At 61.7% G+C, this 57347-nt stretch carries 53 protein-coding genes (1 of these 53 running past the window's edge); 29 read left to right on the top strand and 24 right to left on the bottom strand.

The genetic code is table 11. The features are described 5' to 3' along the window. The 4 genes in view from kdpB to M2396_RS19020 are tightly spaced (at most 10 nt apart) and all read left to right on the top strand, a layout consistent with a single transcriptional unit that may run on beyond the window. Window positions 1–1376, top strand: the 3' portion of a protein-coding gene (gene kdpB, locus M2396_RS19035; RefSeq protein WP_220633350.1) for a potassium-transporting ATPase subunit KdpB. It extends 679 nt beyond the left edge of the window; the window shows 1376 of its 2055 coding nt (coding positions 680–2055); its start codon lies beyond the left edge, outside the window; the stop codon is at window positions 1374–1376. Between the two features lie 10 nt (window positions 1377–1386). Further along, the gene (gene kdpC, locus M2396_RS19030; RefSeq protein ID WP_220633351.1) at window positions 1387–1965 is read left to right on the top strand and encodes a potassium-transporting ATPase subunit KdpC; all 579 of its coding nucleotides are present in this window, start codon (window positions 1387–1389) and stop codon (window positions 1963–1965) included. Between the two features lie 3 nt (window positions 1966–1968). Beyond that, window positions 1969–4623 (top strand): sensor histidine kinase KdpD, encoded by a 2655-nt coding sequence (locus tag M2396_RS19025; protein WP_259077277.1) that lies wholly within the window; start codon window positions 1969–1971, stop codon window positions 4621–4623. Beyond that, the gene (locus tag M2396_RS19020) at window positions 4620–5309 is read left to right on the top strand and encodes a response regulator (protein ID WP_150573067.1); all 690 of its coding nucleotides are present in this window, start codon (window positions 4620–4622) and stop codon (window positions 5307–5309) included. Before M2396_RS19025 ends, M2396_RS19020 begins: the two co-directional genes overlap by 4 nt. A 126-nt stretch (window positions 5310–5435) precedes the next feature. Here M2396_RS19020 and M2396_RS19015 read toward each other — a convergent pair whose 3' ends face one another. The 3 genes from M2396_RS19015 to M2396_RS19005 all read right to left on the bottom strand — a co-directional run bounded on the left by M2396_RS19015 (window position 5436) and on the right by M2396_RS19005 (window position 10168). Next, the gene (locus tag M2396_RS19015) at window positions 5436–7496 is read right to left on the bottom strand and encodes a TonB-dependent receptor (RefSeq protein WP_150569678.1); all 2061 of its coding nucleotides are present in this window, start codon (window positions 7494–7496) and stop codon (window positions 5436–5438) included. Between the two features lie 79 nt (window positions 7497–7575). Next, the gene (locus tag M2396_RS19010; protein WP_150573066.1) at window positions 7576–7980 is read right to left on the bottom strand and encodes a DUF2946 family protein; all 405 of its coding nucleotides are present in this window, start codon (window positions 7978–7980) and stop codon (window positions 7576–7578) included. A gap of 265 nt (window positions 7981–8245) precedes the next feature. Beyond that, window positions 8246–10168, bottom strand: coding sequence for an ATP-binding protein (locus M2396_RS19005; RefSeq protein ID WP_259077275.1), 1923 nt, complete (start codon window positions 10166–10168; stop codon window positions 8246–8248). Between the two features lie 228 nt (window positions 10169–10396). On the opposite strand from M2396_RS19005, the gene M2396_RS19000 reads away from it, so the two are divergent. After that, on the top strand, window positions 10397–12181 hold the full coding sequence (locus tag M2396_RS19000) for a GGDEF and EAL domain-containing protein (protein ID WP_259077274.1): 1785 nt from the start codon (window positions 10397–10399) through the stop codon (window positions 12179–12181). A 90-nt stretch (window positions 12182–12271) separates the two neighbouring features. Further along, window positions 12272–13600, top strand: coding sequence for a PAS domain-containing methyl-accepting chemotaxis protein (locus M2396_RS24200; protein ID WP_310504241.1), 1329 nt, complete (start codon window positions 12272–12274; stop codon window positions 13598–13600). Between the two features lie 28 nt (window positions 13601–13628). On the opposite strand, the gene M2396_RS18985 is transcribed toward M2396_RS24200, so the two are convergent. The 7 genes from M2396_RS18985 to gloB all read right to left on the bottom strand — a co-directional run bounded on the left by M2396_RS18985 (window position 13629) and on the right by gloB (window position 23445). Next, window positions 13629–15239 carry an ABC transporter ATP-binding protein gene (locus tag M2396_RS18985; RefSeq protein WP_101318214.1) on the bottom strand — a complete coding sequence of 537 codons (1611 nt, stop codon included), beginning with the start codon at window positions 15237–15239 and terminating at the stop codon, window positions 13629–13631. 1 nt (window position 15240) lies between these two features. Next, window positions 15241–16260 (bottom strand): ABC transporter permease, encoded by a 1020-nt coding sequence (locus M2396_RS18980; protein ID WP_101318217.1) that lies wholly within the window; start codon window positions 16258–16260, stop codon window positions 15241–15243. A gap of 3 nt (window positions 16261–16263) precedes the next feature. After that, on the bottom strand, window positions 16264–17337 hold the full coding sequence (locus M2396_RS18975) for a microcin C ABC transporter permease YejB (RefSeq protein WP_101318219.1): 1074 nt from the start codon (window positions 17335–17337) through the stop codon (window positions 16264–16266). 1 nt (window position 17338) lies between these two features. Then, on the bottom strand, window positions 17339–19186 hold the full coding sequence (locus M2396_RS18970; RefSeq protein ID WP_259077273.1) for an extracellular solute-binding protein: 1848 nt from the start codon (window positions 19184–19186) through the stop codon (window positions 17339–17341). Continuing rightward, complete coding sequence (locus M2396_RS18965) at window positions 19183–21012, bottom strand: extracellular solute-binding protein (RefSeq protein ID WP_150569672.1); 1830 nt, start codon at window positions 21010–21012, stop codon at window positions 19183–19185. Before M2396_RS18965 ends, M2396_RS18970 begins: the two co-directional genes overlap by 4 nt. Before the next feature lie 122 nt (window positions 21013–21134). Next, a complete protein-coding gene (locus M2396_RS18960; protein ID WP_101318225.1) occupies window positions 21135–22565 on the bottom strand; it encodes a lytic transglycosylase domain-containing protein in 1431 nt (476 codons plus the stop codon). 100 nt (window positions 22566–22665) lie between these two features. Next, a complete protein-coding gene (gloB, locus tag M2396_RS18955) occupies window positions 22666–23445 on the bottom strand; it encodes a hydroxyacylglutathione hydrolase (protein ID WP_259077272.1) in 780 nt (259 codons plus the stop codon). 84 nt (window positions 23446–23529) lie between these two features. Between gloB and M2396_RS18950 the strand changes: the two genes are divergently transcribed. From M2396_RS18950 to dnaQ, 3 genes are read left to right on the top strand one after another with little or no spacing between them, the layout of a single operon-like run. Further along, on the top strand, window positions 23530–24306 hold the full coding sequence (locus M2396_RS18950) for a class I SAM-dependent methyltransferase (protein ID WP_101318228.1): 777 nt from the start codon (window positions 23530–23532) through the stop codon (window positions 24304–24306). A 23-nt stretch (window positions 24307–24329) separates the two neighbouring features. After that, window positions 24330–24782: a ribonuclease HI gene (gene rnhA / locus M2396_RS18945; protein WP_101318230.1), complete on the top strand. Its 453-nt coding sequence runs from the start codon at window positions 24330–24332 to the stop codon at window positions 24780–24782. 58 nt (window positions 24783–24840) lie between these two features. Continuing rightward, window positions 24841–25584 (top strand): DNA polymerase III subunit epsilon, encoded by a 744-nt coding sequence (gene dnaQ, locus M2396_RS18940; protein WP_224785558.1) that lies wholly within the window; start codon window positions 24841–24843, stop codon window positions 25582–25584. Between the two features lie 51 nt (window positions 25585–25635). Here the strand turns inward: dnaQ and M2396_RS18935 are convergent, their stop codons facing one another. Next, the gene (locus M2396_RS18935; protein WP_101318276.1) at window positions 25636–25854 is read right to left on the bottom strand and encodes a hypothetical protein; all 219 of its coding nucleotides are present in this window, start codon (window positions 25852–25854) and stop codon (window positions 25636–25638) included. A 157-nt stretch (window positions 25855–26011) separates the two neighbouring features. Between M2396_RS18935 and M2396_RS18930 the strand changes: the two genes are divergently transcribed. Then, complete coding sequence (locus M2396_RS18930; protein ID WP_101318278.1) at window positions 26012–26572, top strand: NADPH-dependent FMN reductase; 561 nt, start codon at window positions 26012–26014, stop codon at window positions 26570–26572. An 8-nt stretch (window positions 26573–26580) separates the two neighbouring features. On the opposite strand, the gene phnX is transcribed toward M2396_RS18930, so the two are convergent. Together phnX and M2396_RS18920 are read right to left on the bottom strand one after the other, a co-directional pair. Continuing rightward, the gene (phnX, locus tag M2396_RS18925) at window positions 26581–27408 is read right to left on the bottom strand and encodes a phosphonoacetaldehyde hydrolase (RefSeq protein WP_101318280.1); all 828 of its coding nucleotides are present in this window, start codon (window positions 27406–27408) and stop codon (window positions 26581–26583) included. Window position 27409: 1 nt separating this feature from the next. Then, window positions 27410–28540 (bottom strand): 2-aminoethylphosphonate--pyruvate transaminase, encoded by a 1131-nt coding sequence (locus M2396_RS18920; RefSeq protein ID WP_150569668.1) that lies wholly within the window; start codon window positions 28538–28540, stop codon window positions 27410–27412. 112 nt (window positions 28541–28652) lie between these two features. On the opposite strand from M2396_RS18920, the gene M2396_RS18915 reads away from it, so the two are divergent. The 16 genes from M2396_RS18915 (at window position 28653) to M2396_RS18840 (ending at window position 44408) form a co-directional block, all read left to right on the top strand. Next, window positions 28653–29522, top strand: coding sequence for a LysR substrate-binding domain-containing protein (locus M2396_RS18915; protein ID WP_188035682.1), 870 nt, complete (start codon window positions 28653–28655; stop codon window positions 29520–29522). 96 nt (window positions 29523–29618) lie between these two features. Continuing rightward, complete coding sequence (locus tag M2396_RS18910; RefSeq protein WP_150569666.1) at window positions 29619–30641, top strand: AraC family transcriptional regulator; 1023 nt, start codon at window positions 29619–29621, stop codon at window positions 30639–30641. Between the two features lie 510 nt (window positions 30642–31151). Next, on the top strand, window positions 31152–31607 hold the full coding sequence (locus tag M2396_RS18905) for a hypothetical protein (RefSeq protein WP_150569665.1): 456 nt from the start codon (window positions 31152–31154) through the stop codon (window positions 31605–31607). 169 nt (window positions 31608–31776) lie between these two features. Further along, window positions 31777–32544: an SDR family NAD(P)-dependent oxidoreductase gene (locus M2396_RS18900; protein ID WP_150569664.1), complete on the top strand. Its 768-nt coding sequence runs from the start codon at window positions 31777–31779 to the stop codon at window positions 32542–32544. Between the two features lie 12 nt (window positions 32545–32556). Further along, entirely contained in the window at window positions 32557–33750 is a 1194-nt protein-coding gene (locus tag M2396_RS18895; RefSeq protein ID WP_181108347.1) for an acetyl-CoA C-acyltransferase, read from the top strand. Between the two features lie 8 nt (window positions 33751–33758). Further along, complete coding sequence (locus M2396_RS18890) at window positions 33759–34886, top strand: acyl-CoA dehydrogenase (protein WP_101318294.1); 1128 nt, start codon at window positions 33759–33761, stop codon at window positions 34884–34886. A 13-nt stretch (window positions 34887–34899) separates the two neighbouring features. Further along, window positions 34900–35673, top strand: a complete 774-nt coding sequence (locus M2396_RS18885) for an enoyl-CoA hydratase (protein WP_101318296.1) — start codon at window positions 34900–34902, stop codon at window positions 35671–35673. 189 nt (window positions 35674–35862) lie between these two features. Continuing rightward, the gene (locus M2396_RS18880) at window positions 35863–37383 is read left to right on the top strand and encodes an aldehyde dehydrogenase family protein (protein ID WP_150569662.1); all 1521 of its coding nucleotides are present in this window, start codon (window positions 35863–35865) and stop codon (window positions 37381–37383) included. 102 nt (window positions 37384–37485) lie between these two features. Beyond that, complete coding sequence (gene pqqA, locus M2396_RS18875) at window positions 37486–37557, top strand: pyrroloquinoline quinone precursor peptide PqqA (RefSeq protein ID WP_009394664.1); 72 nt, start codon at window positions 37486–37488, stop codon at window positions 37555–37557. Window positions 37558–37684: 127 nt separating this feature from the next. After that, complete coding sequence (gene ercA / locus M2396_RS18870; protein ID WP_259077268.1) at window positions 37685–38848, top strand: alcohol dehydrogenase-like regulatory protein ErcA; 1164 nt, start codon at window positions 37685–37687, stop codon at window positions 38846–38848. Continuing rightward, window positions 38832–40499 (top strand): NahK/ErcS family hybrid sensor histidine kinase/response regulator, encoded by a 1668-nt coding sequence (locus M2396_RS18865; protein WP_103436797.1) that lies wholly within the window; start codon window positions 38832–38834, stop codon window positions 40497–40499. Before ercA ends, M2396_RS18865 begins: the two co-directional genes overlap by 17 nt. 207 nt (window positions 40500–40706) lie before the next feature. Continuing rightward, complete coding sequence (locus M2396_RS18860; RefSeq protein ID WP_101318304.1) at window positions 40707–41111, top strand: TraR/DksA family transcriptional regulator; 405 nt, start codon at window positions 40707–40709, stop codon at window positions 41109–41111. A 194-nt stretch (window positions 41112–41305) separates the two neighbouring features. Continuing rightward, the gene (locus M2396_RS18855) at window positions 41306–42913 is read left to right on the top strand and encodes a methyl-accepting chemotaxis protein (RefSeq protein WP_259077267.1); all 1608 of its coding nucleotides are present in this window, start codon (window positions 41306–41308) and stop codon (window positions 42911–42913) included. A gap of 117 nt (window positions 42914–43030) precedes the next feature. Further along, window positions 43031–43225, top strand: coding sequence for a hypothetical protein (locus tag M2396_RS18850; protein WP_103436799.1), 195 nt, complete (start codon window positions 43031–43033; stop codon window positions 43223–43225). 509 nt (window positions 43226–43734) lie between these two features. After that, the gene (locus M2396_RS18845; protein ID WP_150569657.1) at window positions 43735–44202 is read left to right on the top strand and encodes a hypothetical protein; all 468 of its coding nucleotides are present in this window, start codon (window positions 43735–43737) and stop codon (window positions 44200–44202) included. Next, window positions 44199–44408, top strand: a complete 210-nt coding sequence (locus M2396_RS18840; RefSeq protein WP_101318310.1) for a hypothetical protein — start codon at window positions 44199–44201, stop codon at window positions 44406–44408. The genes M2396_RS18845 and M2396_RS18840 overlap by 4 nt, the downstream gene beginning before the upstream one ends. A 24-nt stretch (window positions 44409–44432) precedes the next feature. On the opposite strand, the gene M2396_RS18835 is transcribed toward M2396_RS18840, so the two are convergent. The 7 genes from M2396_RS18835 to M2396_RS18805 form a co-directional block, all read right to left on the bottom strand. Beyond that, on the bottom strand, window positions 44433–44798 hold the full coding sequence (locus tag M2396_RS18835) for a Na+/H+ antiporter subunit G (protein WP_220633363.1): 366 nt from the start codon (window positions 44796–44798) through the stop codon (window positions 44433–44435). Then, complete coding sequence (locus tag M2396_RS18830; protein ID WP_101318314.1) at window positions 44795–45073, bottom strand: K+/H+ antiporter subunit F; 279 nt, start codon at window positions 45071–45073, stop codon at window positions 44795–44797. The genes M2396_RS18835 and M2396_RS18830 overlap by 4 nt, the downstream gene beginning before the upstream one ends. Continuing rightward, complete coding sequence (locus tag M2396_RS18825; RefSeq protein ID WP_150569654.1) at window positions 45070–45558, bottom strand: Na+/H+ antiporter subunit E; 489 nt, start codon at window positions 45556–45558, stop codon at window positions 45070–45072. The genes M2396_RS18830 and M2396_RS18825 overlap by 4 nt, the downstream gene beginning before the upstream one ends. After that, window positions 45555–47234, bottom strand: coding sequence for a monovalent cation/H+ antiporter subunit D (locus tag M2396_RS18820; protein WP_103436804.1), 1680 nt, complete (start codon window positions 47232–47234; stop codon window positions 45555–45557). The genes M2396_RS18825 and M2396_RS18820 overlap by 4 nt, the downstream gene beginning before the upstream one ends. Continuing rightward, window positions 47231–47575: a Na+/H+ antiporter subunit C gene (locus M2396_RS18815; protein WP_043213881.1), complete on the bottom strand. Its 345-nt coding sequence runs from the start codon at window positions 47573–47575 to the stop codon at window positions 47231–47233. The genes M2396_RS18820 and M2396_RS18815 overlap by 4 nt, the downstream gene beginning before the upstream one ends. Beyond that, on the bottom strand, window positions 47575–50490 hold the full coding sequence (locus M2396_RS18810) for a monovalent cation/H+ antiporter subunit A (protein ID WP_150569652.1): 2916 nt from the start codon (window positions 50488–50490) through the stop codon (window positions 47575–47577). Before M2396_RS18810 ends, M2396_RS18815 begins: the two co-directional genes overlap by 1 nt. A gap of 150 nt (window positions 50491–50640) precedes the next feature. Further along, entirely contained in the window at window positions 50641–51585 is a 945-nt protein-coding gene (locus tag M2396_RS18805; protein WP_259077264.1) for a DMT family transporter, read from the bottom strand. A gap of 81 nt (window positions 51586–51666) precedes the next feature. Here M2396_RS18805 and M2396_RS18800 point away from each other — a divergent pair, with 81 nt between their 5' ends. Beyond that, window positions 51667–52230, top strand: a complete 564-nt coding sequence (locus M2396_RS18800) for a helix-turn-helix domain-containing protein (RefSeq protein ID WP_150569826.1) — start codon at window positions 51667–51669, stop codon at window positions 52228–52230. Between the two features lie 3 nt (window positions 52231–52233). Here the strand turns inward: M2396_RS18800 and M2396_RS18795 are convergent, their stop codons facing one another. After that, window positions 52234–52791, bottom strand: coding sequence for a cysteine hydrolase family protein (locus M2396_RS18795; RefSeq protein WP_259077263.1), 558 nt, complete (start codon window positions 52789–52791; stop codon window positions 52234–52236). A gap of 75 nt (window positions 52792–52866) precedes the next feature. Further along, the gene (gene soxR, locus M2396_RS18790) at window positions 52867–53340 is read right to left on the bottom strand and encodes a redox-sensitive transcriptional activator SoxR (RefSeq protein WP_150569649.1); all 474 of its coding nucleotides are present in this window, start codon (window positions 53338–53340) and stop codon (window positions 52867–52869) included. A gap of 122 nt (window positions 53341–53462) precedes the next feature. Between soxR and M2396_RS18785 the strand changes: the two genes are divergently transcribed. Beyond that, window positions 53463–53804, top strand: coding sequence for an antibiotic biosynthesis monooxygenase (locus M2396_RS18785; protein ID WP_262500026.1), 342 nt, complete (start codon window positions 53463–53465; stop codon window positions 53802–53804). 97 nt (window positions 53805–53901) lie between these two features. After that, a complete protein-coding gene (locus tag M2396_RS18780; RefSeq protein WP_188035687.1) occupies window positions 53902–55710 on the top strand; it encodes an aminopeptidase P family protein in 1809 nt (602 codons plus the stop codon). A 51-nt stretch (window positions 55711–55761) separates the two neighbouring features. On the opposite strand, the gene M2396_RS18775 is transcribed toward M2396_RS18780, so the two are convergent. Then, entirely contained in the window at window positions 55762–56043 is a 282-nt protein-coding gene (locus M2396_RS18775; RefSeq protein ID WP_101318332.1) for a hypothetical protein, read from the bottom strand. Between the two features lie 187 nt (window positions 56044–56230). Next, on the bottom strand, window positions 56231–57118 hold the full coding sequence (gene rhtA / locus M2396_RS18770; RefSeq protein ID WP_188035688.1) for a threonine/homoserine exporter RhtA: 888 nt from the start codon (window positions 57116–57118) through the stop codon (window positions 56231–56233). Between the last annotated feature and the right edge of the window lie 229 nt (window positions 57119–57347).

Below are 57347 nucleotides of genomic sequence, written 5' to 3'. Positions count from 1 at the left end.
TCCTGCTGATCGGCTTGACCCTGATCTTCTTGATCGTAGTGGTGACCTTGCAGCCCTTCGCCCGCTTTGCCGGCGGCAGCCTGCCGTTGATCTTCCTCGCCGCGCTGCTGGTGACGCTGATCCCGACCACCATTGGTGGCCTGCTTTCGGCTATCGGCATCGCCGGCATGGACCGGCTGGTACGGCTCAACGTGATTGCCCGCTCCGGGCGAGCAGTGGAGGCGGCCGGTGACGTGCATACGCTGATGCTCGACAAGACCGGCACCATCACCTTCGGCAACCGCCGCTGCAGCGCTCTGCACACAGCGCCGGCGGTGACGGCCAAGGAGCTGGGCGAGGGCGCCTTGCTGGCGTCGCTTGCCGACGACACCGCCGAGGGCAAGTCGATTGTCGAATACCTGCGCCAGTTGCACGACTTCAACGAGCCGGGCGCCGATCAATTCAGCCCGGTGGCGTTCAGCGCCGAGACACGGTTGTCGGGTGTCGACTTCGAGCAGCGCCGCTACCGCAAGGGCGCCGTCGATGCGGTGCTGGGCTTTGTCGGTATCGAGCGCTTGCAGATGCCATCGGCGCTGGCCAAGGAAGTCGAGCGCATTGCCCAGAGTGGCGGCACGCCGCTGCTGGTGTGCGTCGACCAGCGCCTGCTCGGCGTGATCCACCTCAAGGACGTGGTCAAGCCAGGCATCCGCGAGCGCTTCGCCGAACTGCGCAAGCTTGGCATCCGCACGGTGATGGTGACCGGCGACAACCCGCTGACCGCTGCTGCCATCGCCGCCGAAGCCGGCGTCGATGATGTACTGGCCGAAGCCACCCCGGAGAAAAAGCTGGCGCGCATTCGCCAAGAGCAAAACGACGGCCGCTTGGTCGCCATGTGCGGCGACGGTGCCAACGATGCGCCGGCGCTGGCTCAGGCCGATGTCGGCATGGCCATGAACGACGGCACCCAGGCCGCGCGTGAGGCGGCCAACATGGTCGACCTCGACAGCGACCCGACCAAGCTGCTCGACGTGGTCCAGGTCGGCAAGGAGTTGCTGGTCACCCGCGGTGCGTTGACCACCTTCTCGATCGCCAACGACGTGGCCAAGTACTTCGCCATCCTGCCGGCGCTGTTTGCCGCGATCTACCCGCAACTGGGCGTACTCAACCTGATGCAGCTGGCCAGCCCGCAGAGCGCGATCCTCTCGGCGATCGTGTTCAACGCGCTGATCATTGTCGCGCTGATCCCCTTGGCACTGCGTGGGGTGAGGGTGCAGGCAGCGAGTGCCGCCCATCTGCTACGGCGCAATTTGCTGATCTACGGTGTCGGCGGCCTGATCGTGCCGTTTGCCGGGATCAAGCTGATCGACATGCTGCTCAATGCCCTGCACCTGGTCTGAGGAGGCCGTTATGACTACTTACCTTCGCCCGGCCCTGAGCCTGGTTGTATTGATGACAGTGATCACCGGCGCGCTTTATCCGCTGGCGGTGACGGCGGTTGCGCAAGTGGCCTTCCCCACGCAGGCCAACGGCAGCCTGGTGCACGACGAGCAGGGCCAGGTGCGCGGCTCGGCGCTGATCGCCCAACCGTTCACTGGCGATGGCTGGTTCCACCCACGTCCGTCTGCGGCGGCGTATGCCACCGTGGCCAGTGGCGCGAGCAATCTGGCGCCGAGCAATCCGGCTCTGGCCGAGCGGGTCAAGGCAGACGCGGGCACGCTGTATCGCGCCGAGTTGGGGCCGGTACCGCAAGCCCTGCTGACCACCTCGGCCAGCGGTCTCGACCCGCATCTGTCGCCGCAAGCGCTGGCGTATCAGATCCCCAGAGTGGCGGCGGCGCGCAAAGTGCCGGTAGAGCGCTTGCAAGGGCTGATCGAAGAGGCCACCCTGCAGCCATTGATCGGCCCACCGGTGGTCAACGTGCTGGCGCTGAATCAGGCGCTGGAGCAATTGACCCGCTGTGCTGATCACCGCAACTGTGAAGGATGAAACATGAGTGACTCTGCCCGCGCCGACGCGCTGTTGGCCAACCTGCCGCGCGCCGGGCGTGGCCGGCTCAAGGTATTTCTCGGTGCAGCGCCCGGCGTGGGCAAGACCTACGCCATGCTCCAGGCCGCCCACGCCCAGCAGCGCCAAGGCGTGCAGGTGGTGGCCGGGGTGGTCGAAACCCACGGCCGGGCCGAGACCGAGGCGCTGCTCGGCGGCTTGCTCCAGCAGCCGCTGCTGCGCAGCCAATACCGGGGAGTCACTCTTGAGGAAATGGACCTCGACGGCTTGCTGCGCGCCAGTCCCGAGCTGGCTCTGGTCGACGAACTGGCCCACAGCAACGCCCCCAACAGCCGCCATGCCAAGCGCTGGCAGGATGTGCAGGAGCTGCTCGCGGCCGGCATCGATGTCTACACCACGGTCAACGTGCAGCATCTTGAAAGCCTTAACGACAAGGTTCGCGACATCACCGGTGTGCAGGTCCGCGAAACCCTGCCCGACTGGGTGCTGCAGGAAGCCTTCGAACTGGTGCTGATCGACCTGCCACCGCGCGAACTGCTGCAGCGCCTGCGCGAAGGTAAGGTCTACGTGCCCGAGCAGGCCCGCGCCGCCATCGATGCGTTCTTCTCGCAGACCAACCTCAGTGCCCTGCGGGAGCTGGCCATGCACACCGCCGCGGCGCAGGTGGATGCCGACCTGGCCCACGGCTATCGCCAGCTTGGCCAGGAAGCGCCGGCCCTGCGTGGTCGCTTGCTGGTCGGCGTCGACGGCGATCAGCAAGCCGAGCGGCTGGTCCGCCACGCCTGCCGCGTGGCCCAGCGCCGGCATTTGCCGTGGAGCCTGGTGCATGTCGACAACGGCAAGCTGCGCGACGAAAGCGCCCGCCAGCGTCTGCAAAGCGCGCAGCAACTGGCTGAGCGGCTGGGCGGCGAGGTAGTGCTGTTGCGCGCCGGCGAAGTCGCGAGGACCTTGCTCCAGCATGCCGCCGAGCGCCGTGCCAGCCTGGTGCTGGTGGGGCAGTCGCGTGATCGTCTGCGCCGGCGCCTGTTCGGTGCCGGTGTCGCTGCGCGGCTGCTGCGCGAAAACCACGGCCTGGAAATCAACGTGCTCGACCGCGAGGCGCAGCCACCCGCACCGCGCACGGCGGCGAAGCGGGTGTGGATCTGGCGGCACTATCTGCTGGCGCTGCTCGCCACTGCGCTTGCCGCAGGGCTGGCCTGGGCGGTGTCCAGCGTGCTGGCGTTGCCGAATATCTCGCTGGTATTTCTCGCCGCCGTGCTGCTGGTGGCGGTGCGCAGCAGCCTCGGCCCGGCGCTGGCGTGCGCGGTGCTGTCGTTTGTCAGCTATGACTTTCTGTTCATCCCGCCCAACTTCTCTCTGAGCATCCAGCGCGAAGAGGATGTGCTGACGCTGGTGTTCTTCCTGCTGATGGCCGCGCTCACCGGCAACCTCGCCGCGCGCCAGCGGCGCCAGTTGCAGGCCTTGCGCGAGACCCAGGCGCAGACCAGTCAACTGCTCGACCTGTCACGCAAGCTCACCGTCGCCACCGACCGCCAGGCAGTATTCAGCGCCGCCAGCCAGCACCTCGACGGCTGGCAGGATCTGCACGTATGTCTGCTCGAGCGAGGTAGCGAAGGCCTGCTGCAAGCTGCCAACGGCCAGTTGCCCGACTTGAGCGACACCGAGCGCGCTGCCGCTGACTGGGCCTGGCAGCACGGCCAGGCCGCTGGCCACGGCAGCGACACCTTGCCCAATGGTCGCTGGTGGTGGTGGCCGCTGTTGGTCGATGAGCAACCGCTGGCCCTGCTCGGCGTACGCCCACGTGACAACGCGGCCCTCACAGCCCAGCGCCGACGCCTGCTGATGGCGCTGGCCCAGCCGCTGGCGCAGGCTCTGGCCCGCGCGCGCCTCGGCGAACAACTCGAAGCTGCGCGGCTGCACGGCGAAACCGAACAGCTGCGCAGCGCCTTGCTGGCCTCGGTGTCACACGACCTGCGCACACCGCTGACCGCTATGCGCGGCGGCATCGATAGCCTGCTTGCGCTCGGCGATGCGATCCCGCCCGACGACCGCCGCGAATTGCTCGAAGGCACCCGCGATGAAGCCGAGCGCCTCGACCGCTACATCCAGAATCTGCTCGACATGACCCGCCTCGGTCACGGCAGTCTCAAGCTTGCGCGTGACTGGGTGGCCCCGGCCGATATCGTCGCCAGCGCCCTGCAGCGTCTGCGCGCGGTGCTGGCGCCGCTGCGGGTCAGCACCGATGTGCCAAGCGAGCTGCCGCTGCTGTTCGTGCACGCTGCCTTGATCGAACAGGCGCTGGTCAACGTGCTGGAAAACGCCGCGCGCTTTTCACCCCCAGATGGCCGCCTGCAACTGCAGGTCGACGTGCGTGATGAGCAACTGTGCCTGGCCGTCAGCGATCAAGGCCCCGGCATCCCCGAAGCTGAACGCGAAAAGATCTTCGACATGTTCTACACCGCCGCCCGCGGCGACCGCGGCGGGCAGGGCACTGGCCTCGGCCTGGCCATCTGCCAGGGCATGATCGGCGCCCACGGCGGCAGCATCCAGGTGGCTGACGGCATCGATGGCCACGGCACCTGCATCACTCTATGCTTGCCATTGCCCCCACAGCCCACCGCCGAAAGCCAGGACTCATGAGCCAAACCGCCACTTTGTTGGTCATTGACGACGAACCGCAGATTCGCAAGTTCCTGCGCATCAGCCTGAGCTCGCAAGGCTACAAGGTCATCGAAGCCGCCACCGGCGGCGAAGGCCTGGCCCAGGCGGCCTTGGCCAAACCCGACCTGATTGTGCTCGACCTCGGCCTGCCAGACATGGACGGCCAGCAGGTGCTGCGCGAATTGCGCGAGTGGAGCTCGGTGCCGGTGATGGTGCTGTCGGTGCGGGCCAGCGAGCTGCAAAAGGTCGATGCCCTGGATGGCGGCGCCAACGACTACGTCACCAAACCGTTCGGCATTCAGGAGTTTCTCGCCCGCATTCGCGCCCTGTTGCGCCAGGTGCCACAGGGTAGCGCCGCGCTGGCCAGTGCCAGCTTCGGGCCGCTGCTGGTGGACTTCGCCTACCGCCGCGTGACCCTCGATGGCAGCGAAATAGCGCTGACCCGCAAGGAGTACGCACTGTTGGCGCAACTGGCCGGGCACCCCGGGCGAGTGATCACCCAGCAGCAACTGCTCAAGGATATCTGGGGGCCGAGCCACGTCGACGATACGCACTACCTGCGGATCGTGGTTGCGCATGTGCGGCAGAAGCTGGGCGATGACCCTACCGCGCCACGGTTTATCGTGACTGAGCCTGGGGTGGGGTATCGGTTGTTGGTGTCGTAAGCCCGTACTTTGCAACACCGCTTCGGCGCTTGATCGCGATTGAGTAATACGAGTTGTGGATGCTCGTGAACCGCATTTGCATGCGGTCCCGAGCATTCCGATTCAATTGTGGCGAAGATGTGCAGCCTAGAAGTCGACCGTCAACCCCGCATACAACGCTCGCCCATCACCAGGCGAGTGCAGTGAGTCTTTAGCCCCATCCGGGTCATACCAGGCATATTCGTAATAACGGTCGGTGAGGTTCTTGAGCTGCAGGTCAACGCTCAACGTCTCGGTGAACGTGTAAGTCGCTCCGATATTCATCAACACATAACCGCCATACGTACCTTGAGTGTTTTCCCGCTCAAGATAGTAGTTGGTCTGCCCATTCATCCACGCAGTCAACTGCAATGCTTGCGTCGCCTGGTAACTGATACCGGTATTCCACAAATGATGCGGAACATGGTCGATTTCCTTGCCTTTACTCTGTGGCAAGGCGCTACTCGGCTCGAGGATTTTCGAGTATTGCCATGAATACGAAGCCCACACTTCGGTGCGTTCGTCCGGGTGCAGGTTGACCTGCAGGTCGTAACCCCAGCGTCGGGTTTCACCAACGTTGTCAGACTCCCCGCTGGGGTCGTTGAGGCGGCGGCTGACTTCGCCGGTGGCGTCCTGGCGCCAGTAGGCGACGCGGCCATCAACCCAGCTGGCGGGGGTGAACTTTATGCCGGTTTCCCAGCCTTCGTTGATCGACGGTTGCAGGTCTTCATTGCGCGGCGGCACCTTGTAGGCTGCAGCGCCGCTGCCGACCTGGAACGTGCGGCCCCAGTTGGCGTAGACGCTGGCATACTGCCAGGGCGAATAGACCACACTGAGCTTGGGTTGCTTGATCAGCCCGTAGTCGTTGATGTCGGAGGTTTGCCCGGTGAGTTGGTTGGTGAAGTCGCCGCTGATCTTGTCGACGCGATAGGCCGGCACGATCTTCAGCGACTCGATCGGTTCGATCTCGGCCTGTACGTAAGCGCCGACCGTGTTGAAATCGAAGGCCTGGTCGCGGGTCTGTGCCTGGCGTACGCGCTGGACGGTGCGATAGCGCTCGCTGCGGTTGTCCTGCTTCTGCACGTCGCTGCCGCCTTCCAGGGCAAAGCCGTGCAGCCAATCTACTTCTGGCCGCCAGGTCAGCGAGGTGAGGGCGCCGTACTGGGTTTCATAGGCATCGCGCTCTTGCTGCGCGCTGGTGCGCCAGTACTGGGTCCAGCGCCGATCATCGAAGGTATTCAGGTAGGTCTTGGCCGACCAGGCGAGGGTCTCGGCCAGGTCGGTGTCAAAGTGCACGCTGAGCTGGTTCATGCGCCGGGTGCCTTTGTCGCTGGCGTTGAAGTCGTTGCTCATGCGCGGGTGCTGGCGGGCATCGGCTTCGCTCAAGTAACCCGCTTCCTGTGCGTCGGCTTCGTAATGGCGGGCGCTAAGGCCGAGACGGTAGCTGCCGTCGTCGGGGGTATAGAACCACTTGCCGCTGAAGCTGTAGCGCTCGGTATCTGCATGCTCGCGATAGCCGTCGACCTGCTGGCGGGCGAAGAAGTAGTTCTGCGTCCAGTTGCTGGTTTCGATGCCCTTGGCCAGTTGCACTTCACGGGTGTTGAAGCTGCCGTAGCGCAGGCGTGCCTTGTTGTAGTTGCCGCCACTGCGGGTATTGATATTGACGTTGCCGGCGATGTTGTTGAGGCCATAGCGCGGATCGCTGGTACCGCGCACGACCTCGACGCTGTCGATGTCCAGCGGGAACACCGAGTCGATGAAGGGCATGTTGCCGTCATTGGTATTGCTCGGGATGCCGTCGATCAGCAGCTTTACGGCGTTGACTTCGCCTTCCCCATTGAAGCCGCGAAACGACAACTTGCCCGAGGTGGTGCCTTGGTTGAAGCCGGTGAGCATCACGCCCGGTGCACGGTTGAACAGCTCCCAGCTGTAGGCAACGGGCATCTTCTCGAGAATGTCGCCGCCAAGAATATCTACTGAACTGAGCACACTGCTGGTCGCCAGCGGCCCGCTACCGGTGCCGGAGACGGTAACGGCGCCGAGGGTCAGGGTGGAATTGTCGGCAGGCACAGCCTGAGCAATGGCTTGGGACAGTGGGCAGAGCGTGGCGGCACAGGTAATGGCAAGCACGGGCACGACGCTACGTGCAGTACGAAGGTACGCAGGCATGAATAAAGGTTCCTGACAGAAAAGCCGGAGACGACCGTGCTGCGCAGTTCGCGCGCACGATCATTTGCTTGGCGACGATTCAGGTCAGCGGCGGGGCGCGTGGGGTGAGGTTCGGCCACTGCTGGCGCGGCAGCGGCAACTCCGGGCGCTGGCCGAGCAACAGGGCGTCTGGCCAGAAGCGCGGCAACAGGTGTTTGAAGTAGGCGCCTGGCAGCGCCGCTTGGCCGGTATGGCCACAGCAGCAATCACCGGCCTGGGGCTTGATCTCGCCGTGCCCGGAGAAGTCTGGCAACTCCAGCTTGAGTTGCGCCAGCACCGATTTGGGCAAACTCTGCCCGCCATGCAGGCTGCAGAAGCTGCCGAAGATCAGCGATTCATCCAGGGCGGGCTCACGCAGGGCACGGTCGAGCGGCATCGCCAGCAGGTTGAACAACACTGCGCAACAGGCGAGTAGCAAGAGGTAAGGGTGCAGGCGTGACCGCATCGGCGTTACCAGAAAAGTAGGCGCGCATTAAGCCGCATTTGGCTGGGCCTGTAAAAGTGTCTTGATGCGCTATGTTGTCACGGGTGAGCGCGATTGGTGCCGGCTGCTCAAGGCAAAGCCAGGCGTCGAGCGCTCGACACAGGCGACCACTGCGCAGACAATCACGCCTGCCGGCATCGGCTGTGCCCTGCAAACGCCAGGTGCCCAAAGCGGCCGTCAACCACGCCTCTCGCAAGGTTTCGCTAGCTCGACAGCTGCGAACAGGCTAAGCGCCAGCCGGTGAGTTGAGCAAATGCTCAACGCTGGCCCTAAGCTGCTCGATGGTGAACGGTTTGGCCAGCAACTGCGACTGATCCTGCCGCTCAGGGCTGCCGTTCGCGGTATCGACGCAGCCTGAGATGAACAGCACCTTGAGTGTTGGCCGTACTGCCCAGGCGGCTTCGGCGATTTTGTGACCACTGCTGCCGCCGGGCAAGATCAGGTCAGTAACGATCAGCTTCAGATCAGGCAACTCGGCGATACGCTGCACGACCTGATCAGCGCTGGGCATTTCAGCCACTTCAAAACCTGCCTCGTGAAGCGTTTCGGCAACCAGCTCACGAATAGCGGCTTCGTCGTCGATAACTATTGCCGATCCGCGGCTGCTGCCAGGCGTTGCTTGCAGCAGGTCTGCCTGCTGCGTTTGCGCTACAGGGGCGCTGCCTTGGTAGACCGGCAGGAACAGGCACACCGCGGTGCCTTTGCCCAGCTCTGACTCAATACGAACAGCCCCGCCGGCCTGGCGTGCGAAGTCCTCGACCATCGAAAGCCCCAGCCCGGTCCCGGAGCCCAGCGGTTTGGTGGTGAAAAACGGCTCCAGCGCGCGCTCGACAATGCTCGCCGGCATGCCCATACCGGTGTCCGCCACGCAGATCCGTACATAGTCACCCGCTTGCACATGCAGAGTGCCCGGGTCGGTCACCGCCAGCGTACTGACCTCGATTCGCAGCCTGCCGCCTTGAGGCATTGCGTCACGCGCGTTGATGCACAGGTTGAGCAGGGCGTTCTCGAGTTGGTGGGCATCGCAGTGGCACAGCGTGGGTGCGCCAGGGGCGAGCAGTTCGATGTTGATCAGCGGCGTCAGCGTGCGTGCAATCAACTCTTCCATGTTCTTGATCAACACCGCCGGATCGACGCTAGCTGCAACCAAAGGCTGTTTTCTGGCATACGCCAGCAGCCGATGCGTCAGTGAACTGGCTCGTTGCGTGGCGTTTCGGGCGAGGGTGACATAGCGCTCGATCCCTGCCAGGCGGCCTTGGGCGATGCGTTGTTCGATCATGTCCTGGCTGCCGCTGATGATCGTCAACAGGTTGTTGAAGTCATGGGCTAAGCCTCCGGTCAGTTGCCCCAGCGACTCCATTTTCTGACTCTGCTGCAGCTGCGAACGGACTTGATCGAAGGCCAGCTGGCGCTCGCGGTACAATGTGACATCGCGGGCCACGGCAAAAAACCGACCCTGGCGGCCGGTGATACGCCAGTTCAGCAGCAGAGGCTGGCCGTTGTTGCGTACGCTTTGCGTGTCGAGCTCGGCAATCTGCCGATCATGCAGGTTGCGCACGGAGTCGGATAATTGCGCAGGCGAAATATAGCTGTAGAACGCGCCATCTTTGAGCTGCTGCTCGGTCCAGCCGGTCTCGGCCTGCCAGGCCGGGTTCATCGCCAGCACTTCACCCTGTGCCGACAAGGTGCAGATCAGGTCGGGTGACAGTTTCCAGATGTCATCGCGCTCATCGGTACGCCGCTCGACTTCGTCCTCAAGGTTTTGATTGAGCCGGTCCAGTGCCCTGATGCTGCGCCGAAACAGCGCGCACACCACTGCCATTGCCAAGGTAACCAGGCCAAAACTCAGGCTGTTGATCCAGTCGGTCCAGTCGGCGCCAAAGCCGACCGGCCCGATGAAGAAATATTGTGCCGTCAGCACCGCCATGATGCATCCCAGTACCGCTGGCCCCGCGCCGAACCAGAAGCCGATGAACATCAGCCCCGGAATGAAGAACAGGTAGGGCAAGGCTGTAGCGGGCAGTTGCGCTCGCGCGAAAGCGCATGCCACGACCACCACTACGGTGCCCAGATAGCGCAATGCAGGCGAGAGCTGCTTGCGCTCCAGGCGCAGCAGGGCAGCGGCGGTCAATCTAGGCAAACGGGTCAAAAAACACTCCGAACAGTGGTAGCCAGGCATGCAGGTACAGGGCATATATAGCGCTAAAGCACTGCTTTAGGCGCCTTCCCGGACTGATAGGCTAGTTACGCCTGGTCGTCCAATAGTTTTTTTTACGGTCGGCCGTTGCGAGGTTTGATTGTCCTCGCGCGCTCGGGCTGACTAAGCTGGCAATGTGCCTCATAGGTAAGTCTTTTGGATAGTGCTACAGGAGTTACGGTGGGTAATTCGTCAATTATGCACGATGAGCGGTTGCGTCTGGCCGAGGTCGATCGGCTGACGTCCAACCTGGTCAGTGGCTCGGACCCGGTGCTGAACAGTGTCGTGGCGATGCTCTGTGCCCATTTTCAAGTGCCTACCGCGCTGGTCAGCATCATCGACCGCAACTATCAAGTGTTCAAGGCGCGGGTAGGCATGGTCGCCGAGCGCACGCCCAGAGAGATGTCGTTCTGCGCCCTTGAACTTGAGCAGGATACTGTGCTGGAAATCTGCGACGCCTTGACCGATGCGCGCACTGTCGATAACCCGCTGGTGCAGGGTGACCCCTACATTCGCTACTACGCTGGCGCACCGCTGGTGATCAAGCCAGGACTCAACCTAGGGCGGCTGTGCATCATCGACCAGGCGGCACGTCCGTCGTTGTCCGAGCGCGACCAGGCGCTGTTGCGCAGCGCGGCGCAGATTGTTGTATCGCGGTTGCAGTCGATCCATGATCAATATTTCTACGACAGTATGACCGGCTTGCCCAACCGGCGCCGTTTCGAAGCCGACTTCGCCGACTGCGCCAGCGTCGCTGGCCAGGTCGCAGTGTTCATCGAGCCTATTTCAGCAGCCGGCATGGACCGCCTGGTGAAGGCACTGGGCATCGAGTTTTTCGCAAGCTTCATGCTGGCCGTGAAAGAGGCCTTGCTGGCAGCCCTGCCGCCGGGGTCGCGCCTGTACCGCCCGAGCACGCTGGGTTTTCTGACCCTGATCGAATGCAATGACGTGGCCTCATCGCCGGCCAGGCTTGACGCTATCGTTGCGGCGCTGAGTGGGCCGTTGCACAGCGGCAATGTGCCGGTGTTCGCCGATGTCGGCATGAGCGTGCTCGAGCCGGATGCAGACACCGATGCATCGCTGGACACCCTGCGTTTGATGGCGAGCATGACCGATGCGGCGCGCCGCAGCGAGCGACGCTGGCTGGTCTATGACCCGCTGGTCGATACCAGCCAGCGCCGCAGTACGGCCTTGCTCATCGCTCTGGAACCGGCGCTGGTAGCTGCCGACCAACTTCGTCTGGTCTATCAGCCAAGGGTTGATCTCAACAGCAAACGCTGCGTGGCAGTAGAAGCGCTGTTGCGCTGGAAGCATCCGACCATGGGCGAAATCAGCCCGGCTGAATTCATCCCATTGGCTGAAACCACTGCTTCGATTCGCGGCATCACCCGGTGGGTGATCTGGCATGTCTGTCAGCAAATGCGCAGGTGGCGGGCGGAGGGGCTGCAGATGACCGTGTCGCTGAATATCTCCGCGCTGGATCTCGCCGATGGGCACCTGTTCGAGTACCTGAGCCGTACGCTCGGCGAGTTCGGCGTGGACCCGCGGCGCATCGAGCTTGAGTTTACCGAAAGCGCTCTGGTCACTGACTTCGACCAGGTGCAGCAACAGCTTCAGCGTTTTCGCACACTCGGGGTGGCGATTGGCATCGATGACTTCGGCAGCGGCTACAGCAACTGGGTCTACCTGCGCATCATCCCGGCCACCAGCGTCAAGCTTGATCGCTCGCTGCTGGCCAACCTGCAGCCGGGCAACAACGATTGGCACATCATTCGCGGGCTGGTCAGCCTGCTGCGCGACCTGCGCCTGACGGTGGTGGCCGAAGGTATCGAGACCGACCTGCACCACCATTTGTTGAGTGGCTGGGGCTGTGAGCAGGGCCAGGGCTATTTTTACGCGAAGCCGATGCCGCCCGCAGAACTTGAAACCTGGCTGCAGAAGGACTGCTGCGTGCCGATGACCTGACAAGGACGATGTTCAATCTCATAGCTGCACCTGCAAGATCTTCGACAACCTCCTGCCATTTCGGCCGCGTCGCTAACCACCGAGAACACCATGTTCAATTCAAAGCTAAAAAACCAGCTACAGCGACTGCAGGACGAAATAGACGCGCTGCAGCGCGCGCAGGCCGCAAGAACTCACGAGATGCTGGAAATAACGGTTGATCGGAACCTGCTGATCACCGCGGTCAATCGCAACTTTGCTCGATGGGTTGGGCGTGAACAGTCGCAATTGCTTGGGCAATCGCTGGCTAGCATCGCGCCCAGCTATGTCAAAGAGTTGCCATGCTTCAAGGATTTTCAGCAGGCCATGAGCACTGGCACCGGGGTCAGCGACGAGTATCGCTATATCACCGCCGACGGCAGGATGGTCTGGATGAGAGCGGCCTGGTGCCCGGTCAAGTCAGCAGCGGGTGCAGTCACCCATATGTCGGCCTACGGCACCGATGTCACCGCGAGCATCGATAAAGCGCGTGAAAACGACGAGTTCATCAAGGCGCTGTACCGCTCGACCGCGGTCATCGAGTTTGAGCTGGACGGTACTATCGTTGCTGCCAACGACAACTTCTTGAGGACGGTGAACTATTCGCTGGCAGAGATCGTGGGCAAACATCACCGTATTTTCTGTGACCCCAACTATGTCAATTCGCCTGCCTACGAGCAGCTATGGCGTAGCCTCAACGAGGGGCAGTTCGTCGCCGAGCGCTTCCTGCGCTTTGACAAGTCAGGGCGCGAGCTCTGGCTGGAAGCATCCTACAACCCGGTGCGCGACACCCGTGGCCAGCTCTACAAGATCGTCAAATTCGCGGTCGATATCAGCGAGCAGGTCAAGCATGAGCAGGAAGTCAGCGCGGCCGCTGGGGTTGCCTATGACGTTTCTCGCAAAACCGATGACTCGGCGAGAAGGGGGGCGGTGGCCGTAAAGGATACCGTCGAGACGATGAACCGTATCGTCTCGCAGGTCTCCACGGCCTCCGCCGGGGTCGAGGCGCTGGGGCAGCAGTCGCAGTTGATCACATCGATTGTTTCCACCATCGGCGGCATTGCCCAGCAGACCAACCTGCTCGCCCTCAACGCGGCTATCGAAGCCGCGCGCGCAGGCGAGCAAGGCCGGGGCTTTGCCGTGGTGGCCGATGAGGTGAGGAAGCTGGCCGGCCGCACCAGTGCCGCCACTCAGGAAATCGTAGAAGTGGTGCAGAAGAACAACACCCTTGTAGAGGCCGCAGTGGTCAGCATGGGTGAAAGCACGCATCAGGCTGAAATCGGCTTGGCGCTGGCCAGCCAGGCCGGCCATGTCATCACTGAAATTCAGTCGGGTGCGCAGGAAGTGGTAACAGCGGTCGGCCGATTCTCATCGCAGATTGCCGGTCAGTCACACCCGTGAAAGTGTGATCGGTAGCGCCGGCACGCCATCAGGCAGCCGGCTCGACCTCCAGAAACGCCGCTTCCAGCAGCTGCCGGGTGTAGGGATGCTGCGGCGCATGGAAGATTTCCCGCGCGTCACCTTGTTCCACCACCTGCCCCTGTTTGATCACCATCAGCTGATGACTCAGCGCTTTGACCACCGCTAGGTCATGACTGATGAACAGGTAGGTCAGGTTGTATTTGAGCTGCAACGAACGCAACAGCTCCACTACCTGCCGCTGCACGGTGCGGTCAAGCGCCGAGGTTGGCTCGTCGAGCAGAATCAACGCCGGTTTGAGCACCAGCGCGCGAGCGATGGCGATGCGCTGACGCTGGCCCCCGGAGAACTCATGGGGATAGCGGTGGCGGGTGGCCGGATCGAGGCCTACTTCCTGCAGCGCGGCAATGATCGCCGCCTCTTGCTCCTGGGCGGTGCCGATGCGATGAATGCGCAGGCCTTCGCCGACGATATCGGCGACACTCATGCGCGGGCTGAGGCTGCCGAACGGGTCCTGGAACACCACCTGCATTTCTCGCCGCAGCGGCCGTACCTCCTGCTGGTTCATGCCCTGCAGGTTTTGCCCGTGAAAACGGATGTCGCCCTGGCTCGAGATCAGCCGCAGGATCGCCAGGCCCAAGGTCGATTTGCCCGAGCCGCTTTCGCCAACGATGCCCAGGGTCTGCCCTTGGGGCAGGCTGAAATTGATCCCGTCGACTGCCTTGACGTGGTCTACCGTACGCCGCAGCAGGCCTTTCTTGATCGGGAACCAGACGCGCAGATCATCCACCTCCAGCAGCGGCGCCCCAAGCGGGTTGGCCGCAGGCTGGCCGCTGGGTTCGGCGTTGATCAGCATCTGCGTATAGGGATGCTGCGGGGCGGTGAACAGCGTCGTGCACTCGGCCTGCTCGACGATCTTGCCTTGCTGCATCACGCAAACACGGTGGGCGATGCGCCTTACCAGGTTGAGGTCATGGCTGATCAGCAGCAGGGCCATGCCCAGTCGTGCCTGCAGCTCTTTGAGCAGATCAAGAATCTTCAGCTGTACGGTGACGTCGAGCGCAGTGGTCGGTTCATCGGCGATCAGCAGTTCCGGCTCGTTGGCCAGGGCCATGGCAATCATCACCCGCTGGCGCTGGCCGCCGGACAACTCATGCGGCAGCGCCTTGAGGCGCTTGTGCGGTTCAGGGATGCCGACCAGGTCGAGCAGTTCCAAGGTGCGCGCCGTCGCCTGCTTGCCGGTTAAACCCTTGTGCAGGAGCAGGATCTCGTTGATCTGCTTCTCGATACAGTGCAGCGGGTTGAGCGAGGTCATCGGCTCCTGGAAGATCATTGCGATGCGGTTGCCACGGATGCGCTGCATTGGCTTTTCGCCAAGCTTGAGCATGTCCTTGCCGCCATACTCGATGCTGCCACTGGGGTGGCGCGCAAGTGGGTAGGGCAACAGGCGCAGGATCGAGTGGGCAGTGACCGACTTGCCCGAGCCGCTCTCGCCGACCAGGGCCAGGGTCTCGCCCTTGCGGATGTCGAAACTGATGCCATCGACAACGCGGTTGACTTGGTCACCGCTGAGGAACTCGACCGCAAGATCACGGACTTCGATCAGGTTAGGTTCGCTCATGTTATTTCCTCGGGTCGAAGGCGTCGCGGGCGGATTCGCCGATAAACACCAGCAGGCTGAGCATCACGGCCAGCACGGCGAAGGCACTGATGCCCAGCCATGGTGCCTGCAGGTTGGATTTGCCCTGGGCAACCAGCTCACCCAACGACGGTGAACCGGCGGGCAGGCCAAAGCCGAGGAAGTCCAGCGCGGTCAGGGTACCGATGGCGCCGGTGAGGATGAACGGCATGAAGGTCATGGTCGAGATCATTGCGTTGGGCAGAATGTGCCGGTACATGATCGCGCCGTTGCGCATGCCCAGGGCGCGCGCCGCGCGCACATACTCCAGGTTACGCCCACGCAGGAATTCGGCGCGGACTACATCGACCAGGCTCATCCACGAGAACAGCAACATGATCCCCAGCAGCCACCAGAAGTTGGGCTGGACGAAACTGGCCAGAATGATCAGCAGGTACAGCACCGGCAAGCCTGACCAGATCTCCAGGAAGCGCTGGCCGGCAAGGTCGACCCAGCCACCATAAAAGCCCTGCAGAGCCCCGGCAATGACGCCGATGATCGAGCTGAGGATGGTCAGGGTCAGGGCAAACAATACCGAAACGCGGAAGCCGTAGATCACCCGCGCCATGACATCGCGGCCCTGGTCATCGGTGCCCAGCCAGTTGTCCGCCGAGGGCGGCGCGGGCGCTGGCACCTTCAAGTCGTAGTTGATGCTCTGGTAGCTGAACGGGATCGGCGCCCACAGCACAAAACTGTCTTTCTTCTCCAGAAGATCGCGGATGTAAGGGCTCTTGTAGTTGGCTTCGAGCGGGAATTCACCGCCAAAGGTGGTCTCGGGGTAGCGCTTGAACGCCGGGAAGTACCACTCGCCGTCGTAGCGCACGGCAATCGGTTTGTCGTTGGCGATCAGCTCGGCGCCAAGGCTCAGGCCGAACAGGATCAGGAACAGCCACAGCGACCACCAGCCTCGGCGGTTGGCCTTGAAGCGCTCGAAGCGCCGTCGATTGAGCGGGGACAGGGCCATTGGTCAATTCTCCCGGCTGGCGAAGTCGATGCGCGGATCGACCAGGGTGTAGGTCAGGTCGCCGATCAGTTTCACCACCAGCCCGAGCAGGGTGAAGATGAACAGGGTGCCGAAGACCACCGGGTAATCGCGGTTGATCGCCGCTTCGAAACTCATCAGGCCAAGGCCGTCGAGGGAGAAGATCACCTCGATCAGCAACGAGCCGGTGAAGAAGATGCCGATGAATGCCGAAGGGAAGCCGGCGATCACCAGCAGCATGGCGTTACGGAACACATGCCCGTAGAGCACCCGCTGCCGGCTCAGGCCTTTGGCTTTGGCGGTGACCACATACTGCTTGTTGATCTCATCGAGGAAGCTGTTTTTGGTCAGCAGGGTCATGGTGGCGAAGTTGCCGATCACCAGTGCAGTAATCGGCAGCACCAGGTGCCAGAAGTAATCGAGGATCTTGCCAGTGGTGGACAGCTCGTCGAAGTTGTTCGAGGTCAGCCCGCGTAACGGGAACCAGTCGAAGTAACTGCCGCCGGCGAACAGCACGATCAGCAGAATGGCGAACAGAAACGCCGGGATGGCATAGCCGACCACGATCGCCGAGCTGGTCCAGACATCGAAGTGGCTGCCGTGGCGCACCGCCTTGGCGATCCCCAGCGGGATCGACACCAGATACATGATCAGCGTGCTCCACAGCCCGAGCGAGATCGACACCGGCATCTTTTCGGCAATCAGGTCGATGACCTTGGCATCACGGAAGAAGCTGTCGCCGAAGTCGAGCTGGGCATAGTTCTTGACCATGATCCACAAGCGCTCCGGGGCGGACTTGTCGAAACCATACATGTGTTCGATTTCAGCGATCAGCGCCGGGTCCAGGCCCTGTGCGCCGCGGTAGTTGGAGCCGGCCACCGAGACTTCGGCGCCGCCGCCGGCGATGCGGCTGGTCGCGCCGTCAAAGCCTTCGAGTTTGGCGATCATCTGCTCGACCGGGCCGCCGGGCGCGGCCTGGACGATGATGAAGTTGATCACCAGGATGCCGAACAGGGTCGGGATGATCAGCAGCAAGCGCCGCAGGATATAGGCGAGCATGTCAGTTGGCCTCGCTCGGCGTGGTCTCTGGCGCAGGCTGCGTGGTCACGGCCGGTTTCACATCAGGCTTGATCCACCAGGTGTCGATGCCGACATCGTACTTGGGCGAGACCTTGGGGTGGCCGATGTGGTTCCAGTAGGCCACCCGCCAGGTCTTGATGTGCCAGTTGGGGATCACGTAGTAGCCCCACTGCAACACGCGGTCGAGGGCGCGGGCGTGGTTGATCAGGCTCTGACGTGAGTCGGCGTTGATCAGTTGCTCGACCAGTTGGTCAATGGCCGGGTCGCGCAGGCCGATGAAGTTGCGGCTACCGGGGTTGTCGGCGGCGCCCGAAGTCCAGAACTCGCGCTGTTCGTTACCCGGCGAGCTGGACTGGGGGAAGCCGCTGACGATCATGTCGAAGTCGCGCGAACGCAGACGGTTGATGTACTGCGGCACCTCGACCCGGCGCAGGGTCAGCTCAATGCCGAGGTCTGCCAGGTTGCGTTTGAACGGCAATAGCACGCGTTCAAACTCCGTCTGTGCGAGCAGAAACTCGATCACCACCGGCTTGCCCTGGGCATCGACCATCTTGTCGTCGACGATTTTCCAGCCCGCTTCCTGCAGCAGCTTGTAGGCCTGACGTTGCTGCTCGCGGATCATGCCGCTGCCGTCGCTGACCGGGTTCTTGAACACCTCGGTAAAGGCCTGCTCGGGAATCTTGCCGCGCAGCGGCTCGAGGATTTTCAGTTCATCCGGCGTGGCCGGCTGCGTGGCCGCCATGTCGGAGTTCTCGAAGTAACTGCTGGTGCGAGTGTAGGCACCGTTGAACAGCTGCTTGTTGGTCCACTCGTAGTCGAGAAGCAGGCTCAGCGCCTTGCGCACGCGCACGTCCTGGAACATTGGCTTGCGCAGGTTGAAGACAAAGCCCTGCATACCGGTCGGGTTGCCGTTGGGCAGCTCTTCCTTGATCAGGCGGCCTTCGCGTACGGCGGGCACGTTGTAGGCGTTTGCCCAGTTCTTTGCCGCCATCTCCAGGTTGTAGTCGAACTGGCCGGCCTTGAGCGCTTCAAGGGCAACGGTGCTGTCGCGGTAATAGTCAAAGGTCATGACGTCGAAATTGAACATGCCGCGGTTGATCGGCAGGTCCTTGGCCCAATAGTCCTTGACCCGCTCGAAACGCACCGAACGACCGGCCTTGACCTCGGCAACCCGGTAGGGACCGCTGCCCAAAGGAATTTCCAGGTTGCCACGGTTGAATTCGCGGTTTTCGTACCAGTGCTTGGGCAGTACCGGCAGTTGGCCAAGGATCAGCGGCAACTCACGGTTGTTCTTGTGCTTGAACTTGAACAGCACTTTCAGCGGGTCTTCGGCAATGACCTCGGCGACGTCACCGTAGTACACCTTGTACAGCGGGGCGCCTTGGCTGACCAACGTGTTGAAGGTCCAGACCACGTCATCGGCACGCATGGGGTGGCCGTCATGGAAACGTGCTTCCGGGCGCAGGTAGAAGCGCACCCAGCTGTTGTCCGGGGCCTTCTCTATCTTGCCGGCAACCAGGCCGTACTCGGTAAACGGCTCGTCCAGGCTCTGGCGCATCAGCGTGTCGTAGATGCTGCCGACGTTTTCTGCAGCCACGCCTTTGTTGATGAACGGGTTGAGGCTGTCGAAACCGCCAAAGCCGGACTGGCGAAAGGTGCCGCCTTTGGGCGCATCTGGGTTGACGTAGTCGAAGTGTTGGAAGCTGGCCGGATACTTGGGCGGCTCGTCATACAGGGTCAAGGCGTGCTGCGGGGCAGCCAGCACGGGAAGGCTCAGGCAGGTTAGCAGCAGGCTGCCGGCCAGTTGGCGCAGGCGGTGCGGCATCATTTGGCTTTCTCCGAAGTCTTGAGCCACCAGCTGTTCAGGCCCAGGGTGTAGGGCGGCGTGGTGACGAAGGCGAACCGATTGCGGTAGGCCAGGCGATGATTGTCCAGATACCAGTTGGGGATCATGTAGTAATGCCACGACAGCACCCGGTCCAGCGCACGCGCGGCGGCGACCTGGTCATCGCGGGTGCGGGCAGCGAGCAGGGTGTCGAGCAGGTGGTCGACCACCGGATCTTTTACCCCCGCATAGTTCTTGCTGCCCTTGGTCGAAGCCTGGCTGGAATGGAAGTACAGCCATTGCTCGAGGCCTGGGCTGAGGGTCTGGTTCAGGGTCATCAGGATCATGTCGAAATCAAACTGGTCCAGCCGTTGTTTGTACTGGGCGCGGTCTACCGTGCGCAAGCGCGCATCGATGCCAATGCTCGCCAGATTTTCGACATAAGGTTGCAGGATCCGTTCTAGATTGGGGTTCACCAGCAACAACTCCATCTGGAACTGCTTGCCCTTGGCGTCCACCAGGCGTTGGCCGTCCAGCTTCCAGCCGGCTTTGCCCAGCAGGGCCAGGGCCTCGCGCAAGGTCTGGCGGCTGACGCCGCTGCCGTCGGTATGGCTGACCTGGTAGGGCTCGGTGTACAGCTTGGCCGGCAGTTCGTCGCGAAACGGCGCCAGCAGCAGCCACTCCTTGCCGGTCGGCAGGCCGCTGGCAGCAAACTCGCTGTTTGGGTAATAACTGGTCGAGCGCCGATAGGCGCTGCTGAAAAGGGCGCGGTTGGTCCACTCGAAATCGAGCATCAAACCCAGCGCTTGGCGTACCTGCGGGTCGCTGAACGTGGCGCGGCGGCTGTTCATGAACAGCCCTTGGGTCTGGGTCGGGATGCGGTGCGGGATCTGCGCCTTGATCACCTCGCCACGGCGCACTGCAGGGAAGTTGTAGCTGTTAGCCCAGTTCTTCGCCTGATGTTCGATGTAGATGTCGAACTCGCCGGCCTTGAACGCTTCGAAGGCGACCGTGGCGTCGCGGTAGAACTCATATTCGACGCGGTTGTAGTTGTACTTGCCGCGATTGACCGCCAGGTCCTTGCCCCAGTAATCCTTGACCCGCTTGAATACCAGGCGCCGCCCCGGCTGCACCTCGGTGATGCGATAGGGCCCGCTGCCCAGCGGTGGCTCGAAGGTGGTGGCCTTGAAGTCGCGCTTCTGCCAGTAATGCTTGGGCAGTACCGGCATCTCACCCAGACGCAGGATCAACAACGGGTTGCCGGCACGCTTGAACACGAAGCGAATGCGCAACGGCCCGAGAATGTCGACTCGCTGCACTTCCTGCAGGTTGGTGCGGTACAGCGGGTGGCCGTCCTTGAGCAGGGTGCGATAGGAGAACGCCACGTCCGCCGAGGTGATCGGCTTGCCGTCGTGAAAGCGTGCCTCTGGGCGCAGGTTGAACACCACCCAGCTGCGGTCTTCGCTGTACTCGACCGAGCGCGCAATCAGGCCGTAGCTTGAGGTTGGCTCATCGCCGGACGGATCGTACATCCCCGTACCGACCATAAGCGTCTCGTTCAGCTCGCTGACACCATATTGCAGGAAATTTGGCGTTGTGACCGGGCTCGACCCTTTGAAGGTGTAGGGGTTGAGCGTGTCGAACGTGCCAAATGCCATGGCCCGCAAGGTTCCGCCCTTGGGCGCTTGCGGGTTGACCCAATCGAAGTGGGTGAATGTGGCTGGGTATTTGAGCGTGCCGAACTGCGCGTAACCGTGGCTCTCGCTGACGGTGGCGGCGGCGGGGAAGCTCAAGGCCAGGCTGAAGGACAGCAGGAGGGGACGTATCAAATCGGCATCCGATCCAGAAGGCGTTGGGCTTTGGTCGGGCTACAGTAACAGCTTGGCGGGATTGGAAAAAGAGTGATGCGAGAGGGGGCTGCAAGCGGGGCTGGGTGACAGCCCCGGGAGGATCAATGGCCGAGGTAGACGGTCAGGGTCTGGCCTGGTTTGAGGGCATGCCCGCTGCGCGGATTCCAGCGCTTGAGGTGCTGCATTTCGACGTTGAAACGCTTGGCCACCAGGTACAGTGAATCGCCCTTGCGGACCTTGTACTGAGTCGAGCGCTGCTTGGCCGAAGCAACCCGGTTGGCGGCTGCAGAGGGCGCATTGCCACCGCGCATGGCCAGGACCTGGCCGGCCTTGAGGCGATTGCCGGAGATCTTGTTCCAGCGCTGGATATCCTTGACCGAAACCCGGTTGGCCTTGGCGATGCTGCCCAGGTTGTCACCGCGCTTGACTCGGTAGCTGCGCGTGGCCGGTGCGCTGGCTTCGGCGACAGCGGCTTCGAACACGGCCTTGCGTGGTTGCAGGCTGAGCAACTGTTCAGGGTTCAGGTTGGACAGGCTGGCCGAGAGCAACTGCGCCTTGGCAGTCGGCACCAGCAGTTGTTGCGGGCCGTCGACCGTCATGCGCTTCTTGAATGCCGGGTTGAGCTGGATCAGCTCGTCTTCATCGATATCGGCAAAGGCTGCGACCCGCGACAGGTCGAGGCGGTCATTGATGGCGACGGCGGCAAAGTACGGTTCGTTGGCGATCGGGTTGAGGTTGACGCCATACGATTCAGGTGTTGATACCACCTGCGACAGGGCCAGCAGCTTGGGCACGTAGTCGCGGGTTTCCTGCGGCAGCGGCAGGTTCCAGTAATCAGTCGGCAGGCCGAGTTTTTCGTTGCGTTCGATAGCGCGGCTGACGGTGCCTTCACCGGCGTTATAGGCCGCCAGGGCCAGCAGCCAGTCGCCGTTGAACATGTCGTGCAGACGGCTCAGATAATCCAGTGCAGCGTTGGTCGATGCTGTGACGTCGCGGCGGCCATCGTAGAAGTTGGTCTGGCGCAGATTGAAGTGGCGCCCGGTCGAGGGGATGAACTGCCACATGCCGGCCGCATGGGCACGGGAATACGCCATCGGGTTGTAGGCGCTCTCGATCGCTGGCAGCAGGGCCAGCTCCAGCGGCATGTCGCGTTCTTCGAGGCGCTCGACGATGTAATGCAGGTACAGGCTGCCGCGCTCGCCGGCGGTTTCAACGAAACGCGGGTTGCTGGCGAACCACAGGCGCTGTTGCTCGATGCGCGGATTGACGTCGATGGTGTCCTGCAGCGCGAAGCCCTGGCGCATGCGTTCCCAGACATCCTGGGGCGCCTGCTGCTTGGGCTTGGCCATGATCAACGGGGCCGGCTTGTGCTTGATCCGGGCCTGATAGTTGTGCGCGCGAACGCTTTCGGATTCATCTACCTGACGGGTGCTCTGGCAGCCCACCAAAGTGGCAGCCAGGGCCAGCGCACTGATCTGTGCGAGGCGCGTCAAAGCGACGGATTGCGAGGTTCTGCGGCTACTGGAAGGCATCGGCTGGGGCAGGTATCCGGGTGAAAAAGTTGGGCGATTCTAGGAACCGCTTTTGCCCGGGTCAACCTTTGCCCCTCAATTACGATATATCTTGAGGTTATCAGAAGCCGTCTTTCCAAGACCTCAAGGCAGCAAAAACAGCAGCTTGGCCTTCGTTTGAATGTCCCTTCCATTCGTCTGCTTTTTGTTTAACGGATGTTTCTGCGGTACGTAAAAAAGGGTTGGTGAGGCGTTCCAGGCCAATGCTGGAAGGCAGCGTTATGCGCTCATCTGCGCGCAGTCTGGTCACCTCCTCAAAGCGCGCGAGCACATCCGAATTGCTCGGTTCGACGGCCTTGGCGAAGCGCAGGTTGCTCAGGGTGTATTCATGGGCGCAGTAGACCTCGGTGGTGTCAGGCAGGGCGGCGAGGCGCTCAAGCGAGTTGTGCATCTGCGCTGGCGTGCCCTCGAACAAACGGCCGCAACCGCCGGCAAACAGCGTGTCGCCACTGAACAGCACGGGTGTCGGCGTCTGTGCGGTATAAAAGGCGATGTGGCCAAGGGTGTGCCCGGGCATCGCCAGCACCTCGAAGGTCAGCCCCAGCGCGGTGACCTGGGCATTGTCCTCGAGCGCCAGGTCACGGCCTGGGATCTGCTCGCTGGCCGGGCCGCTGACCCGCGCCCCGGTGGCTCGCTTGAGCTCGGCAACGCCGCCGACATGATCGTGGTGATGGTGGGTGATGAGGATATCCTTCAGCTCCCAGCCTGGGTTGGCCTCAAGCCAGTCCAGCACCGGTTGGGCGTCACCAGGATCGACCACCGCACACTGGCGTTTGGCAGTATCCTGTAACAACCAGATGTAGTTATCAGAGAAAGCGGGTAGTGCATCGATCTGTATCATGTGCGGATCCGAATCATCTGCCGTGGGACATAAGGGCATCTTAGCCGCGATGGTGCGGCGGGAGAACCTTGGAGGGAAGACGCAATGACCGACCAAGCCTTTGCCCAGGCCGACCCTGAATGGGTCGAGCTGATCAGCCTGGCCCGCGAATGGTTTCAAGGCCCTGTTGGGCAGTTGATGCTGCGCGAAGAAGAAAAGTTGCTTGAAACTGAACTCGCGCGTTTTTTTGGTGGTTATCTGGTGCATTACGGGCCAGGGGCGGAGGCGCCGCCGCATGCCAAGCAGGTGCATCGCAATGTGCGCCTCGGTGCGCCGTTGCCAGGGGTTGAAATCGTCTGCGAAGAACAGGCCTGGCCGCTCGCCGAACATGCGGCGGACGTCGTAGTGCTGCAGCACGGGCTGGACTTCAGCCTATCGCCTCACGGCCTGCTGCGCCAGGCCGCCAGTGCGGTGCGTCCGGGTGGCCATCTGCTGATCGTCGGTATCAACCCATGGAGCAGTTGGGGCATGCGCCACCTGTTCAGCAAAGGCGCCTTGCGCAAGGCACGTTGCATCCCGCCGTCGCGGGTCGGTGACTGGCTCAACCTGCTCGGCTTTGCGCTGGAGAAACGCCGCTTCGGCTGTTATCGTCCGCCGCTTGCTTCACCGGCCTGGCAGCAGCGCCTCACCGGGTGGGAGCGGGTAGCCGGTGGCTGGCAGATGTCAGGTGGCGGCGTCTACCTGCTGATAGCGCGCAAGATGGTAGTCGGCCTGCGGCCACTGCAACCGGCCCGGCGTGAGCCGATGGGCAAACTGCTGCCGCTGCCCCTGGCCAAGGTCAATCGCGACCCGGCCAACCGCGACCATCATCCGGGTCGATAAATTACAGCGAATTAAGGCAGTACATGAGCGAAGAAAGCATCGAGATGTTTACCGACGGCGCCTGCAAGGGCAATCCGGGCCCTGGCGGCTGGGGCGTGCTGATGGTGTACAAGGGCGTCGAAAAGGAACTCTGGGGTGGCGAGCTGGAGACCACCAACAACCGCATGGAGCTGATGGCGGCCATCGAGGGCCTCAAGGCGCTCAAGCGTGAATGCGAGGTTGTGCTGACCACCGACTCGCAGTACGTCATGAAAGGCATCAACGAGTGGATGGCCAACTGGAAGAAGCGCGGCTGGAAGACCGCGGCCAAGGAGCCGGTGAAAAACGCCGACCTGTGGCGCGAGCTAGACGAGCAGGTCAACCGGCACAAGGTCACCTGGAAGTGGGTGCGCGGGCATATCGGCCATCATGGCAACGAACGCGCCGACCAGTTGGCCAACCGCGGCGTCGACGAAGTTCGCGCGCGTCACAAGTAATCCGACACTGGGGTATACTCCCGGCTCTTTTTTGTCGTAGCAGTTGGAGCCACCGCCCGTGGAGCAGCAGAACACCCGATACGTCGTCCTCGATACCGAAACTACCGGCATGCCGGTTGGCGAGGGTCATCGGATCATCGAAATCGGTTGCGTCGAAGTGCTGGGCCGGCGCCTGACCGGGCGCCATTTCCATGTTTATCTGCAGCCTGACCGCGAGAGTGACGAGGGCGCGATTGGCGTCCACGGCATCACCGACGCATTCCTGATCGGCAAGCCGCGCTTCGCTGAAGTGGCTGACGAGTTCTTCGACTTCATTCAGGGCGCGCAGCTGGTCATCCACAACGCGGCGTTCGACGTTGGCTTCATAAACAACGAATTCGCTCTGCTTGGCCAGCATGATCGCGCCGATATCTCCAAACACTGCGGCATCCTCGATACCCTGATGCTGGCGCGTTCGCGCCACCCAGGCCAGCGCAACAGCCTCGACGCCTTGTGCAAACGCTACGGTATCGACAACTCCGGACGTGAGCTGCACGGCGCGTTGCTCGACTCGGAATTGCTGGCGGATGTCTACCTGGCCATGACCGGTGGCCAGACCAGCCTGTCGCTGGCTGGGCATGGTGCTGATGGCGAGGAGGGAAGGGACAGTGACGGCAGTGAGATTCGCCGGATCGTCGGGCGTCAGCCGCAGCCTGTGTTGATGGCTTCTGCTGAAGAGCTGGAGGCGCATGCCCAGCGTCTCGCGGCGGTGGCCAAGTCTGCCGGCGGCCCGGCGCTGTGGCAGAGTCTGAGCGAGGCCTGATCAGGCCTGCATGCGGGCCCTCCGTGGCCTGCTGGTTGCCGCAAGGCTGAATCAGGGAATGCGGATGATCTCGACGCCACTCTGGGTCAGCTCGAAGCGATCTTCACCCAGGTGCCGAACGCGATCGCCAATAGCCAGTCGATAGCTGGTAATCGGTTCACCATGGGCACTGCCGTCGTCCTGAAAGGTCGATTCCTGGAATTCGTGCACGGGGTAGATTCGGCCTTCGGCGTCACGGGCGTGAAATTGGCCGACCAGTACTGCTGCCATTTTGGGGGGAAACCTCTGAAAAATTGGAGAAATGTCTGCAGTCATAGACCAGTGAAACCGCCGGGAAGTTTTCTTGCAATGGGAAAAAAACCTCGGCGGCGAAACACGGTCATCTATAACTACTAACTCCATCAACCAGCAGAGGTTGTAAAACGCCATGAGCCAGGTGTATTCGGTAGCAGTTGTAGTCGGCAGCTTGCGCAAGGATTCCTACAATCGCAAGGTGGCCAAGGCCCTGGGTGAGCTGGCGTCCTCCAGCCTCAGCTTGAAGATCATCGAGATCGGCGATTTGCCGCTGTACAACGAAGATGTAGAGAGTGCCGGTGCGCCGCAGCCCTGGCAGCGTTTTCGTGACGAGATCAAGCGTAGTGACGCGGTGCTGTTCGTCACACCGGAGTACAACCGCTCGCTGCCCGGTTGCTTGAAGAACGCCATTGACGTTGGCTCGCGGCCTTATGGGCAAAGTGCCTGGGGCGGCAAGCCAACGGCTGTGGTGAGCGTTTCGCCCGGTGCAGTGGGTGGCTTTGGCGCCAACCATGCGGTGCGCCAGTGCCTGGTGTTCCTCGATATGCCATGCATGCAGATGCCCGAGGCATATATCGGCGGGGCGGCGACCCTGTTCGATGATGCCGGCAAGCTCAATGACAAGACTCGGCCGTTCCTGCAGGCATTCATCGACAAGTTTGCAGCCTGGGTGAAGCTCAACCGCGCGGTATAACACCGCTCCTACGCGGACTGGGGCATTTCGCCTTTGGCCAGGCGCTGGTTGATATCGGCAACGACCTCGGGGAGGTCGTTGATGGTGTCGACCAGGTAGTGCGGTCGCGCGCTTTCAAACAGTGCGTGAATCCGCTGCCGTTCACGCGCGAGTGTGCCCGCATCCAGCGCCTGGTACTCCTCCCAGGTCAGCCCCAAGGCATTCCCTGAGCAGACCAGCGCCACTGTCCACATACCGGCGCGGCGGCCTTCGAGGATACCTGGCACGGTGTCATCAACCTTGACGCAAGCACCGACGTCATCGATGCCCAAGGCAATCACATTGGCCAGCGCCTGCGCCGGCCAAGGGCGGCCATTGGGCGTTTCATCGGTCGCTACCACATGGTCGGCAACATAGCCGTTGCACTTGGCCAACTCGACCACCTTGTCCATGACTACCTTGGGGTAACCCGAGCACGAGCCAATCTTCAGGCCATCTGCACGTAGCCCAGTCAGCGTTTGCAGTGCGCCGGGGATCAATGCCGAGTGCACGGCGATCTTGTCGATTTGCAGTGGCATGAAGCGTTGATAAATGGCGGTCACGTCGTCATCGCTTGGCGTGCGGCCAAATACCTTGCGGTAGCGTTCGGCAATTGCCGGCTGATCGCACAAGGTGCGGATATGGTCCCACTTGCCCATGCCCATCGGCCCGCGGGCCTCTTCAATGGACACTTCGACGTCGAACTCGGCGAACGCCTCAACAAAGATCTGCGTGGGCGCGAACGAGCCGAAGTCGACCACGGTGCCCGCCCAGTCAAGAATGGCGGCTTGCAGGCGGGTTGGGTTGGTGTAGTTCATGTCACAGAGCCTCGCTCAAGAGTTGACTGCTGGTGTGCACCTGCATTTCCCGCAGCACCTGGGCCACGGCATCGACTGCTGCCTGCATGCCCTGCGCACCGACGGCACCGATGCAGCCAACGCGGAAGGTTTCGACCTGGGTCAGCTTGCCCGGGTAGAGGATGAAGCCTTTGGCCTTGACCCGTTCGTAGAAGTCCTGAAATCGGTAGCGTGGATCATCCGGTGCATGGAAGGTGACGATGATCGGCGCCTGAATGGCAGCCGGGAGGAAGCTGCGCAGGCCGATCGCCGCCATACCGTCGAGCAACGTCCGGCAGTTGTCGGCGTAGCGCTGGTGTCTGGCCTGCAGGCCGCCTTCTTCGGTGTATTGCTTGAGTGCCTCGTGCAGGGCGGCGACCACGTGGGTAGGCGGGGTAAAACGCCACTGGCCGGTCTTGGCCATGTAGGCATGCTGGTCGTACAGGTCCATGGCCAGCGATTGGCAGTTACCCTCGGCGGCTGCCAAGGCGGTTTTTTCCGCGAACACGAAGCCCATCCCGGGGACGCCCTCAAGGCATTTGCCGGAAGCGGCGATCAGCGCTTCGAACGGCACTTCTCGAGCGTCGATCGGCAATGCGCCAAACGAGCTCATCGCATCGATGATCAGGTGTTTGCCATGGCTATGCACTACATCGGCGATGGCTTTGAGCGGGTTGAGGATGCCGGTGCTGGTCTCGCAGTGGATCAGCGCCACGTGGGTAAGTTCGGCATCTGCTGCCAGCAGCCGTTCGACATCGGCGGCGGTAGTGGGCTGGTCCTCGGCGGTTTCGAAGGTGCTGTAACGACGGCCAAGCACTTTGCAGATTTTGGCCAGGCGCTGACCGTAGGCGCCGTTGATCAGCACCAGCACCTTGCCGTCGCGCGGTACCAGTGTGCCGATGGCCGCTTCTACGGCGAAGGTGCCGCTGCCTTGCAACGGTACGCAGTGATGGCTGGCGCTGGCATCGAGAATGGCTAACAACTGTTCGCAGACGCTGGCGGTAAGTTGGTTGAAATCACGGTCCCAGGAACCCCAGTCCACCAGCATCGCTTGGCGGGTGCGCAGAGAGGTAGTGAGGGGGCCTGGGGTCAGCAGAATCGGGGCATTGCTCATTGCGTGAATCCTCGCAAGCGGTGGGCTGAGACTGCGAGATCAAGGTTGCAATTGGGCGTGCTATCAATCAAATTGTTTGTTGTTATGCCAGCCATAAGTCAGGCCGATAGCTATGAACCTGTTCCAGTTACGTGCGTTTGATGCTGTTGCCCGTGAAGGCAGCTTTACCCGCGCCGCAGCACGTCTGTTCATCAGCCAGCCGGCGGTGACCGGGCACGTCAAGGCGCTGGAGGAGCACTACCAGATCACCTTGCTGCGGCGTACCGCCCGACGGGTGGAACTGACTGAAGAAGGCACGCGGCTGGCGGCCATTACCCGCGCGATGTTCGGCCTGGCCGAAGAGGCGCAGACTATGCTTGAGGCCAACCGCCAGTTGTTGACCGGGCGCCTGGAGGTGGCCGCCGATGGGCCGCACCGGGTCATGCCAATGCTTGCCCAGTTACGCGCTCGTTATCCCGGTATCACCGTCAACCTGCGCTTGGGCAACGCTCAGGAAACGTTGGCGGCACTACTTAGCGAACATGCCGATGTCGCAGTGCTTACCGAAGTTGAGCCGCGCAAGGGGCTCTATCTGCGTAGCCTTGGCCAGTCGCAACTATGCGCATTGCTGCCGGTTGCGCACCGATGGGCGGCAACTGCAGCTGCTCAGGCGCTGCCGCTGGAGGCTCTGGACAAACAGATCATGGTGTTGCGCGAGCCTACTTCAATTACCCGCCGCACGTTTGACCGCGCCTGCGCTCAGGCGGGGCTGCAGCCGCGGGTGCTGCTTGAGCTGGACAGCCGCGAGGCGGTAACCGAGGCAGTTGCGGCGCAACTGGGTATTGGCATCGTCTCGTCGATGGAAGTCGCGCATGATCCGCGGGTGGTGGCTCGGCCGCTGGCCGGCGACGGGTTGCTTAATCAACACATGCTGGGTTGCCTCGAGCGGCGTCGTGAGTTGCGCTTGATCCAGGCCTTTATCGAACTTGCCGTTGCCCCCTGAGAGACCGGCAGGGTCAGTCAGTTACAGCTCAGAGTGGCAATCGACGGTTTTTTCTACTGCCGGTCTAAGACGCCAGCAGCCTGTTACGGACAGACAATGAGCGAGAAAGACACTATTTCCATGCAGCTGGTGCGCGAAGCGTTGCTGCAGACAAGCACAGACAAGATCGCCGACCATGCGTTGCTGGCGCGCGCGGGCATCGATGCCAAGCAATTGGGGCAAGCCGAGGCGCGGGTGCCTGCTCAGGCCTATGCACGTCTGTGGCGGCTGTTGGCACGTCGTTGCAATGATGAGTTTTTCGCGATGGATGCGCGTGGGCTGCGCCGTGGCAGTCTCGCTTTTGTCTGCCGAGCGAGCATGTTGCAGCCCACTGTCGGAGCGGGCCTGCACACCGTTCTGGATTTTCTTGCACTGATGCTTGAAGACTTGCGGCCGGCATTGGCTGGCGAGCACGGGTTGGCGGAGATCGTGATCCAGGAGCCGCTGCAGGCGCCTCGTCGCGCTTTTACCTATTTCACCTTGTGGATGATAGTGCATGGCGTAGCGTGCTGGCTGGCCGGGCGCCGTATCCCGATCCTGGCCATAGATTTGCGCTGCAGCGAACCGCCGTTCTGCGACGACTACCGCGTCATGTTCTCGCAGAGCCTGCACTTCGACCGACCGCGCACACGTATGGTGATTTCCAGTGAGTGCCTGCAATGGCCGGTCAAGCGCAGCGCGGATGACCTGCAACGTTTTCTTGGTGAAGCGCCCGGCAATATTCTGGTCAGGTATCGCGATCCGGACAGCCTGGCGCGGCGCATCCGCAGTGACCTGTTGCGGCTGCCGCCAGCTGACTGGCTGGATGCCGACAGCCTGGCGCGGCAACTGCATCTGTCCGCTTCGACCTTGCGTCGGCGTCTGGCGGAAGAAGGACAGACATACCAAGGCTTGAAGGACAGTGCGCGGCGCGAGCTGGCAACAGCCTGGCTGACCGATCCGGGCGTCGCGCTGGATGAAGTCGCCGAACGCTTGGGCTTTGCTGATTCCAGCTCTTTTTATAAAGCGTTTCGCAAATGGTTTGGCTGCAATCCGGGACATTACCGGACGCTGATCCTAGGCCGCCACTCCAGTCCCTGATTTCCCCTGCAATTTCGAGGCGCCACGCCCCATGGTTGCTGGATTCCGACTTCAGGATCCAGTCCCAGGCCGCATGCCATCCTCCCTGCAAAAATCGAACAAGCGACTGATCAGTTCATCGGGACTATCCTTGCGGACTGGCTGAGGCGGGCTTCTGCCACGCACCTCTGTGCCCTGCGCGATGCCTATGGCGAGCACATGCACAGCCAGACGCAGATGGCGGCTTTGCTTGCCCGGGTTTACCGTTGCACGATTTTGCCAGTCTCAGGCTCGAGCGTGCTCTGGCAATCCAGATGGAGTTGGCAGTGGACCTGAACCAGGCGTGTTGGCAGGTCGTGCGCCGTCATTTCACCCCTCAATCCTGGCAGCTTGCCGAGCGACGGACCTTATCTGGTCAGCGAACCCGCCCTGCAAAGGTTACTGCAGAACTTCGCGAGAGATGAGTCGTTTTACGAGGGCACTGGTCTGGTCTATCCGGCCGTGCAGGCCACTGGGGCAGGCGTGTAGGTTGTGAGCAGAGACCACGCACGTATCGTCGAGGTTTGCCGTCAGGTAGATGTAGGCAAAGCCTACCAGACTCATCTGGATGAGGTACTGGACGCACGCGCTGCGTCAGCCCTGGCAGAGGATGCGCGTTGTGCATTTGATCTGGCGACCCAGCTTGTGCGGGCGAAGCACCTGCTGCCAGAGGCTGAAGCTAGCCTGAGTCAGCGGGACTTCTGGCAAGCCTACCTGCGGGAGCGCCATGAAACCACGTTCGATGCGCTCATCGCCGAATATGCAGCGCAAGGCGAGCAACTGGATCAGGAGCGTGAGCAACTGACCAGCCAGGACTACACCCAGCGCTGGCAGGATTTGCTTGATGCCCGTGAAGCTGCACTGCAGGCCTTGAGCCTTGAACTGACCCGTGAAGCGCTGGAGCAGGACGCGACGCGCCTGAGCAGTACCTCGCCGGCTCAGGAGTGACCGTTCAGACCAGTCAACCGAGTTGACGCTTTTGGCCATTGCCGGCTGGGCATAGCGGCGCGAACATCGTCGGACCGCACATCAACAATAACCAAGCAGTCCGACGATGCGCATTGCCTGCCCGGTCCATACCGGGCTTCTTGCGGTCGAACCAGCAAGGAACCTACCCATGCATGTACAAGGCAAAAATTTCATTGTTACCGGTGCAGCCTCCGGGCTCGGCGCTGCCACCGCGCAGTCGCTGGTCCAGGCTGGCGCTCGAGTAATGCTGGTCGACCTCAATGCCGAGGCGGTTTCGGCCAAGGCCAGTGAGCTCGGCGACAATGCCCGCTTCACGGTTGCTGATATCTGTGATGAGCAGGCCGCCCAGGCTGCAGTCGCTGCGGCAGTCGCTGCCTTTGGCAGCCTGCACGGGCTGATCAACTGCGCCGGTATCGTCGGCGCTGAAAAAATCCTCGGCAAGCAAGGGCCGCATGGCCTGGCGAGTTTTGCCAAGGTCATCAACGTCAATCTGCTCGGCAGCTTCAATATGCTGCGCCTGGCCGCTGCGGCTATTGCCGATACCGCGGCGGATGCAGATGGCGAGCGCGGTGTGATCATCAATACCGCGTCGGTGGCTGCCTATGATGGGCAAATCGGCCAGGCCGCCTACGCCGCATCCAAGGGGGCGGTTGCCAGCCTGACGCTGCCGGCAGCACGCGAACTTGCACGTTTTGGTATCCGCGTGATGACCATTGCCCCAGGCATCTTTGAAACGCCGATGATGGCCGGCATGACTCAGGAGGTGCGCGACTCGCTGGCCGCCGGCGTGCCGTTCCCACCGCGCCTCGGTCGCCCCCAAGAGTACGCCGCGTTGGCCCTGCACATCATTGAAAACAGCATGCTCAACGGTGAGGTGATCCGCCTCGACGGCGCCCTGCGCATGGCTGCCCGCTAAGGAGAAGCACAGATGACCCTCGCCAACGATCCAATTGTCATTGTGAGTGCCGTGCGCACGCCCATGGGCGGCTTGCAGGGCGATCTGAAGAGCCTGACTGCACCGCAACTGGGCGCCGCGGCAATTCGTGCCGCCGTCGAGCGAGCCGGTGTCGAGCCGGCCAGTGTCGACCAGTTGTTGTTTGGTTGCGTACTGCCAGCCGGCCTGGGTCAGGCCCCGGCGCGTCAGGCTGCCTTGGGTGCAGGGCTGGATAAAAGTACCACCTGCACCACGCTGAACAAGATGTGTGGCTCAGGGATGCAGGCCACCATCATGGCCCACGATCTGCTGCTGGCCGGCAGCGCCGATGTGGTGGTGGCTGGCGGCATGGAAAGCATGAGCAATGCACCGTACCTGCTGGACAAGGCCCGCAGTGGCTACCGCATGGGCCATGGTCGGATGCTCGACCACATGTTCCTCGACGGCCTCGAAGATGCCTACGACAAAGGCCGCCTGATGGGCACCTTCGCCGAAGACTGTGCCCAGGCCGGTGGCTTTAGCCGCGAGGCCCAGGATGCCTTCGCCATCGCCTCGCTGACCCGCGCGCAAACAGCGATCAAAGAGGGCCGTTTCGCTGCTGAAATCGTTGCCGTTGAAGTGACCGAAGGCAAGCAGACGCGGCTGATCAGCGACGACGAACAGCCGCCCAAGGCGCGTCTGGACAAGATCCCGCAGTTGCGCCCGGCATTTCGCGAGGGCGGCAGCGTGACCGCAGCCAACTCAAGCTCGATCTCCGATGGCGCGGCGGCACTGGTGCTGATGCGTCGCTCGCAGGCAGAGCAACGCGGCCTCACCCCGCTGGCGGTAATCCACGGCCATGCAGCGTTCGCCGATGCACCGGCACTGTTCCCCACTGCCCCCATCGGTGCCATCGACAAGTTGCTCAAACGCACCGGCTGGAGCTTGGCCGAAGTGGATCTGTTCGAGATCAACGAGGCCTTCGCCGTGGTCACTCTGGCAGCCATGCAGCAACTCGATCTGCCCCATGACAAGGTCAATGTCCACGGCGGCGCCTGCGCGCTCGGCCACCCGATCGGTGCCTCTGGCGCGCGGATTCTGGTGACCCTGCTATCGGCTCTGCGCCAGAACAACCTGCGCCGTGGTGTGGCTGCGATCTGCATTGGCGGTGGCGAAGCGACTGCGATGGCCGTTGAATGTCTGTACTGAGGTGAACCATGCTGGTAACTGACGAGCAACAACAAATTGCCGATGCGGTACGAGATTTCGCCCAGGAGCGGCTCAAACCGTTTGCCGAACAGTGGGACAAGGAGCACCGCTTCCCCCGTGAGGCGATTGCCGAGATGGCCGAGCTTGGTCTGTTCGGCATGCTGGTGCCCGAGCAATGGGGCGGCAGCGATACCGGCTACGTCGCCTACGCCATGGCGCTGGAAGAAATCGCCGCCGGCGATGGCGCCTGCTCGACGATCATGAGCGTGCACAACTCGGTGGGCTGCGTGCCAATCCTGAAGTTCGGCAGCGAGCAACAGAAGCAGCAGTTTTTGCAACCGCTGGCCAGCGGCGCCATGCTGGGCGCTTTTGCCCTGACCGAACCGCAGGCCGGCTCTGACGCCAGTAGCCTGAAAACCAGAGCACGGCTGGATGGCGACCACTATGTACTCAACGGCAGCAAGCAGTTCATTACCTCCGGCCAAAATGCCGGGGTGGTGATCGTGTTTGCTGTCACCGACCCGGCTGCCGGCAAGCGTGGTATCAGTGCGTTCATCGTGCCTACCGATGCGCCTGGATACCAGGTTACTCGGGTCGAGGAAAAGCTCGGTCAGCATGCCTCCGACACTTGCCAGATCGTCTTCGACGATGTGCGCATACCGCTGGCCAATCGTCTGGGCGAGGAGGGTCAGGGCTACAAGATTGCCCTGGCCAACCTCGAAGGCGGGCGCATCGGTATTGCCTCGCAAGCGGTCGGCATGGCTCGCGCGGCTTTCGAGGTAGCGCGTGACTACGCCCGCGAGCGGCAAAGCTTCGGCAAGCCACTAATCGAGCACCAGGCCGTGGCGTTTCGCCTGGCCGACATGGCCACCCGCGTCGCCGTCGCCCGGCAGATGGTGCTGCACGCCGCAGCGTTGCGCGACGCCGGCCGGCCGGCGTTGCAGGAGGCTTCGATGGCCAAGCTGTTCGCCTCCGAAATGGCCGAAAAGGTCTGCTCGGATGCCTTGCAGACGCTCGGCGGTTATGGCTATCTGAGCGACTTCCCGCTGGAGCGGATCTACCGCGACGTGCGTGTCTGCCAGATTTACGAAGGCACCAGCGACATTCAGCGCATGGTCATTGCGCGCAACCTTTGAAGGAGCAACCTGCATGGCATTCGAAACCATACTGCTGGACATCCACGGCAAGGTCGGCCTGATCACCCTTAACCGGCCGCAGGCGCTGAACGCCCTTAACGCGCAGATCATCGCCGAGATCAACCAGGCGCTGGACCAGTTGGAGCAAGACCCACAGATCGGCTGCGTGGTCCTCACCGGTTCAGCCAAGGCCTTTGCTGCGGGTGCCGACATCAAGGAAATGGCCGAGCTCAGCTACCCGCAGATCTACCTTGACGATCTGTTCAGCGAGTCCGATCGGATCGCCAACCGGCGCAAGCCGATCATCGCCGCGGTGTCTGGTTTTGCCCTGGGCGGTGGCTGTGAGCTGGCGATGATGTGCGACTTCATTCTCGCCGCCGACAACGCCAAGTTCGGTCAGCCAGAAGTCAACCTCGGCGTGTTGCCGGGCATGGGTGGCACCCAACGCCTGACCCGCGCCGTGGGCAAGGCCAAAGCCATGGAACTGTGTCTGAGCGGTCGCTTGATGGGCGCCGAGGAAGCTGAACGCGCAGGGCTGGTGGCACGCGTCATCCCTCAGGCCGAGTTGCTTGAAGAAGCCTTGAAGGTGGCGGCAAGCATCGCCGCCAAGTCGATCCCGATCAGCATGATGGTCAAGGAGAGCGTCAACCGTGCCTTTGAAGTCACCCTCAGCGAAGGTGTGCGCTTCGAGCGTCGGGTGTTCCATGCAGCCTTTGCGACTCACGACCAGAAAGAAGGCATGGCCGCGTTTATCGGCAAGCGCGAGGCGCAGTTCAAGGACGCCTGAAAACGGCGCGCGGTCGCAGGCACGGCGCATGCCTGCAACCGCTCCCAGTCAGTACCAAGGATCCGCCGCCGACCTGCGACCAAGGAAGCACAGCGTTTGGCCCTTCGCATCATTCAAGCAGGCCTTCGCACTGCCTAGTATCGGCTCATTGCCTGTCGCGCCGACGGGCCATGGACAGTCGAGGCTTTCATGATTTACGCCGCTCCCGGCACCGCCGGAGCCCTGGTGCAGTTCAAGCTGCGCTACGGCAACTACATCAACGGTCAGTTCGTGCCGCCGATCAAGGGCGAGTACTTCACCAACACCTCGCCAGTCAATGGCCAGCCGATTGCCGAATTCCCGCGCTCAGGCGCCGAGGACATCGACGCTGCACTGGATGCAGCGCACGCAGTAGCCGAGTCTTGGGGGCATACGTCGGTACAGGACCGTGCGTTGATTCTGCTGAAGATCGCCGACCGCATCGAAGCGCACCTCGAACAGCTGGCGATCACCGAGAGCTGGGACAACGGCAAGCCAATCCGCGAAACGCTCAACGCCGATGTGCCGTTGGCCGCCGACCATTTCCGCTACTTCGCCGGGTGCATCCGCGCTCAGGAAGGCGGCGCGGCCGAGATCAACCAGAACACCGTGGCCTACCACCTGCATGAGCCGTTGGGGGTGGTCGGGCAGATCATTCCGTGGAACTTCCCGCTGCTGATGGCCGCCTGGAAACTCGCACCGGCGCTGGCTGCCGGTAACTGCGTAATCCTCAAGCCTGCCGAGCAGACGCCTCAATCGATCACTCTGCTTGCAGAGCTGGTAGGCGATCTGCTGCCCGCCGGTGTGCTCAATATCGTCCACGGCTATGGCCGCGAAGCGGGCGAGGCGCTGGCCACCAGCAAACGCATCGCCAAGATCGCCTTTACCGGTTCCACCCCGGTGGGCTCGCACATCATGAAGTGCGCTGCCGAGAACATCATTCCGTCCACTGTGGAACTGGGTGGCAAGTCGCCGAACATCTTCTTCGAAGATATTCTCCAGGCCGAACCGGCCTTTATCGAAAAAGCCGCCGAAGGGCTGGTGCTGGCGTTCTTCAACCAGGGCGAAGTGTGCACCTGCCCATCGCGGGCGCTGGTGCAGGAATCGATCTATCCGCAGTTCATGCAGGTAGTGCTGGAGAAGATCCGCAAGATCAAGCGTGGCAACCCGCTCGACACCGAGACCATGGTCGGCGCGCAGGCTTCGCAGCAACAGTTTGACCGGATTCTTACCTACCTCGAAGTTGCCGAGCAGGAAGGCGCCGAGCTGCTCACCGGCGGTCAGGTCGAGCGGCTTGAAGGTGAGCTCGCTGGCGGTTACTACCTGCAGCCGACCCTGCTCAAGGGCCACAACGGCATGCGCGTGTTCCAGGAGGAAATCTTCGGCCCGGTAGTCAGCGTGACCACCTTCAAGGATGAGGCCGAGGCGCTGGCAATTGCCAACGATACCGAGTTCGGCCTGGGCGCCGGGGTCTGGACGCGTGATATCAACCGCGCCTATCGCATGGGCCGCGGGATCAAGGCTGGGCGAGTCTGGACCAACTGCTACCACCTGTATCCAGCGCATGCGGCGTTCGGTGGCTACAAGAAGTCTGGCGTGGGCCGCGAAACGCACAAGATGATGCTCGACCACTATCAGCAGACCAAGAACCTGCTGGTCAGCTACGACATCAACCCGCTCGGGTTCTTCTGAACCTGCGGTAACAACCGGTTCTAAAGTAGCAATGGCATTACACCGGAAACGGTGTATCAATAGACGCACCGCAATCCTGTGGTGCCAGAAGAGGATGAACCCATGTGGAAAAAGCCCGCGTTCACTGATCTGCGTATTGGTTTTGAAGTCACGATGTATTTCGCCAACCGCTGAATCTTCTGGGGCCGCTACGCGGCCCTTTCCGCGATAGCAGGCCGCTGCGAGGGCGCGCCGATCCGATTGCAAACCCTTCAAGATGCTTTAGGCTGAGCTTCACCCTCAAAAGAACAATAGGCGTTGCATGAGCGCGAATCCGAGCCAGTTGCGCAAGTTCGTTTCCCCGGAAATCATTTTTGGTGCCGGCTGCAGGCATCACGTTGCCAACTATGCGCGGACCTTCGGCGCGCGCAAGGTACTGCTGGTCAGTGACCCCGGCGTGCTGGCTGCCGGCTGGGTCGCCGACGTCGAGGCCAGTCTTCAGGGGCAGGGTATCGACTACTGCCTGCATACCGATGTCTCGCCTAATCCTCGTGTTGAAGAAGTGATGGCCGGCGCCGAGCGCTACCGCAGCGAACAGTGCGACGTGATCGTCGCCGTCGGTGGCGGCAGCCCTATGGACTGCGCCAAGGGCATCGGCATCGTCGTCGCCCACGGCCGGCATATCCTCGAATTCGAAGGGGTCGACACCATTCGCGTGCCAAGCCCGCCGCTTATTTTGATCCCTACAACAGCAGGCACCTCAGCGGATGTGTCGCAGTTCGTGATTATTTCCAACCAGCAGCAACGGATGAAGTTTTCCATCGTCAGCAAGGCCGTGGTGCCAGACGTGTCGTTGATCGATCCGGAAACAACCCTGAGCATGGACCCGTTTTTATCTGCCTGCACCGGCATTGACGCCCTGGTGCATGCCATCGAGGCGTTCGTGTCGACCGGCCATGGCCCGCTGACCGACCCGCATGCGCTGGAGGCGATGCGCCTGATCAACGGCAATCTGGTGCAGATGATCGCCAGCCCCAACGATATTGGCCTGCGTGAAAAGGTCATGCTCGGCAGCATGCAGGCGGGTCTGGCGTTTTCCAATGCCATTCTTGGCGCCGTGCACGCCATGTCGCACAGCCTTGGCGGTTTTCTCGACCTGCCCCATGGGTTATGCAATGCGGTGCTGGTCGAGCATGTGGTGGCGTTCAATTACAGTGCGGCGCCAGAGCGCTTCAAGGTGATTGCGCAGACGCTGGGGATTGATTGTCGTGGGCTCAATCATGAACAGGTGCGCAAGCGTCTGGTCGATCACCTGATCGCGTTGAAGCATGCGGTGGGCTTCCACGAAACCCTCGGCCTGCATGGCGTCGGCAGCAGCGATATCCCGTTCCTGTCGCGCCACGCGATGGGCGATCCGTGCATTCTGACCAACCCGCGCAGCTCGAGCCTGCGAGATGTCGAGGTGGTCTATGGCGAGGCCCTCTGAGCCTGGCGCCGATGCCCTGGCCGGATTATTGGGGTTGTCCAACCACACGGTGCGCAAGAGCCACTACCCTGAGCTGGCGGTGCGCCTGGAAGAGCTCGAGGCGGAGCGCAATCGCTACACCTGGCTGTTCGAGCACGCCGTGCACGGCATCTTTCAGGCCAGCCTGGAAGACGGCATGCGCGCAGCCAATCCGGCGCTTGCGCGCATGCTCGGCTACGACCACGCGCAGGCGTTGCTGTTCTCGCGCAGCGATCTGGCCAGCTTGCTGTTCGATCGGGGCACCGATGAGTTGGCCGAGATCGTCGCCACCCTCCAGCGCGAGCGCGCTTTGCTGGCCTATGAGACCCGCCTGCGCCGCCGTGATGGCAGCAGCGTCGATGTGCTCATGAACCTGCTGTCGCGTCCGGACGAACCCGGCGTGGTCGAAGGTTTCGTGGCGGATATCACCGAGCGCAAGCAGGCTCAGGCACGCCTGCAGCAGCTCAATGACCAGCTTGAACAGCGGGTTGCCGAGCGCACCAATGAGCTGATCGAGGCGCGCGACGCTGCGCAGGCTGCCAACCTGAGCAAGGACAAGTACCTTGCTGCGGCCAGCCACGATTTGCTGCAGCCGTTGAATGCCGCCAGGTTGTTGATTTCGACCTTGCGCGAACGCGACCTGGCCGCAGCCGAAGGCCTGCTGGTCGAGCGTGCGCACCAGGCACTGGAAGGCGCTGAAGACTTGCTCAGCGACCTGCTGGATATCTCCCGCCTGGATCACGCGACCATCCAGCCCGATTTCGACTGTTATCGACTTGATGATCTGCTGTTACCGCTGGAGTCGGAGTTTCAGCCGGTTGCCGAGGCTGCCGGGCTGTCGCTGCGGGTGCGTGGTGGTCCGCCGGTGATACGCACCGATTTGCGCCTGCTGACGCGGATACTGCGCAACTTTCTCAGCAATGCCTGCCGTTACACCGAGCAGGGGCGGGTGCTGCTGGGCTGGCGGCGGCGCGGTGACAAGCTGAGCATCGAAGTCTGGGACAGCGGCCGTGGCATCGCCGCCGAGCGCTTGCAGTCAATCTTTCTCGAATTCAACCAGCTGGATGTCGGCCGGGCTGCCGACCGCAAAGGTGTCGGGCTGGGGCTGGCAATCGTCGAGCGGATCGCACGTATCCTTGAGTGCAAGATCGGCGTACGTTCCTGGCCGGACCGCGGTTCGGTGTTCAGCATCGAGGTGCCTATCTCCAGTCAGGAGCCGGCGCCAGCGAGCCTGCCGATTACGCAGGCTAGTGTCGGCGACCCTTTGCCTGGGCGGCGCCTGCTGGTGCTGGACAACGAGCTGAGTATCCGCCAGAGCATGGCGGCACTGCTCGGCCAGTGGGGCTGCGAGGTGTTGACCGCAGGGGATCTGCATGAATCGCTGCAAGTCCTGCAGGGGCGGCCACCGGAACTGGTGCTGGCGGATTTTCACCTTGATCAAGGCCTGACGGGTTGCCATGTTGTTCGCGACCTCAGGGCGCACTTCGCCTGCACGATTCCGGCGGTGATGATTACGGCTGATCGCAGCGAGCAGAGCCGGAGGGCCATGCAGCGGCTGAAGGCACCGCTGCTGAACAAACCGGTCAAGCCAGGCAAGCTGCGCGCTGTGCTCAGCCAATTGCTAGCACAGTGACTGTGGCTGGAGCAGGGGATACTAGTGCACCTTGTACATCATTTCAGACAATTGCCCGGTAATCCCTGTTGCCCGTTGCGCCTTGGCGCCTTAGACTGCCGCCCCCTGTAAAAGAGTGCCGGTTGGCGCTTGAAGAATTCTGTTGCGCAGGCACTGGCCTGAGCGACACCCGAATCGCCCAATGCACATTTTTTCATAGAGAAATCGATGACCAAGGAACAGTTGCTGGCCATGTCGGCCGATGACTACATGAACGCTGCTCAGCTGGAGTTCTTCACCCAGCTGCTGCAAGCGATGAAGGTAGAAACCCACGAGCGCATCGAACAGAGCCGCATCACCATCGAGAGCCTGGATACCCCTTCGGATCCTGCCGACGTGGCGTCGGTCGAGGAAGAGCGTCACTGGCTGGTCAACGGTATCGAGCGCGATCAGCGCCTGCTGCCGCAGCTGGAGATGGCCCTCGGTCGTATTGGCGACGGTGATTTTGGCTGGTGCGAAGACAGTGGCGAGGCGATTGGCCTGCAGCGTCTGCTGATCAGCCCGACCACCAAGTACTGCATCGAAGCGCAAGAGCGCCACGAACAGATCGGTCGCCACCAGCGCCAGATCTGATCGATCGCAGCATGCATGGCCCCACGGAGCGATCCCTGGGGCTTTTTGCATTTGTTCTGCGCTACCTTGATTGCGGGGCGCCTTGATGGTTGCTCTGCATCAAGTCTGTGCTCGTTAAACCGAAGGAAGTATAGATAGTGGCGTTATAGTGGCGTTTAATGGGGTAATAATGCCCTAGAGGATGGACCCTCAACATGATGCGTGACGGATCTGTGCCCACCTGTGACATGCCGCAACCCGCAAAACGCCCGGTCCTGCCAGGAATTGCCGTGTTGCAGGGGGCAGCGCTGGCTGCCGTGCTGGCCGCCATGGCGTTTGCTCAGTTGGCGTTCTATCTGGCCCTGCCGCTGGCATTGTTGGTGCTCTGGTTACCGGGCTGGCGCCGCAAGGCAGCCCAGCCAGGAAACGTCGCGCCGTCTTCACCGGCGCACAATGAGCTGACCCAAACCCTGGCGCGCAGCACCAGCCGTAACGCCTTGTCTGCCGCCTCCATGGCTTTTTCGGTACAACAGTTGGCCACTCGGTTGCAGTCACAGCTGGGCGCCGCCGATCAGATCGTTGACAGTGCACAGATCATGATCGGTACCGAGAAAGCCACCTCTCAGCTCAGCCAGCAGGCGTTGCAGGCGGCCCGTTCAGCACATTCCAGCAGCGCGGCAGGGCAGCAGGTACTGGCCGAGTCGATCCAGCGCATGCACCAGTTAAGCGCCCGGGCCACGGCCAGCCGCGAGTTGATCGAAGCCCTGCACCAGCGCAGCGAAGATATCGCTCGGGTCACCTTGGTGATCCAGGCCATCGCTAGCCAGACCAACCTGCTCGCGCTCAACGCGGCGATCGAGGCGGCCAGGGCAGGCGAGCACGGGCGTGGTTTTGCAGTGGTTGCCGATGAAGTGCGCGGCCTGGCCGGGCGAACCGCAGCCGCTACCGGCGAAGTGGGCGCGATGGTCGCCGATATTCAGGCCCGCACCGCTGAGGTGGTCGAGCAGATTCGTAGTCTGGCCGGGGATTTGAGTGCTGACCTGGTTCAGGTCGAGCAAACAGGCGAGCAATTGACCTTGATCGCCAAGCTGGCGGCCTCTGTGGAGCTGCAGGTTGACGAGATCGCCGAGGGCACCCAGATCAACCAGCAACAACTGGATAACCTGTTCCAGGCGGTTGGGCAGGTGCGCACTGATCTGGAACTCAGCGATGGGCAAACGCGCAGTCTTGCCCAGGCAGCGGTGCATATGGAACGACAAGCGGAGGCGCTTAGCGAGCGGCTGGCCGAAGTTGGCCTGGATGACTATCACCAGCGCATTTTTGCGCTTGCCGAGCAGGGCGCGCGGAGTATCGCTGCCCGCTTTGAGCAGGATATCGAGCAAGGTCTGATTAGCGAAGAAGCGCTGTTCGACCGGCGCTACCAACCCATCCCGAGCATGCAGCCGCCGCGCTTCACTACCCGCTTTGACCAGTACACCGATGCGGTGCTGCCGCAATTGCAGGAGCCGCTGCTGGCCCAGCATGAGGGGCTGGTCTACGCGATTGCCTGCACTGGCGAGGGCTATGTACCGACGCACAACGCGGCGTTCAACCTGCCCTTGACCGGCGACCCGCTGCATGACACCGCGCACAACCGAAGCAAGCGCAAGTTCGACGACCGCACCGGTATCCGCTGTGGCAACCATCAGCAGCGGTTGCTGTTGCAAACCTACAGCCGCGATACCGGTGAACTCATGCATGACCTGTCGGTGCCGCTGTTCATCAACGGTAGACACTGGGGCGGCCTGCGTCTGGGCTACAAGCCCGAGCCTGGTATGAACTGAACGGAGTTTATTGCCGCTGATGCAACACAGATGTACCAGGGCCGCGCTGTTTGTAGTTTCGGTTGATGCGTATCATGGCTACATCGTTAGGTTGCTAATTAAATTCCGGAGGGGATGATGAATAGCCAGATCGATGTCGCAGTGATGATCGGCTCCGGTGTGCCGGCAGCATTGCAGGCGCGTGGCCTGCGGGTCTGCTGGGTCGTGCTGGTGAATGGCGAACGTCGTGGTACCGCATTTGCCAGTCGCCGTGAGGCGCTGGAATGTCAAGCTGCCTGGCAGGCCCAGCTCGGCCGAACACAGGCAGCCTGAAAGCCTTTTCAGCTCTCCAGAAAGCGCGCCAGTTCACACGCATCGCTGTGCCGGCGCCGAAAACCTCTTACCCGGCCGGTAGCGCTGTCGGTTACGTGAAAAAAGGCGATGCCGGCAGCCACGACCCGAAATCTGGGTCGGTCTGCAGCGCTGGTCAGGCAATAAATGTCGCTTGGGCCTCGACGGATTTCAGTATTTTCGTGCATATTTCTCCCGTGTAACGCGCAGAGGGTTGCCTTGGGCCGTCAGGCCTGGGACCTGTCGCTATCTATTGCATGTCTACCGGCAGTGTTGAAGTCAGCATTTACGCCTGCGTTGTGGGAAAATTGCCGAAATGTGGTGTGCGGATCTGGCTGGCACAGCGGGGGTTAAAAATCCTGCCTGCTGCGTAGTCGTTATGTACGGGCCGCTCGTGCTCTATTTCATTAGTCTTTCAGCAGCGATCTGAAATGGCTGCGCCGCCGATCAATTCGGGTGTGGCGCTTGTAACCCTGTTTGAGGATTTGAGATTGGCAGTCAGTACTCTTGATACCCATGCGTTATTTGCATTGGGCGACTTGCGTGGCAAGTTGGCCCAGTTGTTTCACGGGCGTTTCGTTTATGTCACCGAGCAAAGCCCCGACGGTTTGTACATGGCCGAAATCGACACCGACAGCTCATTGGTGGTGGATGACAAACAGCGGCTTGAGCTGAAGGTAGGCGATCACTTCCGCGCCGCAGTTCTGCCCAGTCGCGAAGGTGGCAAGCTGGAGCTGCGTTTTCGCGAGATCAAGCTGAATATCTACGGCGGCGACTATGCCTTCGTCAAGGTGGCGGAAGGTGAGGGCATCGTGTTTCGTAACGGCCAGGGCGTGATGTTGGTCTTTGCCGCCCAGCAACAAGTGCAGGAAGGCCTGGGCAAGCTGCTCAAGGCTGTGACCGGCAAGGTCGCCAAGTGGCGCAAGGGCGAGCTGACCACATTCAAGGCCAGTGAGTGAGTGACGATAGCTTGTCTGCCCAGGGACGGGCGGAGTTTCACCGCCAGTTCGAATCACAGGCGCAGGCGCATGCCGAGCGGCTGCTGGCCCAGCGCGCAGTGATGGGCAGCGCCTGGCTGAGTTGGGTTGCCGGCCAGTTGTATGAGATTACGCCCGCGCCCTTGGCTGCAATGGTCCGGCGCGAACTGCAGCGCTTGAATCGCTAAGCCCAGGCTGGCTTGGCGGGTATCTCAATTGCCCTGGTTATTGCCGCCGCTGATTTCAGCAGGTACGTCTTCGCCTGCCGCACGTTTACGAAACAGCGCTGCGCGGGCCAGTAGCAAGGTGGTAACCGGCACGGTTATCGACAGCAGAATTGGGATCAGCCAGGCATGCACGATTGGCCCCTGCTTCAACCATGAAAAATACAGGATCGATGCCAGGCTCACGCACCAGGTGCCGATAGTTGAAGCCAGTGCAGGCGGGTGCATGCGTTGGAAGTAGTCTTTCAGCCGCACCAGGCCGATCGCACCAATCAGCGCGAACAGGCTGCCTGTCAGCAGTAATGCTGCGGTCGTGAGTTCGAGCCAGAACGGCAGTTGTAGAGCTTCGGTCATTCTATTACCTCACCGCGCAGGAGGAATTTGGCCAGGGCGAATGAGCCTACGAAGCCGAACAAGGCAATCAGCAGTGCGCCTTCGAAATAGGTATCGCTGGCATAGCGAATGCCCAGTACGAGCATCATCAACATGGCCAGGATGTACAGGTAATCCAGCGCCAGGACCCGGTCCTGAGCGGAAGGGCCGCGGAACAACCTGACCAAGGCCAGCGCCATGGCGATGGTGAAGATGAACAAGCTGGCGAGAATGGCGTTGGCGAGCAGGCCTGTCATTCGAATATCTCCATCAGCGGGCGTTCATAGGTGTGCTTGAAGTGTTCGATGAACTGCGCCTCATCACGCAGATCGAACACGTGCAGCAGCAGCATGCTGCGGTCCAGGGCAAGTTCTGACCAGACCGTGCCGGGCACCACCGTAGTGATCATCGACAGAGCGGCCAGGCCGTGTACATCGCGCAGTGCCAGTGGAATGTGGACGAATGCCGATCGTGGCGGCCGGCGCTTTGCCGACAGTACGCTGCGGGCAACGTGCAGGTTGGAGGTGATGACATCCAGGCCAACACGGCCGATCAGTTTGGCAACCACCCACGGCCGTTTCACGTGCGCATGTTGCGGGCGCAGTGGGGCCAGCAGGATGGGCGCGAGAATCGCCAGCAAGGCGCCGAGCAGAAGATTGCCTGGGCTGACCGAGAGATTCAGCAACAGCCACAACGCGAACAGCGCAATGGACAGCAGCGGAGCGGGTAACAGACGGTTCATGGCTGCACCTCGGTGTTGAAGGAGGTTGGGCCAGGAATCGGCATCGAGCTCATGACTGCCTCGATGTAGGCTTGCGGTGCCTGCAGGCTTGCAGCGGTGTCCTGGGTATAGCGCAGCAGCGGTTCGGCCCTGACGCTTAGGAACAGGCACAGGCCGAGCAGAATAGCGATCGGCAGGCACTCGTAGCGGCGCAGCAGCGGCGAAGGGCGCTCTTCGGGCTTCCAGAAGCGCTGGATGCCAACCCGGCCAAAGGCGATCAGTGACGCCATGCCGGAAAGCACCAATAACGCGACCAGGCACCAGCCTGCCGCCGACAGTGGCTGCTCCGGCGCAACGCCCAAGCCCAGCGGGTTGAACAGCGCGCTGATCAGGCTCAGCTTGCCGATAAAGCCCGACAGCGGCGGCATGCCGATGATCAACAGCGCGCAGGCAATAAAGCTCAAACCCAGGAATGCCATGGTCCACGGAATGATCTGACCGATTACCGCCTTCTGCTGATCGTCCAGGTTGATGCCCTTGGGTGGATGCAGAGACTCCAGCAGAGGCGGCGACAGGCCTTCGTCATCATCCAGCGGCGTCTCGTTGGCCGAGCGCGAGCGCTCGATCAATTCCGCCAGCAGGAACAACGCGCACAGGGCCAGGGTCGAGCTGACCAAATAGAACAGCGCGCTGCCGGTCAGAATTGGCTGGCCGAAACCTATCGCTGCCATCAAGGTGCCGGCTGAAACGAGAATGCTCAGCGCTGCCATGCGCTCCAGGCGCTGTGCGGCCAGAATCGACACGGCGGCGACCGCCAGGGTTGCCAGGCCGCCGTAGACCAGCCATTCGCCGCCAAAGTGCGCCGATGCGCCGGCTTGCCCGGAAAATAGCAACGTCCACAGCCGCAGCACGGCGTACAGGCCGACCTTGGTCATGATTGCGAATAGCGCGGCAACCGGTGCGCTCGCCGAGGAGTAGGCCGGTACCAGCCAGAAATTCAGCGGCCAGATCCCTGCCTTGGCCAGGAAGGCCATCGCCAGAATGGCTGCGCCGGCGTGCAGCAGGCCACGATCAGCCTCAGGTACCAGCGGGATCTTCAAGGCCAGGTCGGCCATGTTCAGCGTGCCGGTGACGCCATAGAGCATGGCTGCACCGACCAGAAACAGCGAAGAGGCGAACAGGTTGATGGCGATGTAGTGCAAGCCGGCTTTGACTCGAGCGCGACCTGAACCGTGCAGGAGCAGGCCATACGACGCTGCCAGCAGCACCTCGAAGAAGACGAACAGGTTGAACAGGTCGGCGGTGAGGAATGCGCCGTACAGGCCCATCAGCTGGATCTGGAACAACGCATGAAAACTCGCCCCGGCGCCGTCCCAGCGCGCCCGGGCGAACAGCAGGGCGCTGACGCCGATCACGCCGGTCAGGCTTAGCATCAATGCCGAGAGGTGGTCGACCACCAGCACGATGCCAAATGGGGCTGACCAGTTACCGGGCAAATAGACACCGATCGACTCGGCTTGGCCTTGGCTGCGCACCCAGTTCAGCAGGGTCAGCGCAATCGCCAGGCCGATGATGCTCGACAGCAGGTTGAGGTGGGCCTTGATCCGGCGATGTTTCTCACCCAGCAGCAACATTATCGCCGCTGTCACCAGCGGCAACAGGATTGGTGCGACGATCAATTGATTCATCCAGCTCATTCTTCACGCTCCCGGCCATCGACGTGGTCAGTGCCGGTCAGCCCGCGCGAGGCCAGCAGCACAACCAGGAACAACGCGGTCATGGCAAAGCTGATGACGATCGCGGTCAACACCAATGCTTGTGGCAATGGGTCTGTGTAGTGCAGCAAGTCTTGCGTCACGCCTTCCTTGATGATCGGCTCTTTGCCGATGAACAGGCTGCCCATGCTGAAGATGAACAGGTTGACCCCGTAGGACAGCAGGCACAGCCCCATGATCACCTGATAGGTACGTGGCCGCAGGATCAGCCAGACCCCGGACGCGGCCAAGACACCGATGGCTACTGCAATTACTTCTTCCATCAGGCGGCTCCTGTCTGGCTGGATTTCTGTGCGCTGCCTGGGCGATAGGCGCGCACTGATTGGTGGGCCAAGGCCGTCAGAATCAGCAAGGTCGAACCTACCACCACGCTGTAAACGCCGATGTCGAAGAACAGTGCACTGGCCACGTGCACGTCACCCAGCAACGGCAGGTGCAGGTGCGCGGTATGGGTGGTCAGGAACGGATAACCCAGCAGCATCGCGCCAGCGCCGGTAAGCGTTGCGCAGAGCAGGCCGGTACCCATCCAGCGCAGCGGCCGCAGGCTCATCTGCGCCTCCACCCATTGGGTGCCCGCCACCATGTACTGCAGGATGAACGCCACCGACATCACCAGGCCGGCGACGAAGCCACCCCCAGGTTGGTTGTGACCGCGCATGAACAGGTACATCGACACCATCAGGGCCACCGGCAGCAACAGCCGCACCAACGCCGCGGGCACCATCATGAAGCCCATTGCCGTGTCGGTGGCATGCCGCGGATTGATCAGGTCGGTAACCACATCCGGGGCCAGCTGGCGCTGCTGCGCCGGCAGTTGCATGCTTTCCTTGGGTGGGCGGAAGCGGCGCAGCAGGGCGAATACGGTCAACGCCACGGCAACCAGCACGGTGATCTCGCCGAGGGTATCGAAGCCGCGGAAGTCCACCAGCATCACGTTGACCACATTGGTCCCGCCGCCCTGGGGTAGTGCACGGCTCAAGTAGAACGAGGAGATATCGTTGGGCGTAGGCCGGGTCAGCATCGAGTAGGACAGCAGAGCCATTCCGCCACCGACCAACACGGCCAACAGCAGGTCACGCAGGCGGCGCAAGCGTGCTCGTTCCAGACTGCCGGGCAGAGGTGAGACACCTTCGATACGGCGTGGCAGCCAGCGCAGACCGAGCAGGATCAGTACCGTGGTAACGACTTCAACCGCCAGCTGAGTCAGGGCCAGGTCAGGCGCGGAGAACCAGACAAAGGTGATGCAGGTCATCAGGCCGCAGACGCTGACCATGGTCAGTGCCGCCAGACGATGATATTTGGCCTGCCAGGCAGCCCCGATGGCGCAGGCAATAGCAATCAGCCACAAGGCTACAAACACCCCGGAGCCAGGTATCTTGGGTCGATCACCCCAGCTCAGGCCGCTATACAGCAGCGGCGTCAGGCCAGCGATAAACGCCGCCAGCACGAGCATGAACAGTTGTTTCTGCAAGCGTCGGGTAGTCAGCGCTGCCTCCACGTGACGCGCGATCAGCATCAACCGGACCAGCCCATGTTCGAACAGGCGCTTGCCATTGAAGCGTTCGATCAGTGGCGGATACGGAAACCTGCCCAGGCGCAGTTGCTTGCGCAACAGCAGGTACAGCACCACGCCACCGCACATGGCCACCAGGCTCATGATCAGTGGCGCATTCCAGCCGTGCCAGATGGCCAGGCTGTACTCGGGCAGCGTGCCGCCGACCACCGGTAGCGCCGCTGCGGCGAGCAGGGGGCCGACCGATTGGGCCGGGAAGATCCCCACCACCAGGCAGGTCAGCACCAGCAGCTCGACCGGTGCCCGCATCCAGCGCGGTGGTTCGTGTGGGGTATGCGGCAGGTCCTGGGCAGGTGGGCCGAAGAATACGTCTACGGTAAAGCGCAGGGCGTAGGCAACGCTGAAGGTGCCCGCGAGGGTGGCGATGACTGGCAGCGTGGCTTCAACCCAGGCGGTAGAGGAAATGAACACCGTTTCGGCGAAGAACATTTCCTTGGACAAGAAGCCGTTCATCAACGGCACGCCGGCCATCGACGCACTGGCAACCATGGCCAGGGTCGCGGTGTAAGGGATCAGCCGCATCAACCCGCTGAGACGGCGGATATCGCGCGTTCCGCTCTCATGGTCGATGATGCCCGCGGCCATGAACAGCGACGCCTTGAAGGTCGCGTGGTTGAGGATGTGGAACACTGCTGCGACTGCCGCCAGCGGGCTGTTCAGGCCGAGCAGCAAGGTGATCAGGCCCAGGTGACTGATGGTCGAGTAGGCAAGCAGGCCCTTGAGGTCATTTTGAAACATCGCTGCGAAGGCGCCCAGAAGCAGGGTAATGGCACCCGCGCCGCCGACAATCCAGAACCATTCCTCGGTGCCAGCCAGAGTTGGCCACAGCCGAGCCATGAGGAACACGCCTGCCTTGACCATGGTTGCCGAGTGCAGATACGCCGAAACCGGAGTCGGCGCCGCCATGGCGTGGGGCAGCCAGAACTGGAATGGAAACTGCGCACTCTTGCTCAGCGCGCCAATCAGTATCAGCGGCAGCAATACTGGATACAGCGCATGCTGGCGAACGGTTTCCCCGGCAGCGAGCACTTTGTCCAGGTCATAGCTGCCGACCACATGGCCGAGCAGCAGGGCACCCACTAGCAGGCACAGGCCCCCGGCCCCGGTCACCATCAGCGCCATATAAGCGCCGCGGCGTGCATCAGCGCGGTGGTGCCAGTAACCGATCAGCAGGAACGAGAACAGACTGGTCAGTTCCCAGAAGAACACCAGCTGGATCAGATTGCCGGAAATCACCAGCCCGAGCATTGCGCCCATGAACGCCAGGAAAAACGCGAAGAAGCGCGGCACCGGGTCTTGCGGCGACATGTAGTAGCGCGCATATAGCGACACCAGCGTGCCTATGCCCAGTACCAGCAGCGAGAACAGCCAGGCGAAGCCGTCCATGCGCAGCACCAGATTCAAGCCCAGGCTTGGCAGCCACAGAAACTCCTCGCGGATTACTCCGCCGTGAGCGATCTGAGGGTAGAGCAGCGCTACCTGAACCGTGCCGATGAGGGCCACCAGCCCGGCGAGAATCGACTCGGCGTTCCTAGCGTTGTGCGGCAGGACGGCCGCCAGGCAACTGCCAACGAAGGGCAGAAGCAATAGCACTATCAATGACATAGCGACCTAATCTGGAGGAGTTTGGTAAGGATAATACGTGCCGAACGGTTGATCACCAACACGCAAGCTGTGCCAGAATCCTACAAATGGGGTGTGACAAGCAGTTTTTTTATAACAGCTTTTTACAAAGCATAGCTGTTCTTTTCTCGATTACTGGCTGGTTTCGCCGTCCACTGGCGCGTTATTTGCCTGCTGAGAATGGTCACTGCGGCGGATCTTCAGTTCGCTGACGACCACGGCGATCACGATCAGCAACCCGCCAAGCAACGCCATCCCGGGCAGACGCTCGCCGGCGAGGCGCCCGACTACGCCTGCCCACACCGGTTCGCCCGCATAGATCAGGGTTGCACGAGTGGGCGATACCGATTTTTGCGCCCAGTTCATGGCCACCTGAATGATCGCGCTCATCAGGCCCAGGCCGAGGGCGCTGGCCAGCAGTAGCCAGGAAAAATCAGGCAATGATTCTCTGGTCGGCAGGATCATCGCAAATGACAGCAGCGAGGCAGTGGCCAATTGCACCACCGTCACCCTGCGTACATCGACCTGGCCGGCATAGCGGCTGATCAGAATGATCTCTGCGGCGATTGCCACGGCGCTGACCAAAGTCAGCAGTTCGCCTTCACTGAAGTGCAGGCCCGCACTGCTGGGGCCGGCGAGCAGCATCAGGCCGACAAATGCCAGGCAAATGCCGATGCTTGGCATCAAACCGGGGCGTCTGCCCAGCACCAGCCACTGCAATAGTGGCACGAACGGTACGTAGAGCGCGGTGATGAATGCCGACTGGCTGCTGTTGATCGTCTGCAGGCCCATCGTCTGCAAACCGTAACCGAGCATGATGGTGATGCCGATCAAAACGCCGGCCTTGAGTTCGAGCATGGTCAGGCCCGCCAATGCTCTTGCTGAGACCAGGCCCACGAACACGGCTGCCGCAGCGAAGCGCAGGCCGACAAAGAACATCGGGCCGCTGACGCTCATGACGTTGTGCACGATGAGAAAAGTGCCGCCCCACAGCATGGTAATGAACACTAGCACCAGCTCTGCCTTGCTCAGGCGGAAACTGACAGTGGTCTTGGACTGACTGGGGGCTTGGTTCATGGTTGCACGCTCGACAGGGGCGGCGCACAATCGCCGCAAAGTGGGCAGTATACTGCGCAAGGCATACCGATGAGCAATATAGTGCACAAATCCTCGACGCACCGCGCTTCCGTGCTTCAGCACGTCAGTCAGAACATTCGCCAATTGCGTGGCGCGGCGGGTCTCAGCCAGAGTGCCCTGGCCGAGCGCTCCGGAGTCAGTCGGCGCATGCTGGTAGCCATCGAAGGTGGTGAGAAGAACGTCAGCCTGACCACCCTGGACTTGATCGCCGAGGCCTTGGGAGTCGCGTTCAGCCAGTTGATTCAGGCTCCGGAGCAGCGCGATCCGAGCCGTATTGAAGAGCTGGCATGGGCCGGCGAGCATCCCGGCAGCAAAGCCTTGTTACTGGGGAGTAGCCCGGCGCGGCGCGAGGTGGAGTTATGGGAGTGGACGCTGGCCCCTGGCGAATCCTACGCGAGCGAGGCAGATGCCGAAGGCTGGAGCGAGCAGATCTACATCGCCGAGGGTTGCTTGACGCTGATTATCGAAGGTCAGGCCCAGCAGTTGGCGACGGGGCAGTTCCACATCTTCGCCAGCAACCGCCGCTATGCCTATCGCAATGACGGCGAGCTGCCCGTGCGGTTCGTGCGCAATGTGGTGATCTGAAGCTCACTGCTGGTAGGTCGCCAGGCATTCTTCAGTGTTTTGCACCGTTGCGTAAGCGAATGCCAGTGAGGCCATGAACGCTGCATGCACCTGAGCGGCTGGCACTTCCTGGCCATTGAATTCCAGCGCTCGTGTGGCGCACGCATCATGGGCGACTGTGACGCTGTAGCCAAAATCGGCGGCAGCGCGCACTGCAGCATCGATGCACATGTGGCTCATGCTGCCGACAATCGTCATGGCTTGCACTGCATGCTCATCAAGCAGTTCTTTCAGGCCGGTCTCCTGGAAGGCATTGACCTGTTGTTTGAGCAGCAACGGCTCATCACCGAGGGGAGCAGCCTTGGGGTGAATTTCGGCTCCGGCTGAGCCCGGCGCAAAGAATGGCGCGTCGGCGCTGGCAAATTCATGGCGAACATGCACGATCAGGTCGCCGCGCTTGCGCGCTGCATTGAGCAGCAACGCTGCGTTGTCGGCGGCCGCATCAGCGCCGTCGAGGGACCACTTGCCTCCTGGAAAGTAGTCTTTCTGGATATCGATAACGACCAGTGCTTGTTTGCTCATGCTGCCTCCTGCGGCGGGTGCCAGGTTGAACACTAGTTATAGATGCGAATTGCCTGGCAGGTGCGATACCGAAACTTACAGCAATGTTGTTAGCGGCTCTGACGGATGCGGCCCAGGGCCGCCAAGCGCCAGATGATCGTGATTGTTGCGCAGCGGGCACTCCTTCAGCGACATGCAGCCGCAGCCTATGCAGCCGTCCAGTTGGTCGCGCAGCAGAGTCAACTCTGCGATGCGCTGGCTGAGATCGTCTCGCCACCCGGCCGACAGGCGCTGCCAGTCAGCTGCATTCGGGGTATGGTCCAGCGGCAGGCTGGATAGCGCTTTGGCGATGGTGGCTAGCGGGATGCCCAGACGCTGGGCCATCTTGATCACCGCCACCCGGCGCAGCATCGCACGCGGGTAGCGGCGTTGATTGCCGGCGTTGCGGCTGCTTTGGATCAACCCCTTGGTTTCGTAGAAGTGCAGGGCGGTAACCGCGACACCGCTGCGGCTGGCCAATTGGCCAACGCTGAGCTGGCGCTCGGCTTCCCTAGTAGGGGGGGCAGGCATGCTAATTAATCCTTGACCTTGACTTAACTCGAGGTTTTACCCTGCCGGCCATGATGACTGCAAGTACTGCATAAAGGAGATAGCCTGTGGCCGCTGCGATGCATTCCCTATGGTTTACCCAAATGATCGAATATGAAGTGCCGGCTAGCCGTCAGGCTGCTCTGGCCAACGCGCTGGTGTTGCGCAGCGAGCAACTGGCCACGCGCTGGCCGGCATTGCTGAGGGTAAGCGTTCAAGCCAGCGATGACGGCTGTCGGGTCCTGCAACATTTGCAGTGGCAGACCCGTGAACAGTGGCAAGCGGCCTGCGGCTATTTCACTGATGAGCCATTCCTCGAGCTGCTTCAGCAGCATCAGGCCAGAAGTGTCAACTTCGCCGCGTACCAAGCTGTGCGAAGTCTGGTACGCGGTAATGATGGCGGCCTGCATTGTGAGGTTGGCGCGGTCGCTGATAGCCAACGCTAATCATCTGTTACCTGTGCCGATTGCGAGTGACGGGAGGCTGCTCCATTATCAACGGCTTGATCGCCGATGAAGTCGCTATCGCAGGAGTGTGCATGACATGAATAGCCAGTCCCAGTTGCAGCAGAACGTGCCGACGCGTCTCGCCCGTGTGCGCGAGGTCATGGCCAGCGAAGGCGTGGACGCGCTGTTGGTGCCATCGGCAGACCCGCACCTGTCCGAGTACCTGCCGGGCCACTGGCAGGGTCGTCAGTGGCTGTCTGGTTTTCATGGTTCGGTGGGTACATTGGTGGTTCTGGCGGACTTCGCTGGGTTGTGGGTAGACAGCCGTTACTGGGAGCAGGCTGCAAACGAACTCGCCGGCAGCGGCATAGAATTGATGAAGCTGATGCCAGGTAGTGCGGGCCCGTTCGATTGGCTCGGCAGCAATCTTCAGCCGCAGGCGACGGTTGCCGTTGACGGCGCTGTGCTGTCCTTGACCGCGTCTCGGCAACTTCAGCAGAGTTTGCAGGCCAACGGAATACGGTTGGTGACTGACAAGGATTTGCTTGATCAGGTCTGGGGGACACGCCCGGCGCTGCCGGCTGCTCCAATCTACGAGCACTTGCCGCCCCAGGCCACAGCCACCCGAGCGGAAAAACTGGCCGCGCTGCGCAGCACCTTGAGCAGCAAAGGTGCCGATTGGCATTTCATTGCCACTCTGGATGATATCGCCTGGTTGTTCAATCTGCGTGGCAGTGATGTTTCCTATAACCCGGTGTTCGTCGCATTTGCATGGATTGGTCAGCAGCAGGCGGTGCTGTTCGTCGACCTGAACAAAGTCGATGCCCAACTGCGTCAGGCGCTGACGGCCGACGGTGTCGAGCTGCAGGACTACCACCAGACAGGGCGCTTGCTCGCCTCGATTACGGATGGCAGCACTGTGTTGATCGATCCGGCTCGGGTCACCTGTGGCCTGGTTGGTCGGCTCGGGGCTCAGGTGAAGCTGCTCGAGCAGATCAACCCGACGTCGTTGAGCAAGTCGCGCAAGAGCGATGCTGAACTGGCGCATGTTCGTCAGGTCATGGAGCAGGACGGGGCGGCGCTCTGCGAATTTTTTGCCTGGTTCGAGGCCAACCTTGGCAAGCAACAGATCACCGAGTTGACCATCGACGAGCGCCTGACTGCAGCGCGAGCGCAGCGACCTGGCTATGTTTCACTGAGCTTCTCGACCATTGCCGCTTTCAATGCCAATGGCGCCATGCCGCACTACCGTGCTACCGAGCAGTCCCATGCGGTAATCAAGGGCGACGGGCTGCTGTTGATCGATTCGGGCGGCCAGTACCTGGGCGGCACTACCGACATTACCCGGATGGTCCCGGTAGGTCAGCCGACCCGGGCACAGCGTGAGGATTGCACTCGCGTGCTCAAAGGCATGATCGCGTTGTCGCGAGCGAGTTTCCCGCGCGGCATCTTGTCTCCGTTGCTGGATGCAATTGCGCGGGCGCCGCTCTGGGCTGATCAGGTCGATTACGGCCATGGCACTGGCCACGGCGTCGGCTACTTCATGAATGTGCATGAAGGGCCGCAGGTCATTGCCTATCAGGCCCAGGCGTTGCCGCAAACGGCGATGCAGGAGGGCATGATCAGTTCGATCGAGCCTGGCACCTATCGCCCAGGCAAGTGGGGCGTACGGATCGAAAATCTGGTGGTCAATCGCGCTGCGGGCAAGAGCGAGTTCGGCGACTTCCTTGCGTTCGAGACTTTGACCCTATGTCCGATCGATATACGTTGCCTGCTGGTCGAACGGCTCAATGATGAGGAAAGGCGCTGGCTCAACCAGTATCACGCCCATGTCTGCGAGCGGCTGGCACCTCTGCTGGCGGGTTCTGCACTGCAGTGGTTGCGAGATCGTACGGTGGCTGTCTGAGTCTGCGCTCCAACGTAAAAAGGGCAGCCATTTGGCTACCCTTCAGCGTTATTACTTGCAGATGACGATCATGCTGCGGCTGGTATAGCCAGCCGGGTTGATTCCGAACAGGTAGTCACCCGGTTCTTCATCAGTATCGCCCGAGCGGGCCACTACTCTATAGCCGCGAGTGCTGCACGCACTGGCCGCCTTGGCATTGCACTTTTCCCACGAAGAGGAAAGGCCGGAGCAATTGATGTGTAAACCCTTTTTCCCGCGCTTGACTTCGGTCTGTGCGGTGGCGGCACACCCTGCGATGGCCATTACAGCCAGGATGAGCAAAATACGTTTCATGCCTGTCCTTAAATGTGGGGGCGACTGCATGCCTGCTCCCATCGTCCTCGCCTGATTCTTCCTGAATTTACCTCAGCGTCCGTGTTCGGCACAGTAGATAGCGTAGAGATTATGATTTTGTGACAGCTTAATCAGGCCTGCGGGTCGGTACAACCGCTAAACACGGCAAATGAAAATATTTCTCAATTCAGTCGGCGACGACCGCCGGTGTACGTTCCTTGCGCATTGTCAGCGTGGCTCCAGCAGAAGCGGTGATGATCGCAGCGATAGCCAGCCACTGCCCAGAGGTGAGCTTCTCGCCGAGGAATAGTAAGCCCGACAGCGCACCAAAGGCTGGCTCGATACTCATCAAAGTCCCGAACGTGCGCGCTGGCATTCGGGTCAATGCAACCATCTCCAGGCTGTAGGGGAGGGCCGTTGATAACACTGCCACGCCGAGGGCGATAGGCAGCAGTGCCGGGTTGAGGAGTGCGGTGCCTGCATGAATGACACCGATCGGCGCAACGAACAAGGCGGCGATCACGACACCGAGTGCGGCTGTCTGCACGCCGTGCTCGGCGCCGGCCTTTTGCCCATAAAGGATGTACAACGCCCAGCACACGCCGGCACCAAGTGCGTAGCTGGCGCCAACCAGGTCAACAGCGCTTGCACTTTGCCCAACTGGTATCAGCAAGAGCAAGCCTGCAATTGCCAGCGCAATCCAGAGAAAGTCGATGGCGCGGCGCGAGGCAAAAATGGCCACCGCTAGTGGACCTGTGAATTCCAGTGCCACGGCGATGCCCAGTGGCACTGTGCGCAGCGACATATAGAAGAGCAGGTTCATCCCGCCCAATGCCATCCCGTAGATCAGCACATTGCGCCAGCTGCTGCTGTCCATGCGTGCCCGCCATGGGCGCAGGATGAGCAGCATGATCACGCTGGCAAAAACCAGGCGCAGGGTGGTGGTGCCCTGGGCGCCGATCAAGGGGAACATTCCCTTGGCCAGGGATGCGCCTGACTGGATGGATGCCATGGCTATTAATAGCAGGCCAATCGGGAACAACGTGGTGGCCATGCTGCGGGGCGTGGTGCTCATGATTCGGCAGGGATCCTGTGGTGGGCGCGATGCGCACTATAGTGCGCAGGTTGCTCGATTTGTCGCAAGCACGCTGTGCAGAGTGATCTTTGATGTCAGGCGATGAATTAACGCTTGACGCATTCCTGTGAGCCCTTATAATGCGCCCCACTTCCAGCGTAGTTGGAACGGAAAACTCCTTGAGTTTCAAAGAGTTAGAAGTTTCAGAGGTGCTGCAAGGGCTTCGATC

It is taken from the genome of Pseudomonas sp. BIGb0278 (assembly GCF_024809895.1).
Taxonomy (GTDB): Bacteria; Pseudomonadota; Gammaproteobacteria; order Pseudomonadales; family Pseudomonadaceae; genus Aquipseudomonas; species Aquipseudomonas shirazensis.
The sequence above is the reverse complement of the archived record's forward strand: the minus strand, read 5'-3'. Positions and strand labels throughout refer to the sequence as shown.

Coding starts and splice junctions, on each gene's coding strand:
- M2396_RS18880 (WP_150569662.1), top strand. CDS start 35,863: ATGATTTACGCCGCTCCCGGCACCGCCGGAGCCCTGGTGCAGTTCAAG.
- soxR (WP_150569649.1), bottom strand. CDS start 53,340: ATGCCTGCCCCCCCTACTAGGGAAGCCGAGCGCCAGCTCAGCGTTGGC.
- M2396_RS18920 (WP_150569668.1), bottom strand. CDS start 28,540: ATGAGCAATGCCCCGATTCTGCTGACCCCAGGCCCCCTCACTACCTCT.
- M2396_RS18830 (WP_101318314.1), bottom strand. CDS start 45,073: ATGACAGGCCTGCTCGCCAACGCCATTCTCGCCAGCTTGTTCATCTTC.
- M2396_RS18910 (WP_150569666.1), top strand. CDS start 29,619: ATGAGCGAGAAAGACACTATTTCCATGCAGCTGGTGCGCGAAGCGTTG.
- M2396_RS18835 (WP_220633363.1), bottom strand. CDS start 44,798: ATGACCGAAGCTCTACAACTGCCGTTCTGGCTCGAACTCACGACCGCA.
- M2396_RS18865 (WP_103436797.1), top strand. CDS start 38,832: ATGGCGAGGCCCTCTGAGCCTGGCGCCGATGCCCTGGCCGGATTATTG.
- M2396_RS18805 (WP_259077264.1), bottom strand. CDS start 51,585: ATGAACCAAGCCCCCAGTCAGTCCAAGACCACTGTCAGTTTCCGCCTG.
- M2396_RS18960 (WP_101318225.1), bottom strand. CDS start 22,565: ATGCCTTCCAGTAGCCGCAGAACCTCGCAATCCGTCGCTTTGACGCGC.
- M2396_RS18775 (WP_101318332.1), bottom strand. CDS start 56,043: ATGAAACGTATTTTGCTCATCCTGGCTGTAATGGCCATCGCAGGGTGT.
- M2396_RS18970 (WP_259077273.1), bottom strand. CDS start 19,186: ATGATGCCGCACCGCCTGCGCCAACTGGCCGGCAGCCTGCTGCTAACC.
- M2396_RS18950 (WP_101318228.1), top strand. CDS start 23,530: ATGACCGACCAAGCCTTTGCCCAGGCCGACCCTGAATGGGTCGAGCTG.
- gloB (WP_259077272.1), bottom strand. CDS start 23,445: ATGATACAGATCGATGCACTACCCGCTTTCTCTGATAACTACATCTGG.
- rhtA (WP_188035688.1), bottom strand. CDS start 57,118: ATGAGCACCACGCCCCGCAGCATGGCCACCACGTTGTTCCCGATTGGC.
- M2396_RS18930 (WP_101318278.1), top strand. CDS start 26,012: ATGAGCCAGGTGTATTCGGTAGCAGTTGTAGTCGGCAGCTTGCGCAAG.
- M2396_RS18825 (WP_150569654.1), bottom strand. CDS start 45,558: ATGAACCGTCTGTTACCCGCTCCGCTGCTGTCCATTGCGCTGTTCGCG.
- M2396_RS19010 (WP_150573066.1), bottom strand. CDS start 7,980: ATGCGGTCACGCCTGCACCCTTACCTCTTGCTACTCGCCTGTTGCGCA.
- M2396_RS19020 (WP_150573067.1), top strand. CDS start 4,620: ATGAGCCAAACCGCCACTTTGTTGGTCATTGACGACGAACCGCAGATT.
- M2396_RS18855 (WP_259077267.1), top strand. CDS start 41,306: ATGATGCGTGACGGATCTGTGCCCACCTGTGACATGCCGCAACCCGCA.
- M2396_RS19015 (WP_150569678.1), bottom strand. CDS start 7,496: ATGCCTGCGTACCTTCGTACTGCACGTAGCGTCGTGCCCGTGCTTGCC.
- M2396_RS18820 (WP_103436804.1), bottom strand. CDS start 47,234: ATGAGCTGGATGAATCAATTGATCGTCGCACCAATCCTGTTGCCGCTG.
- M2396_RS24200 (WP_310504241.1), top strand. CDS start 12,272: ATGTTCAATTCAAAGCTAAAAAACCAGCTACAGCGACTGCAGGACGAA.
- M2396_RS18860 (WP_101318304.1), top strand. CDS start 40,707: ATGACCAAGGAACAGTTGCTGGCCATGTCGGCCGATGACTACATGAAC.
- M2396_RS18785 (WP_262500026.1), top strand. CDS start 53,463: ATGATCGAATATGAAGTGCCGGCTAGCCGTCAGGCTGCTCTGGCCAAC.
- M2396_RS19025 (WP_259077277.1), top strand. CDS start 1,969: ATGAGTGACTCTGCCCGCGCCGACGCGCTGTTGGCCAACCTGCCGCGC.
- M2396_RS18975 (WP_101318219.1), bottom strand. CDS start 17,337: ATGCTCGCCTATATCCTGCGGCGCTTGCTGCTGATCATCCCGACCCTG.
- M2396_RS18985 (WP_101318214.1), bottom strand. CDS start 15,239: ATGAGCGAACCTAACCTGATCGAAGTCCGTGATCTTGCGGTCGAGTTC.
- M2396_RS18890 (WP_101318294.1), top strand. CDS start 33,759: ATGCTGGTAACTGACGAGCAACAACAAATTGCCGATGCGGTACGAGAT.
- M2396_RS18915 (WP_188035682.1), top strand. CDS start 28,653: ATGAACCTGTTCCAGTTACGTGCGTTTGATGCTGTTGCCCGTGAAGGC.
- M2396_RS18815 (WP_043213881.1), bottom strand. CDS start 47,575: ATGGAAGAAGTAATTGCAGTAGCCATCGGTGTCTTGGCCGCGTCCGGG.
- ercA (WP_259077268.1), top strand. CDS start 37,685: ATGAGCGCGAATCCGAGCCAGTTGCGCAAGTTCGTTTCCCCGGAAATC.
- M2396_RS18885 (WP_101318296.1), top strand. CDS start 34,900: ATGGCATTCGAAACCATACTGCTGGACATCCACGGCAAGGTCGGCCTG.
- M2396_RS18850 (WP_103436799.1), top strand. CDS start 43,031: ATGAATAGCCAGATCGATGTCGCAGTGATGATCGGCTCCGGTGTGCCG.
- M2396_RS18895 (WP_181108347.1), top strand. CDS start 32,557: ATGACCCTCGCCAACGATCCAATTGTCATTGTGAGTGCCGTGCGCACG.
- M2396_RS18900 (WP_150569664.1), top strand. CDS start 31,777: ATGCATGTACAAGGCAAAAATTTCATTGTTACCGGTGCAGCCTCCGGG.
- M2396_RS18780 (WP_188035687.1), top strand. CDS start 53,902: ATGAATAGCCAGTCCCAGTTGCAGCAGAACGTGCCGACGCGTCTCGCC.
- M2396_RS18980 (WP_101318217.1), bottom strand. CDS start 16,260: ATGGCCCTGTCCCCGCTCAATCGACGGCGCTTCGAGCGCTTCAAGGCC.
- phnX (WP_101318280.1), bottom strand. CDS start 27,408: ATGAACTACACCAACCCAACCCGCCTGCAAGCCGCCATTCTTGACTGG.
- rnhA (WP_101318230.1), top strand. CDS start 24,330: ATGAGCGAAGAAAGCATCGAGATGTTTACCGACGGCGCCTGCAAGGGC.
- M2396_RS18810 (WP_150569652.1), bottom strand. CDS start 50,490: ATGTCATTGATAGTGCTATTGCTTCTGCCCTTCGTTGGCAGTTGCCTG.
- kdpC (WP_220633351.1), top strand. CDS start 1,387: ATGACTACTTACCTTCGCCCGGCCCTGAGCCTGGTTGTATTGATGACA.
- M2396_RS18935 (WP_101318276.1), bottom strand. CDS start 25,854: ATGGCAGCAGTACTGGTCGGCCAATTTCACGCCCGTGACGCCGAAGGC.
- M2396_RS18795 (WP_259077263.1), bottom strand. CDS start 52,791: ATGAGCAAACAAGCACTGGTCGTTATCGATATCCAGAAAGACTACTTT.